The 40,474-nt window shown below is 70.1% G+C and carries 33 protein-coding genes; 16 read left to right on the top strand and 17 right to left on the bottom strand.

Going from position 1 to position 40,474, the window contains the following annotated elements:
* The first annotated feature begins 260 nt into the window (after nt 1-260).
* Nucleotides 261-1,649, top strand: coding sequence for an AAA family ATPase (locus tag ACN0RJ_RS22685; protein WP_417725770.1), 1,389 nt, complete (start codon nt 261-263; stop codon nt 1,647-1,649).
* Nucleotides 1,650-1,749: 100 nt separating this feature from the next.
* Nucleotides 1,750-2,751, top strand: a complete 1,002-nt coding sequence (locus ACN0RJ_RS22680; protein ID WP_417725769.1) for a ParB/RepB/Spo0J family partition protein — start codon at nt 1,750-1,752, stop codon at nt 2,749-2,751.
* A 44-nt stretch (nt 2,752-2,795) separates the two neighbouring features.
* On the opposite strand, the gene ACN0RJ_RS22675 is transcribed toward ACN0RJ_RS22680, so the two are convergent.
* Nucleotides 2,796-3,620 carry an ABC transporter permease gene (locus ACN0RJ_RS22675; protein ID WP_417725768.1) on the bottom strand — a complete coding sequence of 275 codons (825 nt, stop codon included), beginning with the start codon at nt 3,618-3,620 and terminating at the stop codon, nt 2,796-2,798.
* An 84-nt stretch (nt 3,621-3,704) separates the two neighbouring features.
* Between ACN0RJ_RS22675 and ACN0RJ_RS22670 the strand changes: the two genes are divergently transcribed.
* Complete coding sequence (locus tag ACN0RJ_RS22670; protein ID WP_417725767.1) at nt 3,705-5,096, top strand: sugar transporter; 1,392 nt, start codon at nt 3,705-3,707, stop codon at nt 5,094-5,096.
* 15 nt (nt 5,097-5,111) lie between these two features.
* On the top strand, nt 5,112-5,825 hold the full coding sequence (locus tag ACN0RJ_RS22665) for an ABC transporter ATP-binding protein (protein WP_417725766.1): 714 nt from the start codon (nt 5,112-5,114) through the stop codon (nt 5,823-5,825).
* A 51-nt stretch (nt 5,826-5,876) separates the two neighbouring features.
* Here the strand turns inward: ACN0RJ_RS22665 and ACN0RJ_RS22660 are convergent, their stop codons facing one another.
* The 8 genes from ACN0RJ_RS22660 to ACN0RJ_RS22625 all read right to left on the bottom strand — a co-directional run bounded on the left by ACN0RJ_RS22660 (nt 5,877) and on the right by ACN0RJ_RS22625 (nt 15,276).
* Entirely contained in the window at nt 5,877-8,243 is a 2,367-nt protein-coding gene (locus ACN0RJ_RS22660; protein WP_417725765.1) for a glycosyltransferase, read from the bottom strand.
* A 252-nt stretch (nt 8,244-8,495) separates the two neighbouring features.
* Nucleotides 8,496-9,425, bottom strand: a complete 930-nt coding sequence (locus ACN0RJ_RS22655; RefSeq protein WP_417725764.1) for a glycosyltransferase — start codon at nt 9,423-9,425, stop codon at nt 8,496-8,498.
* Complete coding sequence (locus ACN0RJ_RS22650; protein WP_417725763.1) at nt 9,425-11,197, bottom strand: methyltransferase domain-containing protein; 1,773 nt, start codon at nt 11,195-11,197, stop codon at nt 9,425-9,427. The genes ACN0RJ_RS22655 and ACN0RJ_RS22650 overlap by 1 nt, the downstream gene beginning before the upstream one ends.
* A gap of 23 nt (nt 11,198-11,220) precedes the next feature.
* Nucleotides 11,221-12,000 (bottom strand): hypothetical protein, encoded by a 780-nt coding sequence (locus ACN0RJ_RS22645; RefSeq protein ID WP_417725762.1) that lies wholly within the window; start codon nt 11,998-12,000, stop codon nt 11,221-11,223.
* Nucleotides 12,001-12,049: 49 nt separating this feature from the next.
* Nucleotides 12,050-12,676 (bottom strand): CatB-related O-acetyltransferase, encoded by a 627-nt coding sequence (locus ACN0RJ_RS22640; protein WP_417725761.1) that lies wholly within the window; start codon nt 12,674-12,676, stop codon nt 12,050-12,052.
* An 8-nt stretch (nt 12,677-12,684) separates the two neighbouring features.
* On the bottom strand, nt 12,685-13,551 hold the full coding sequence (locus ACN0RJ_RS22635; protein WP_417725760.1) for a WcbI family polysaccharide biosynthesis putative acetyltransferase: 867 nt from the start codon (nt 13,549-13,551) through the stop codon (nt 12,685-12,687).
* Nucleotides 13,548-14,444, bottom strand: a complete 897-nt coding sequence (locus tag ACN0RJ_RS22630; protein WP_417725759.1) for a WcbI family polysaccharide biosynthesis putative acetyltransferase — start codon at nt 14,442-14,444, stop codon at nt 13,548-13,550. Before ACN0RJ_RS22630 ends, ACN0RJ_RS22635 begins: the two co-directional genes overlap by 4 nt.
* 25 nt (nt 14,445-14,469) lie before the next feature.
* A complete protein-coding gene (locus ACN0RJ_RS22625) occupies nt 14,470-15,276 on the bottom strand; it encodes a sulfotransferase domain-containing protein (protein ID WP_417725758.1) in 807 nt (268 codons plus the stop codon).
* 119 nt (nt 15,277-15,395) lie between these two features.
* On the opposite strand from ACN0RJ_RS22625, the gene ACN0RJ_RS22620 reads away from it, so the two are divergent.
* Nucleotides 15,396-19,031, top strand: coding sequence for a glycosyltransferase (locus ACN0RJ_RS22620; protein WP_417725757.1), 3,636 nt, complete (start codon nt 15,396-15,398; stop codon nt 19,029-19,031).
* On the opposite strand, the gene ACN0RJ_RS22615 is transcribed toward ACN0RJ_RS22620, so the two are convergent.
* The 4 genes from ACN0RJ_RS22615 to ACN0RJ_RS22600 all read right to left on the bottom strand — a co-directional run bounded on the left by ACN0RJ_RS22615 (nt 19,013) and on the right by ACN0RJ_RS22600 (nt 23,544).
* On the bottom strand, nt 19,013-19,975 hold the full coding sequence (locus tag ACN0RJ_RS22615; RefSeq protein ID WP_417725756.1) for a DUF2793 domain-containing protein: 963 nt from the start codon (nt 19,973-19,975) through the stop codon (nt 19,013-19,015). The two genes, ACN0RJ_RS22620 and ACN0RJ_RS22615, sit on opposite strands and share 19 nt — an antisense overlap.
* Nucleotides 19,976-20,142: 167 nt before the next feature.
* A complete protein-coding gene (locus ACN0RJ_RS22610) occupies nt 20,143-21,318 on the bottom strand; it encodes a hypothetical protein (protein ID WP_417725755.1) in 1,176 nt (391 codons plus the stop codon).
* Nucleotides 21,311-22,678: a glycosyltransferase gene (locus ACN0RJ_RS22605; protein ID WP_417725754.1), complete on the bottom strand. Its 1,368-nt coding sequence runs from the start codon at nt 22,676-22,678 to the stop codon at nt 21,311-21,313. Before ACN0RJ_RS22605 ends, ACN0RJ_RS22610 begins: the two co-directional genes overlap by 8 nt.
* A gap of 5 nt (nt 22,679-22,683) precedes the next feature.
* Nucleotides 22,684-23,544, bottom strand: a complete 861-nt coding sequence (locus ACN0RJ_RS22600) for a hypothetical protein (protein WP_417725753.1) — start codon at nt 23,542-23,544, stop codon at nt 22,684-22,686.
* 308 nt (nt 23,545-23,852) lie between these two features.
* On the opposite strand from ACN0RJ_RS22600, the gene ACN0RJ_RS22595 reads away from it, so the two are divergent.
* Genes ACN0RJ_RS22595 through ACN0RJ_RS22570 form a run of 6 tightly spaced genes read left to right on the top strand, consistent with a single transcriptional unit; the run spans nt 23,853 to nt 29,175 of the window.
* Nucleotides 23,853-24,827, top strand: a complete 975-nt coding sequence (locus ACN0RJ_RS22595) for a KpsF/GutQ family sugar-phosphate isomerase (RefSeq protein ID WP_417725752.1) — start codon at nt 23,853-23,855, stop codon at nt 24,825-24,827.
* Nucleotides 24,824-25,615: a 3-deoxy-manno-octulosonate cytidylyltransferase gene (locus ACN0RJ_RS22590; protein WP_417725751.1), complete on the top strand. Its 792-nt coding sequence runs from the start codon at nt 24,824-24,826 to the stop codon at nt 25,613-25,615. Before ACN0RJ_RS22595 ends, ACN0RJ_RS22590 begins: the two co-directional genes overlap by 4 nt.
* The gene (kdsA, locus tag ACN0RJ_RS22585; protein WP_417725750.1) at nt 25,615-26,451 is read left to right on the top strand and encodes a 3-deoxy-8-phosphooctulonate synthase; all 837 of its coding nucleotides are present in this window, start codon (nt 25,615-25,617) and stop codon (nt 26,449-26,451) included. Before ACN0RJ_RS22590 ends, kdsA begins: the two co-directional genes overlap by 1 nt.
* Nucleotides 26,452-26,507: 56 nt before the next feature.
* Entirely contained in the window at nt 26,508-27,473 is a 966-nt protein-coding gene (locus ACN0RJ_RS22580) for a hypothetical protein (protein WP_417725749.1), read from the top strand.
* Complete coding sequence (locus ACN0RJ_RS22575) at nt 27,470-28,768, top strand: hypothetical protein (protein WP_417725748.1); 1,299 nt, start codon at nt 27,470-27,472, stop codon at nt 28,766-28,768. The genes ACN0RJ_RS22580 and ACN0RJ_RS22575 overlap by 4 nt, the downstream gene beginning before the upstream one ends.
* On the top strand, nt 28,765-29,175 hold the full coding sequence (locus ACN0RJ_RS22570) for a hypothetical protein (protein WP_417725747.1): 411 nt from the start codon (nt 28,765-28,767) through the stop codon (nt 29,173-29,175). The genes ACN0RJ_RS22575 and ACN0RJ_RS22570 overlap by 4 nt, the downstream gene beginning before the upstream one ends.
* 25 nt (nt 29,176-29,200) lie before the next feature.
* Here ACN0RJ_RS22570 and ACN0RJ_RS22565 read toward each other — a convergent pair whose 3' ends face one another.
* The gene (locus ACN0RJ_RS22565; RefSeq protein ID WP_417725746.1) at nt 29,201-30,031 is read right to left on the bottom strand and encodes a hypothetical protein; all 831 of its coding nucleotides are present in this window, start codon (nt 30,029-30,031) and stop codon (nt 29,201-29,203) included.
* A 150-nt stretch (nt 30,032-30,181) separates the two neighbouring features.
* Between ACN0RJ_RS22565 and ACN0RJ_RS22560 the strand changes: the two genes are divergently transcribed.
* From ACN0RJ_RS22560 to ACN0RJ_RS22540, 5 genes are all read left to right on the top strand, one after another.
* Nucleotides 30,182-31,285 carry a GSCFA domain-containing protein gene (locus ACN0RJ_RS22560; RefSeq protein WP_417725745.1) on the top strand — a complete coding sequence of 368 codons (1,104 nt, stop codon included), beginning with the start codon at nt 30,182-30,184 and terminating at the stop codon, nt 31,283-31,285.
* 10 nt (nt 31,286-31,295) lie between these two features.
* Entirely contained in the window at nt 31,296-32,018 is a 723-nt protein-coding gene (locus ACN0RJ_RS22555) for a hypothetical protein (protein WP_417725744.1), read from the top strand.
* 256 nt (nt 32,019-32,274) lie between these two features.
* Complete coding sequence (locus ACN0RJ_RS22550; RefSeq protein ID WP_417725743.1) at nt 32,275-34,041, top strand: hypothetical protein; 1,767 nt, start codon at nt 32,275-32,277, stop codon at nt 34,039-34,041.
* Nucleotides 34,034-35,035, top strand: a complete 1,002-nt coding sequence (locus tag ACN0RJ_RS22545; protein WP_417725742.1) for a glycosyltransferase family 4 protein — start codon at nt 34,034-34,036, stop codon at nt 35,033-35,035. Before ACN0RJ_RS22550 ends, ACN0RJ_RS22545 begins: the two co-directional genes overlap by 8 nt.
* Nucleotides 35,036-35,139: 104 nt before the next feature.
* Nucleotides 35,140-35,793 (top strand): hypothetical protein, encoded by a 654-nt coding sequence (locus ACN0RJ_RS22540; RefSeq protein WP_417725741.1) that lies wholly within the window; start codon nt 35,140-35,142, stop codon nt 35,791-35,793.
* Between the two features lie 163 nt (nt 35,794-35,956).
* Here the strand turns inward: ACN0RJ_RS22540 and ACN0RJ_RS22535 are convergent, their stop codons facing one another.
* The 3 genes from ACN0RJ_RS22535 to ACN0RJ_RS22525 form a co-directional block, all read right to left on the bottom strand.
* Nucleotides 35,957-38,755, bottom strand: coding sequence for a S8 family serine peptidase (locus tag ACN0RJ_RS22535; RefSeq protein ID WP_417725740.1), 2,799 nt, complete (start codon nt 38,753-38,755; stop codon nt 35,957-35,959).
* Nucleotides 38,756-38,800: 45 nt separating this feature from the next.
* A complete protein-coding gene (locus ACN0RJ_RS22530) occupies nt 38,801-39,028 on the bottom strand; it encodes a hypothetical protein (RefSeq protein WP_417725739.1) in 228 nt (75 codons plus the stop codon).
* Nucleotides 39,029-39,167: 139 nt separating this feature from the next.
* Complete coding sequence (locus ACN0RJ_RS22525; protein ID WP_417725738.1) at nt 39,168-40,190, bottom strand: replication initiator protein A; 1,023 nt, start codon at nt 40,188-40,190, stop codon at nt 39,168-39,170.
* Nucleotides 40,191-40,474 lie beyond the last annotated feature (284 nt).

Here is a 40,474-nt window from a genome sequence, read left to right as displayed (position 1 = left end):
AAACCGGCATTGGAAAACAAGGGCTTGGCGAAAATCCCCGCAGCCCTTAACATATAGATAACAGATAAAATAACAAAACCGCCTGCCGGACCGCGCCCGGCCCCCCTGCCCCGCACCCGGATGCATCCCCTTGAAATTGCTGTGAAAAGCACAGAATGATCCCGGCATGTGCGCGTTATGCTTCCATGTGCGGCATTTTCTGGTAGTCTTGCCGAAACCGCGCACATCAAGCCGCGGAGCGGACGAGGAACAGCAGTCTCATGGCCGATGCCAAAGCCCCCCTGCCCCCCTATTTCAACATCGACCCGGATGCGGCGCTGGCCCATCTCGGGGCGCCCGCGGGCACCGAGGGTTTCGGCGCCATCGCCCGGGCCTGCGCCTCCGGGCGCAAGGACCTGGAAAGCCGCGGGCTCGAGGAGGGGCAGTCGCGCGCGCTGCGGCAGTTCTCCACCTGGGAGATCACGCGCTACCTGATCCCCGTCGCCACCGGCCATTTCCGCCGGGTGCTGAAGCAGAACCCCGAGCTGCCGCAGGGCCGCTCCGACACCACCGGCGGCGCCAAGTGGTTCACCCTCGACGAGGTGCTGCGCCTGCGCGCGCATTTCGCCGCCCTCGGCTCCCGGACCAAGAACTACCTGCCCTACCGCCCCGCCGGCCAGCCCGCCAAGATGGTCGCCGTGGCCAACTTCAAGGGCGGGGTGGGCAAGACCTCGACTGCCGCGCATCTGGCGATGTCGGCCGCGCTCGACGGCTACAAGGTGCTGGTGATCGACCTCGACAGCCAGGGCAGCATGACCTCGATCTTCGGCGGCAAGGTCGAGGACGAATGGCAGACGGTGTTCCCCCTGCTCGCGCGCCACTACGCCCGCCACCTGCAGCAGGACAACCAGCGCCGGCTCGACCGGGGCGAGGCGCCGCAGCCGCTGGACGACACGCTCTCCGAAGCGCTGGACATCCGCGCCGACAGCCTGATCGCAAAGACCCACTGGCCCAACATCGACCTGATCGGCGCGCAGCTCAATCTCTACTGGGCGGAATTCCAGATCCCGGTCTGGCGGATGCAGGGGCGGGGCTGGAAGCTCTGGGATGCGCTGACCGAGACCCTGGCCGAGGATGGCGTGCTGGACCAGTACGACGTGATCTTCCTCGATACCCCCCCGGCGCTCGGCTATCTCACCATCAACGGGCTTGCGGCGGCGGATATCCTGCTGGTGCCGCTCGGGGCGTCCTTTCTGGAATTCGACAGCACGGGCCGGTTCTTCGACATGCTGCATTCCACCTTCTCCAGCATCGAGGAGGCCGAGAACATGGCCGCCCGGGCGCTGGGGCGGTCGGGGATCAACTTCCAGTGGGATGCGGTGCGCGCCGTGGTCACGCGCTACGACGGCACCCAGCAGGGCGAGCTGGCCTCGCTGATGCAGGCCTATCTCGGCCAGACCCTGTCGCCGCACCGGCAGGATTTCACCGCCCTGATCGGTCAGGCCGGAGAGCAGGTGCAGGGCATCTACGAGGCCGATTACCGCGATTTCAACCGCGAGACCTACGTGCGGGGCCGCGAGACCTTCGATGCCACCTATGCCGCCTTCAAGCAGCTTCTGGTCGGCGCCTGGCGGCGTGACGAGCTGGCCGCCCGCGAGGCGGCGGAATGACCGGGGTGTTTCGCGCGCGAAACGTTTCGGCCCGGCGCGCTGTGCGCGTGTGTCCGGGCCGCAAAGACCCCCTGCCCCGTTCCCGGAAAGGAGCCGCGTGATGGCCCGCAAACGCCTGACCCCCGCCAATCCGATGTTCCTCGACACCGCGCCGTCCGGGCTCGAGACGAAATCCGCCTTCCCCCCGGCCCCGATCGCCGATGTCGCCCGCGACGCCGCCGCGACCTCGGCCATGGCCGAAATGGCCGACACCCTGCGTCGTGCCCGCGAGGAGGGGCTGATCGTGCAGCGCATCCCGCTTGCCGGGATCACCCTCGACCATCTCGTGCGCGACCGCATCGTGGTGGAGGATGACGAGATGGCGGCGCTTGTCGCCTCGATCCGGGAAAGGGGCCAGCAGGCGCCGGTCGAGCTCATGGAGCTGGCGGGCGGCGGCTACGGGCTGATCTCGGGCTGGCGGCGCTGCCGGGCGCTGGCGCTGCTGCATGCCGAGACCGGCGAGGACCGCTTTGCCGCCGTCCTCGCGCTGATCCGCAAGCCGGCGGGCGCCGCCGGGGCCTATCGCGCCATGGTCGAGGAAAACGAGATCCGCGTCGGACTCAGCTTCTACGAACGCGCCCGCATCGTTCTCAAGGCGGCCGAGCAGGGCGTCTACGAGGACGAGCGCGCCGCGCTCAGGGCGCTGTTCGGCACCGCCTCGCGGCCCAAGCGTTCCAAGATCGGCAGCTTCCTGCCCGTGGTGCGCGCGCTCGGCGAGGTCCTGCGCTTTCCCGGCGCGCTGCCCGAGCGCCGCGGCCTCGCCCTGTCCAGGGCGCTGGGTGAGGATCCCGGCACCGCGCTCCGCCTGCGGCAGCTGATCGACAAGGCGCCCCCGGCCACCGCCGAGGAGGAACAGGCGCTGATCGACGCGGTGCTGGCCGGGCAGGGGCCGAGGACCGGCAGCCCGCGCCCTCCCCGCCCGGCCCCCGGCCCCGCCGTGGGCACCCGGGTGGGCGAGGGGATCTGGATGCGCACCGCCGCCGGCGGCGAGGTCACGCTCTCCGGTCCCGGCCTGACGCCCGAGCGCCGCGAGAAGCTGCGCAACTGGCTGGCCGACCTTTAGCCCCGCGCGGGGGTGTTTCGCGCGCGAAACACCCCGGAACAGGGTCACATGTTCATGATGTCGTGGTGGTAGCGGCGCAGGAACAGGAAGCCCAGCACCGCGCAGGGCCCCGCCACCAGCAGCACGTAGGTGGGTGTCACGTAGGCGCCGTCATAGGTGGCGTAGATGCCCTGCCGCACCCGCCCGATCACGTGCACCATGGGGTTCCACCACAGCCAGTCGCGATAGGGGTTCGGGATGGAATCGTAAAGGATGATGACCCCGGAGATCAGGAACAGCGGCCGCGTCACCACCGACCAGATCCGCTCCCAGAACGGCGACATGGCGAAGAGGAAGGCGTTCAGCGATCCCACCCCGATTCCCATGGCAAAGGCCATGGCATAGCCTTCGATGATCCGCGGCAGGTCGAGGATCACCTTGACGTCGTAGAGCTGCAGGATGGCGGTGAAGACGATGGCCGAGATCATCGTCTGGGTGAGCACGTTCATCAGCACCCGGGCCAGGATCGCGTCCATGAAGGTCACCCCGGGATAGAACAGCAGCGGCCGCGAGAAGCGGATCGCCGAGGAGACCTTGGTCATCGTGTCCATGAAGGCGGTGAAGGGCAGCACGCCCGAGGCGAAGAACAGCGGAAAGCTGGTGCCGACCGGCGGCGAGCGGAAGGCGAGGGTGAACACCAGGGTGATCACCATGATGCCGCCCACCGGCTCCAGGACCGCCCAGAGATAGCCGAGCGCGGAGCGCCCGTAGGTGGTGGACATCTCGCGCTGCATCAGCGCGGCGATCACCCGGGGCGAACTGCTGCGGCGGGGGATGCGGGCAGGGGTCCGCGGCAGCGGCGGAAGGGCAGGGGTGGCGGATTGTGTCATCTGGGTCTCTGGCGTAGCCTCGCGGCATTGGATAAAGGTGTTTCACCCGATGCGCACGTCGCATCTTAGGAAAAGAGACCGGATTTGGAAGACGCCAGTCAGAAAGCCAAGGGAACAGGCCCCGCCGGAACCGCAGGCCCCGCCGGCCCGGCCGAGGGCGAGGCCCCCGCGGTCGGCAGCCTGGAAGCCCGCAGGGCCGTGGCGGAACGTCGCGCCCAGCTTGCCGCCGCCCGCGCCCGCGAGGAGGAAAAGGCCGCCGCCGCCGCTCCGAAACCGGCCGCCGCCGCCCAGCCCCAGCCCCAGCCCCAGCCGAAACCCAAGCCCGAAGCCGCCGGTCCCGCGCCGATCGTGGTGCGGCCGGCCGCGACCACCGCCAAGCCGAAGAAGCGCCACTACATGCTGGCGCTCAGCTTCGTGCTGCTGGTGCTGGCGCCGCTCGCCGTCGCGGCCTGGTATCTCTACCGGGTGGCCGACGACCAGTATGCCAGCCGCGTGGGCTTTTCGGTGCGCAAGGAAGAGGTCGGTTCGGCGATCGAGCTGCTCGGCGGCATCACCGAACTCTCGGGCTCCTCCTCGTCCGATACCGACATCCTCTACGAGTTCATCCAGTCCGAGCAGATGGTCCATGCCATCAACGAACGGCTCGACCTGTCGGCGATCTACGCCAATCCGGGCGACCCGATCTTCGGGCTCGGCGAGGATACGCGCATCGAGGCGATGGCCAATTACTGGGGCCGCATGGTCAAGGTCTTCTACGACGCCGGGACCGGGCTGATCGAGGTGCGGGTTCTGAGCTTCGATCCCGACAATTCCCACGATATCGCCGCCGCGATCTTCGAGGAAAGCAGCGCGATGATCAACGAGCTCTCGGCGATCGCCCGGGCCGATGCCACGCGCTACGCCAAGGAAGAGCTCGACCGCGCGCAGGACCGGCTCAAGGAGGCCCGCCAGGCCATCACGGGCTTCCGCAACCGCACCCGCATCGTCGACCCCCGGGCCGATATCCAGGGGCAGATGGGGCTCATCACCTCGCTGCAGGCCAAGCTGGCCGATGCGATCATCGAACGCCAGCTGCTGCTGGAAACCTCCTCCGAAAGCGATCCGCGGGTGATCCAGGCCAACCGCCGGATCGAGGTGATCCGCGAGCAGATCGAGGAAGAGCGCGCGCAGTTCGGCACCAGCGCGACGGGGAATGACGACAAGGCCTTCTCGCGGCTGCTCGAGGAATACGAGGCGCTGTCGGTGGACCTGGAATTCGCCGAGCAGGCGTCGATCTCGGCGCGCACCGCCTACGAGGCGGCGCTGACCGAGGCGCAGCGCCAGTCGCGCTACCTGGCCGCCTACATCGCGCCGACCCGGGCGCAGACGCCGGAATATCCGCGCCGGTCGATCATCCTGCTGATGGGCGGGGCTTTCCTGGCGATCTCCTGGGCGATCCTGGCGCTGATCTACTATTCGCTGCGGGACCGGCGCTAGGGCAGGGCGCGGGCGATGATCGAGCTGCACAACCTGTGCAAGACCTACTACCTGAACGGCCATCGCAAGGTGGTGGCCGACAACATCAGCGCGGTCTTTCCCTCGGGCAAGGCGGTGGGCATCCTCGGGCGCAACGGGGCGGGCAAGTCGACCCTGCTCAAGATGCTGGCCGGCACGATGGACGCGGATTCCGGCTACGTGACCAGCACCGGCACGATCTCCTGGCCGGTGGGCTTCGCGGGCTCCTTCCACCCGGAGCTGACGGGGTTGCAGAACACCCGGTTCATCGCCCGGGTCTACGGGGTGGACAGCGACGAGCTGACCGTCTTCGTCGAGGATTTCGCCGAACTCGGGGATCACTTCTACCTGCCGACGCGGACCTATTCCTCGGGGATGCGGTCGCGGCTGGCCTTCGGGGTGTCGATGGGGATTCCCTTCGACACCTATCTCGTGGACGAGGTGACGGCGGTGGGTGACGCCGCCTTCAAGCGCAAGAGCGAGGCGCTGTTCGTCGAGCGGGTGACCAGCTCGGGCGCGGTGATGGTGACCCATGCGCTGAACCAGGTGCGCCGGCTCTGCCACCACGCGGCGGTGCTGGAGGACGGCAAGCTGCATTTCTACGAGGACGTGGAAGGCGCGATCGCGCATCACCAGAAGCTGATGCGCATCGACAAGGAAGCCGCCGCCGCCCTGGCCGCCGTGGCCGACGACATCGATTCCGACGACTGAGCGGGGGCGTTTCGCGCGCGAAACATTCCGCGCGCCGGGGTGGAACAGAGCCTAGTCCGGCGTCTTCGCGCCCGCCGCGGGCATCAGCGCCGGGGCCAGCTTTTCCGCCAGCAGGTCGATCAGCGCATCGCGCGGCAGCCCGAGCGAAGCGAGGTCGATGGCCCGCGCCTCGGGCGTGACCGGCCCGGCGTGCCAGGCCCGCGACAGGGCGGCGGCCAGGGCGGGGCCGGTGGCCTCGACGCTTTCGATGGCCGGGGTCAGGCGGCTGAGATCCTTGGGCCCGAAATGGTTGGTCACCACCCGCATCCCCGAGGCCGCCATCTCGATCGGCGGATGGCTGGGGTGGGGCGAGAACATCAGCGACAGCCCGAGGTCGCAGCCCAGCAGGAAGCCGGGATATTCCTCCCAGGGCAGCTTGCCGAGGCTCCGGAGTTCCAGCCCGCCGGGCAGGGCGACCGGATCGTGACGCAGCCCGACCGAGACCAGCTCGATCTGTTCGGGGGTCAGGCCCTCGGCCTCGACGAAGCGCCCCAGCGCCTCGATGGCGGTGGTGTACATGTTGCGGGGCACCTCGGGGCGGCCGTAGAGCGCCAGCTTGCGCGGCGCCGTGGCCGCGCGCTCCGGGCGCTTGCCGCGGGCATAGCGGTCGATGTCGATCGAGGGGCGGAAGGCGAGGGTCTCGCCCCTGGCAAAGCCGAAGCCTTCCCCGGCGAAATAGTCCCTGAGCAGGGTGGTGTTGAACAGCGGCTCGAAGTCGAAATCGTAGCTCGCCATGGCATCGGCGAATTCCGGACCCCAGGCGTAGAAGTTCGGCTCGAAATCCTGCACCAGGTAGTGAAAGCGCGGATGGGCGAAGCCGTGGCGGCGGATCAGCTTTTCGGCCACATGCGCCGTCCACCAGGCGGTGGCGAGGAAAATGTCGCCCCTGTGCGCGGGCAGGGTTTCCGAGGTGACGCCGCAGTGCAGGCTGACGCGATCCTCGGCGCCGGTGCCGCTGAGACGGCGCATCACGAAGGCGCGCGAGGCGGCATAGGAGGACACCGGCAGGTCGGTGGCGATGATGCGCACGTGCATGCCCCGCGCCGCGATGCCGAGCCCGATCTCGAGCGCGGTGTCGATGCCGGCGAAGATCTCGGTCGGGTTCAGGGTCGGCACCATCAGCACATAGGCCGGCTCCGGCGCGCCGGAGCCGAATTCCGGCGTCCAGCCCGGCTCCTTGCGAATGTCGATCAGGCCCTTCCACGGCGTGGCGCGGCGGCGGGGGGCGGGCTTGTCGCCCTCCTCGCGCCGGGCGGGGGCGGGATCGGCGCCGGGGGAGAGCGAATAGAGCCGGGTGTCGAAACGCCCGATGGCGCCCTCGAGCCCCGGCCCCAGCGCCTCGCGCAGGGTCCAGATGACGCGGCCGGCGCTGACCACGGCAAAGCCGGCCGCGATGCGGGCCAGGTCCGGGTGCCCGGTGAGCAGCAGTTTCGCCGCGTCCAGGAGGTGGCCGCCGGCGCCGCGCACCCGGCGCAGGTAGGGGCGCAGGGCGGCGGAATGCGCCTCGCCGTGTTTCAGGCGGCCGTCCTGCACGGCTTCGGCCAGGCGGTTCTGGGTGGAATGGGCCAGGTAGCGGGCCAGCCCGTAGGCGGCGGCCTCGCGGCGCAGCCACATGCTGAGCGGCACCCGCTTGCCGGCGTTCATCCGCCCGCTCAGCCAGCCGGCCTCGCGGTCGACTGCGCCCATGACGTTGTTGCCGTGCTGGCGGTAATCGACCAGCGGTCCCGGCACCAGCCCGACGCCGCCGGTGGCCGAGGCCAGCAGCCCGAGCCAGAGGTCGTGGTAGAAATGCACCCCCGATTGCGGCGGGAACGGCAGGGCGAGCCGGGCCACGCGCGGGCGCATCAGCAGGGTCATGCCGGTGATGTTGTTGCGGTAGAGCAGCCCGCGCAGCCCCGGCGCCCTGTGGCGGCGTTCGAAGGCGAACATCGAGGGCTTGAGCTCGGTCGTGCCGTCCGGGCCGACCAGCCGCCCGTCGCCGTGCACGAGCTGCAGCTCGGGGTGCTCGGCCAGCCTGGCCACGCCGCGGGCGAGGCGGTCGGGATACCAGATGTCGTCCTGGTCGCTGAGCGCGATCAGCGCCTCGGTGCCGGCGGGCAGGGCGTCGATGCGGGTGACGGCCTCGGCGATCCCGGCCTCGAAGGCGCGCACCGCGTCGAGCGTGTTCTCGGGGATCACCACGGCGGGATCGGACAGGCCCGCGGCGGCCGCCGCCTCGCGCAGGATGTCCTCGGAGACGCGGTCGGCGATCACCACCACCAGCCGCAGGTCGCGGTGGCTCTGTGCGGCGATCGAGGCAAGCTGGGCACGCAGGTGCTCGGGGTCGGGCCGGAACACGGCCATGACCACGAAGACCAGCGGCGCGGAGGGGGCGCTCATGCGGAGGGGCCTCCGGTTCCGGGGGCACGGCCGGAGCCGGCCGGAACGCCCCTGCAGAGGGGGCCGTGTCTTGGCCCGGAGGGGGCCGATCGCTCAGTCATGTGTGCCGCCAAACCGTCGTCCTGAAGGGCATCGTTAGTGGCTTCCGCGCGCAGGATCAACCGCGGGCACCGGCGGGCGCGGGCTTTTCCGGGCGACCGTGGCGCGCGGGTTCCGGCGCGCCGGTAAGCCGTGTTATGGTAAATGAATCCTTTACAACCGCCCCAGCAGCGCGGCGAGCCAGAGCGTCACGCGGGCCGCCGTGCCCTGCCGATAGAGCCTGATCCGGCGCAAGGCGCGCAGGCGGCGCGGCAGCGGCGCGGCGCGCAGGGCGGCAAAGGCTTCGAGCAGGCGGCGGTTTTCCGGGGTCAGCCGGTGCGCCGAGGCGCGCAGGGCGGCGATATTGGTGTCGCTCCAGCCCTGCGCGGTTCCGCCGATCAGCCCGGCCAGGCGGCGCATCTTGTCGCGGGGGCGGTCGTTGGCGCCGATCTGGTTGCCGCCGGTCTGCCGGTAGAGCAGCGCCGGCGAGTCCTCGTGCAGCACGGTGCCGCCGGCGCCGGTGACGATCTGGTAGAGCCACCAGTCATGCACCACCACGCGGCCCGCCTCCGGCGCGGCCTGCGCCGCCAGCCGCGCCGCGGCGGGGTTCAGCAGCACGGTGTTGCCGGGCACGACGTTCTGCACCAGCGCATTGGCAAAGGACAGCGGGCGCGGCCGGGGCGGCGACAGGCGCAGCGGCCGGCCCCCGCCGTCGGCCACCATGACCCGCGCGCACCAGAGCGCGGGGACATCGCCGGGCAGCGCCGCCAGCGCCTGCAGCCCGCGCGACAGCCGGTCGGGGTGCCAGAGGTCGTCCTGGTCCGACAGGGCCACCCAGGGATGTTCGGGCAGCAGGTCGGGCGCGCGGGTCAAAAGATGCAGGAAATTGGCCGCCGCCCCCTGCCCCGGACCGGGGATGCGCAGGGCGTGATGCGTCTCTGCAAAGGCGGAAATCCGCGCCGCGCTGTCATCGGTCGAGCCGTCGTCGCCGACCAGCAGCGCCCAGTCGCGATGATCCTGCGCGGCCAGGGTGGCAAGCTGTTCGGACAGATGCCCCCCGCCGTTGCGCACCGCCATCAGCACCGCGACGCGGGGGCCCGCCATCAGCCCAGCGACCAGATGTCGCCGTCGAAGCCCTCGGAGAGGCCGGGCGGCAGCCAGGCGGCGATGCGGTCGATATCGCCGTTGTCATAGACCAGCCCCTCGGGGGTGATCGAGCGTTTGCGCACCGTCACCGAGATATTGTAGCCGTAGCGCCGCACCCAGGGGTCGCGGCAGTCGAACCCGGCCAGCACCAGGTTGTAGAGCATCAGCCCGGCATTCCACAGCGTCAGGTGCCCGCCGACGATCGCGTGCTTGAGCGGCGGCACCGAGATCGCCAGCAGCCCGCCTTCGCGCAGGGCGTCGTGAGCCTTGGACAGGAAGGCGTTCACGTTCGGCTGGTGCTCGACCACGTGCGAGGCGAGCACGCAGTCGAAGGGCGTCTCGAACGAGATGTCGAGGAAGTTGCCGATCACGATGCCCTTGTCGTCGGGATGTTCGGCCAGCTTGAAGTAATGGCTCTCGCCGTAGTCGAGTTCGGTCACCACCTTGCCGGCGGCGCGCAGGGCGCGCGCCTGGTCCCCCGCGCCCGAGCCCACGTCGAGCACGCTGGTGATGTCGGGCGTGTCGCAGAGCCGCTGCACCAGCAGGCCGCTGAACTGCATGTCGCGGAACTCGGGCCGGATGGCGCAGAGCGCCTCGGACGAGCGGGCCTGTTCGTGGTGCTTCGGATCGTCGGTGATCAGCGCGATGCGGCGGCGGGCGGTGGCCTCGGTTTCGTAATCGCGCAGCGGACGGGCGGCTCGGGCGCGCAGGAACAGCGCCGGCACATCGTCGCGCGCGCGCGTCAGGAGCGCGTCGGCAATGCCGGCCGCCGTCGCCGCGTCGCCCGCCTGCAGCGCAAGCTCGCCGTCGAGCAGCTGCACCCGGCGCAGCGCGTCGGGGTCCTGCGCGGCCCCGGCCAGGGTGCGGGCGCTGTCGAGGGTCGCGGGCGGTTCCCCGGCCGCGACCTGCCACTCGGCCAGCCGCAGATGCCCGGCCAGCCAGTTCGGCGCCTCGGCCACCAGCCCCGCCAGCCCGCGGCGCGGCACGGATTTCTCGCCCGCCGCCGCCAGCGCGTCGAGCAGGGCGAGATCGTCGGCCAGGCGCCGCTTGGGCGGGGTGCCGCGGAACACCTGCACGGCGCAGGCAAAGCCCTTGTCGCGCGACAGGATGCGCATGGAAAAGCCGGTCTCGGCCAGCCATTCGCCGAGCGCCTTCCATTCGCCCTCGGGCCACTTGTCGTAGACGCCGTTGCCCTGCCAGTCGCAGAGTTCGTCGAAGACGATCACCGTGCCGTCGACGATGCGGTCGCTCAGCCGTCCGAGCACGAAGCGGCAGGCGCTGTAGAGGTCCGGGTCCATGTGGATGAACCCCGCCGGGCCGGGGTTCCCGGCCAGCCAGTCATCGAGGGTATCCTCGAAAAAGCCCTTGATCAGGGTCACGTTGGGCGGCACCGGGGGCAGCGTGTCGAGCGCGAAATGCCCGGCGTCGTAGGTGTCGCCGGTGCTGCGCTCCCAGGCTTCGGGCAGGCCCTCGAAACTGTCGAAGCCGGTGAAGCGCCGGTCGGGGCGGGCATGGGCCATGGCGCGGATCGAGCCGCCCTTGAACACGCCGAATTCCAGCGCCAGCCCCTCGGGGGCCAGCGCCAGGGCGGCCTTGAGCTGGGCCATCCGGCGCACCACCAGCGGGTGGCGGCGGAAGGGCGTGATATCGAGCGTTTCCGCCCCGAAGGCGCGGGACAGCGCGGGGCGCAGCTTGCGCGGGGCGGGGGCCTTGGTCACGGGCTGGGGCACGGGCGTCTCCTTTGCTCGGGCTCTCATCGCAGCAGGCCGGGGGCCTTGGCAAGGGTCAGGCTCCCGCCGTCCCAGAGATAGCCGTGCACGGTCATGGCCTCGTGCATCACCGCGTGCACCCGGCGCTGCAGGGCGGGCGCCATCCGCCGCCAGCTCTCGGCGGAGCCGGGGTGGACCGGTTCGGACAGCCGGATCAGGCCATGGCCGATCTCGCCCTCGGCATAGGCCTCGTGCGAGCGCAGCACGGCATCGTCCCAGGGCAGGCCCATGTGGGCGAGCACGGCGCGCAGCACCGGCTCGGGGTCGGTCACGAACTCCTCGTAGCGCACGAAGGGCAGCCCGTCGCGCCGGTCCTGCAGGAGCTTGCGGGAGTGCAGCGCGAGCCAGCCGTCGAGGATCGGCGCCTCGGCGACGAATTGGGCAAGGCCGGGGTCGATTCCCTCGGCCCAGCGGCCCTGCTGGCGGCGCTGGCGGCGGTCCCGCGCGGGATCGTCCGTCAGGTGCCGCTCGCCGCTCAGCGCGACCGAGAACGGGTTGCGCACCAGCGCGAAGCCGCGGCGCGGATGCGGGTGGCACCAGACCGCGCTCTTGAGCACCAGCACCGCGTCGGGCGCGGGGCTGCGGTGGGCGAGCCGGGGATGATCGGCGGGGATGGCGCGCGCGGCGCGGGTCTGCAGCGCCTTGAACAGCGCCACGTCGCGCTTGTCGTCGGGCATGCGGATCTGGTGCACGACCTCGACCCGGGGATGCGCGGCGAGGCAGCGCTGCATCAGCGTTTCGCCGGAGCGGGCGAAGCTGGCCATGTGAAAGACCGGCAGACGGGGGGCGGTGGCCCTGTCCCCTGCCCCGGGCTCAGTCAACCACGATCTCGGCAAGGTCGATCTCGTCCTCGGGGCCGATCCGGAGGTCGAGCAGCGCCTTGTTGCGCAGGATGCGGGCCCAGGGCCAGTGCCACCAGGCGACCTCGGCCATCTGGCGGCGGACGCTCTCGGAAAAGCGCCAGCGCAGGTGCCGGGCGGGCACGCCGCCCCAGATCGCGAAGTCCGGCACGTCCCTGGTGACCACGGACCCGGCGGCGAGGATCGCGCCGTTGCCCACCGTCACCCCGGACATGATCGACACGCTGTCGCCCATCCAGACGTTGTGCCCGACCCGGATCGGCCCCTTGGTGTGCCCGCCCCCGGGCAGGCCCAGTTCGCGCCGCAGCCGGATCGACAGGTTCATCGCCTGGGAATCGTGGCTGGAGGCGATCATCCGGCAATTGTCGCCGATGGCGCCGTACTTGCCGACATAGACCTGGCCGCGGGTTTTCAGCGCCCCGGTGAAGGAGGTGAAATAGCCCACCTGCAACGCCCCCTTGGCATCCATCCGGGCGGTGTCGATGCGGATCTTGCCGGCCTGCCGCCCCTCGGGGGTGGTGGCGTCGAAGAAGCGTTCGCGCAGCCGTGCGGGTCCGGGACGGGGGGTCGGTTTGGTCATCTGGTCTCTCATGCGACGGATTTCAGCGCGGGCGGCGATTGCACCACCAGCTTGTCGCGGTCGGTTTCGGAATAGATCCGGTAGCTGGCGGCGATGAACTCGGCATTGGCGAGATAGCGCTGGTCCTCGCCCGAGGCACGCCAGCGCGGGAAGGCGACCTCGTAGCCCAGAACGTCGGACAGGAAGGGCTGGATCGCCAGCAGCGGCCCGCCCATCAGGTTGTCGAAGACGAAATCCGGATCGTAGCTGTCATGGCGCACCCCGGCGAGATCCAGCGCCGCCCCGGCGATCGCCGCCAGCACCGCCGCGCGCGGGTGGTTGATCGTGTACATGAACACCGACTTGCGTTCGAGAAACCGCTCGATGATCGGTTTTCCGGCGAAATCGAGCCTGTTGTCCCGCCGCGTCATCTCTTCCATGCTCAGCGCGTGGCCGCGGTCGAGACCGAGGTCGGCAAAGCCCTCGGGCGAGAAGCGTTCGAGACATTGCGCCGGGGTCAGCCCCTTGAGGAAGCTGTCCAGCACCACCACGGAATTGTAATCCCCCACGGGCGAGATCACCCGGTCCCCCAGCGGCCCGACATAGCAGGCATCCGGGTGGAAGCCGCGGTAGTAGACATTGGGCACGACGAGGGTCTTGTCGGGGAAATGCTGCTTCAGCGAGGCGGCGTTGAGCTCGCCGAAGGTGCGGGTGTCCTGGGTCAGGATCAGGTCCGACCTGCCGAGGTTCTCCAGCACCCGGGGGCGGGTCTCGTCATTGGTGAGATGCACGCGCACGATGCGCACGGCGGCGCCGGGGATCATCAGCCGCAGCGCCTGTCCCAGCCCGACGGACTGGCAGTTGGCGATCACGGCGACGCTGGCGGGGGCGGTCATGGGCGGGGCTCCTCTGCGGCGCCGGGATCGGGCATCAGCCCGGCCTCGCGCTGGATCGCCAGCAGCTCGCCCGGAGAGCTGACCACCAGCTCGGAGCGCGGCGCCTTGTCATAGGCTCGGTAGGAGGCGGCGATGAACCCCTCGAGATCGAGGTAGTTGTCGCTCTCGGCCTTGAACAGCATCCGGTCGGGGGGGACGGGCGTGCCGTCCTCCTGCCGGTAGCGCGGCCAGATCGAGCCGGTCCTGAGCCGGTCCGGCATCACGTCCCAGCGCACCGGCGCCGGGTCGCGGCCCATGAAGCGCAGCGCCTCGGAGCCGACATGGGACAGGATTTCCATGCTGGGATGATTCATCACGTAGAGGTTGGGCGCGTTTTCCGGATGGTCGAAGAACTGCGCCACGTGGATGTCGAGCGCGGCCTCGCGGCGGCGCAGGATCTCGCGGCTTTCGTCCCAGACCGTGCCGTAGCCGTAGGCCTCGTAGGTCTCCGGGGTGAAGCGGTCGCGGCATTCGGCCTCGCTCGCCCCCGAGAGGTAGGCCAGCAGCACGATCAGGCTGTTGTTGTTGGCCAGCGGCGTGCGGATGCGCTTGCCGCCCGGTCCGAGGAAGCAGATGTCCGGGTGGAAGCCGCGGAAGTAGATGTTGGGATAGGTGATGACCGGCTTGTTCAGGGTCTGCAGGCTGTCGGTGTTGAGCACGCCGAAGGACTTGATCGGCTGGCTCAGGATCACGTCGTACTTGCGCAGGTTGGCAAAGGCCGCCTCGCGCCGTTCCTGCGCGATGGTGTGGACCATGAAGGGCATGGCCGTGACCTCGTCCCCCATGATGTTGAGCGCGTCGGCGATCCCCCCGGCCTGGCAGTTGCCGACGACGGCGACCTTCAGTCTCGCCATGGCTGTCTCCTTCCGTTGGTGCCGATCAGTTGGTGCCGATAAGGCCCGGAACGTCGCGCAGCGTGATGTCCTCGCCGTCCCAGCCGTAGCCGTAGCTTGCCAGGGCTTCCCCGGTCAGCGCATAGACCCGCGCGCGCTGCGCCTCGGTCAGCACCTTGTACTTGTCCGAGGAGCCGGCATGGATCGGCTGCCAGAGCTTGATCTTGCCGTGGCCGGTCTCGCCCTTCCGGTAATCCTCGTGGCTGTTCATCACCCGGTCGGACCAGGCCAGGCCCATGTGCGCCACGATGCGCTTCAGCCAGGTCTCGGGGTCCTGCACGAAATCCTCGTAGCGCACGAAGGGCAGGCCGTCGCGGTAGTCCTGCAGCATCTTGCGGGAATAGAGCGCGAGGTAGCCGTCGAGGTTCTCGGCGGTTTCCACGTAGGGCATCATCAGCGGGTCGATGCCGGTGCACCAGCGCATCTGCTGCTTGCGCTGGTGTTCCGAGGTCCGGGAATCCTCGGTGTGGCGGAAGGCGCTGACGATGATCGAGAAGGGATTGCGGATCAGCGTGAAGCCGTGGCGCGGCGCGGGATGGGTCCAGACCGCGTTCTTGAGCAGGATCACCGCGTCGGGCGACAGGCTGCGATGCGCCAGCAGCGGATCGTCGCCGGAAATCGTCTGTTCCTCGCGCGTCATCAGGTGGCGGAACAGCGCGAGGTCTTCCTTGCTGTCGGGCTCGTGGATCTGGTGCACGACCTCGATGTCGGGATGGGCGTTGAGGCATCGCTGCAGCAGGGTCTCTCCGGACCGCGAAAAGCTCGCCATGTGGAAAATACGGTGCTCGGTCAAGTCAGGGCCTTCTCGTTTCCAATTCCGCCCTTCATAGCGGGCTTTCGAAGGGAATGCACGATCTGGCGGCGTTGCGCAAACCGGTTCCCTGTCCGATGTGGCCGTGCCATAGCAGGCGGATGAAATTCCGCTTCCGAAAACCTCCCGCCAGCCCATTTTCCGCGCTGCTGGCGCGCAAGCGCAAGGCCGCCGACGCGGGGCCGGCCCTGCCGCCCGGGCAGCGCCTGCTGGCGCTGCGGGACCGCCCGGTCGGGGTCAGCTTCACCGCCGCGCTGCTGGCGCGGGAATATCCGCAGCTGCTGCCGCGGCTGCTGCCCTGGGCGGTGCCCTCGGACGCGGAGGAGGCGGAGCTGGCGGACTGCGCGCTGCTGCTGATGCTGGGCGCGGTGCTCGAGGATGCCCCGCACCGGCAGAAGGGCACGCAGCGGCTGCTGGCGCTCGACGTGCCGGACGACCGCAAGATGTTCCTCGAACAGGCCTTTCTCGGCTCGGCCTTTTCCTGGTCGCCGCCGCACCGGACCCGGCCCGAGGCGGCCTGTCTCGGCTATGTCTGCGACGACCTCGCGCAGTATTACATGGCCGACTACCCGTCGCGGCTGACCCGGTGGCTGAATTCGCGGGAGGGGATCCCGGAGGCGGCGGCGGCCCGCGCCCGCGCCCTGATGGCGCGCATCGTCTCCCGGCGCATCACCAAGTACAACGCCCAGCCCATGGTGCGGCTCGCGCCCTCGGCGCGGCGGCGGGTGCTGGTCTGCGACCAGTCCTTCGACGATGCCTCGATCCGCTACGGGCGGATGGATGCGCGCGCCTTCGACGCCATGCTCGCGGCCGCCCGGGCCGAGAACCCGGAGGCCGAGATCCTGGTCAAGACCCACCCCGACACCGCCTGGACCGGCGGCGGCCGGGCGAGCTATTTCGATACGCTCCGGGCCGAAGAGGGGCTGACCCTGATCCGCGAGCCGATGAACCCCCATTGCCTGATCGACGCGGTGGACACGGTCTATGTCGGCACCTCCCAGATCGGCTTCGAGGCGCTGATGGCGGGGCGCCGCGTGGTCTGCTTCGGCGCGCCCTGGTACGCGGGCTGGGGGCTGACCGACGACCGCACCGAGGTGCCGCACCGGGCGCGGAGGCGCAGGCTGGAGGAGCTGTTTCACGCCGGATACCTCTGGTATCCGCTCTACCACGTCCCCGGCAAACCCGCCCCCTGCGCCATCGAGGAGGTGCTGGATTACATCGAGGCCGCGCGCCCGGTGGCGATCACCGACGGCGCGGAGCGGGCGGAGGCGCCCGAGGTCTCGGTGGTGATCCCGGTGCACGACGGCGCGGCCTGGCTGGCCGAAACCGTGGCTTCGGTGCAGAAACAGAGCCTGTCGCGGCTGGAAATCATCCTGGTGGACGATGCCAGCAGCGACGGCACGCGGGCCGTGATGGACCGTCTCGCCGCGCTCGACCCGCGCATCGTGGGGCTGTCCCATGACGCTGTGCGCGGCCCCGGCCATGCCCGCAACACCGGGCTCGACGCCGCGCGGGGGGACTATGTCTGGCTGCTCGACAGCGACGACCGGCTGATCGACGCCGAGGTGCTGGCCGACCTCGTGGCCGAGGCGCGCGCCACCGGCGCCGACATCCTGCGCGCCCGCAAGGCGGGGGAACGGGTGCTCGACGGGGAGGGCCGCTTCGTCGCCGACCGCCCCGACCCGGCCGAGGCGCGCATCGCCGGCGGGCGGGCGGGCGCGCTGGCGGAGCTGCCGGAGCTGGCGCACAACCGCCATTGCTGGCTGCTGCTCTACCGCCGCGCCCTGCTCGACCGCGAGGGGCTTCGGTTCGCCACCGGCTTCTGGGAGGAGCGCGCCTTTGCCCTCGGCGCGCTGCTGGCGGCGGAGCGCATCGCCACCAGCGACCGCGCCGCCACGCTCTACCACATCCGCCCGGATTCGGTCGCGCGCCGCCCCAAGGGGCCGCGCGACGCCGAGGACATGGTCGGCAACCTCGAAGCGGTGGTGGCGCGGTTCCGCGACCACGGCGCCGCGGCGCCGGACAGCCCGCTGCGCGGGGTGCTGCGGATCACGCTCACGCAGTTCCTGCACTACCTGCTGTTCGGCTTCTTCCGAACCGTGGCCGCCGGGGCCGACCCGGGGAGCCGCGCCGCCTGGTACGCCCGCGTCGCCGCCGCCTATGCCCGCGCCGGGATGGGGCCGGAGGATCTGTGCCGCGATGTCGACGTGATCGACCCCGGCGCCTTCGACGCGGGGCGCTACCAGCTCGCGCTTGCCGCGCTGCTGGCGGGGGCCGAGGAGGATCTCGCCCGCGCGCTGGACGAGACGCCCTGCGCCCTGCCCGACCTCGTCGCCCGCTACCGCGCCGCGCCGGACGCGCCGCTGACCGCCGCGCTCAACGCCTATGCCACCGGGGCGCGCGTCCTTCCCGCCGCGCCGGCGCTGCGCCGCGCGCCGCAGGCCCGGGTGCTGATCCATGCCGGCATGTCCAAGACCGGCACCACCTGGCTGCAGCACTGGCTCGGCGCGAACCGGCCGCAACTGCTGGCGCAGGGGGTCTGGTATCCCGACTGCGGTCTCTACGTGCAGCCCGGGCGGCCGCACAAGACCGGCGGCCACGCGCCCTTCCTCGCCGCCGCGCAGACCGGCGACGGCGCGCTGCGCGACCATGTCGCCGCGGCGGTGGAGATCAGCGGCGCCCACACGGTGCTGCTGTCCTCCGAGGCCTTCCACCTCGGCCCCGAGCCGCAGCGCCTGGCCGATTACTTCGACGGCTGGCAGGTGGAGGCGGTGCTCTGGCTGCGGCGGCAGGACGACTGGGCCGCCTCGCAGTACCGCGAATACGTGGGCGGCGGCGCGACCTTTCCGGTCAGCGCCCCGATCGGGGAGTGGCTGGCCTCGGAGCAGACCCGGAACAGGCTCTGTTTCAGCACGATCCTCGATCCCTGGGCGGAACGGCTGGGGCGCGAGAGGCTGCATCTGCGGCGCTTCGGCGACGGGCGGCTGCGCCCGGCGCTGGGGCAGGTGGCGGGCTATGCCATGGTGCCGGGGATGCGCGAGGGCCCGGCGCGCCTGCGCAACGACGCGGTGCTGGACGACGCCTGGCTCGAGGAGATGCGCCGGCTCAACGCGGGGCCCTTCGCCTCGGTCCCGGCCTACCTGGCCTTCGTCGAGGAGGTGCACGCCCTTGCCGCGCGGTTCCGTCCCGAGGCCCGTGCCGCCGAACCGCTGAGCGCCGCGCGGCGGGCCGCGCTGATGGCGGATTGCGCCGCCGACAGCGCCCGGGTGTCACGGGTCTATTTCGACGGAGAGCCGCTGTTTGCGCCGGAACAGGGTCGCATCGACCCGCCCGCCGCCGCGCCGCTGACCGGGGCCGAGCGCCGCGCGATCCATGCCGCCTTCCGGCGCCATGCGGTCGCGCCGCCGCCCGCGGATGCGGCCGGGGCCGCGCTGCTGGCCCGGATGCGGGCCGAGGTGCGCCCCCTGCCCCCGGATCGCGCGCGGATCGTGGCGCGCCATATCCGCGCCGCGGGGCTGTTCGACGATGCCTGGTATCTCGCCCGCAACCCGGACGTTGCGGCGGCGGGGATGGACCCGCTGATCCACTTCCTCCAGAGCGGCTGCGCCGAGGGGCGCGACCCCTCCGAGAGCTTCCGCACCCCGGACTGGTATCGCGCCCGCCCCGACCGGCTCGCGGCGGGGGAGAACGCGCTGGTGGCGGCGCTGGCCGACGGCGCTCAGCAGAGGAAGGTGTAGGAATAGGTCCAGAGCGTGCCGCCGCGGTTCTCGATCCGCAGCGTATCGGCCTGCACCGAGACGCCGGTGTTGCCGTTGATCGCGGTGGTGCCGGTCATCGCCACGTCGTTGAGGTTCTGCATCTTCGAGCCGGCGCAGAGCTGGGTCAGCTTCAGCGACTGGCCCGCGTCATAGGCGTAGATGCCGGAATGCTCGCTCTGCGGGAAGGTGGCGTCGATCACGGTGAGGAACACCAGCCCGCCGGCCGCGGGGGTGGGGATGCTGCCCACGGTGTCGCGCGCGATGTCGAGCGTGCCCGACCGCAGCCCCCGGGCGCTGGTGATGCCGGTCCCGGCGGCAAAGCTCAGGGCCTGGGTCCAGGCGCTGCCGTCGGGGCTGACCTTGACGGCAAAGTTGTCGCCCCCCGTGAGGCCGAATTCCGCCCGCCCCGACCAGTTCGACTGGAACAGCACCGAGGCGGTGTCGGGCGTGGTCGCCTTGTTGATCTTGAGCTGGTGCCCCGCCCCGGCATGGCTGAGCAGCGTCGCCTCGGACGAGACCGAGATCCGGTTCACCGGGTCGTAGACCGCGTTCACCCCCAGCCCGTCGAGGTTCTTGAGATCGGGCACCACGTCGGCCCAGTCCGCGCCGGTGAAGACCGCCTGCAGGGCCTCGTCGCGCACGTAGGCGACCCAGCCGGGCAGCGGTGCGGTGAACTCCCAGAGGCCGCCGGTCCAGACCGCGATGGCCAGGGCCTGCCCGGCCCAGGCCCCGGTGGCGCCCTCGGCCACCAGGTAGCGCGCGCCGGTGGCGGGTGCCGCGGGCGGCGCGGTTTCGGTGCGGCTTTCGACGGCGAGCTGCACCAGCGCATCGAGCCGGGCAAGCGCCTCGTTGTGGGTGACGTGCTTCTGCGCCTGGGAGGGCAGCAGGTAGGGCAGCGACAGGGCTGGGGACGTGTCGGGCATCGGCGGGCTCCCTGGTGAGTCTTCGGGGCCCAGAGTTCCGCCCGGCTCCGAAGATCCGGTTACGGCGCCGCGCGCGGCGGTAACGGTTCGTTAACCATGAAGGGTGCTCCCTTTCCGCCCGCCCCCTGGCACGGGCGCGGCCCTCTGCGCTGACCTCGGATGTGACCCTATTTCGGCCCGTTCTTGCGCATCCAGAGCTCGGTGGCGAAATCGGTGTCGATCTCGTTGAAGTTCCAGAACTCGCGCAGGGAGAGCCGCAGGCGGTTCGGCTTCTCGGGCACGCGCATGCCGTCCTCGGGCGTGGTCTCCATCACCCCCGACAGGATGCCGCGCCAGAAATCCGGGGCGAGGTAGTCGTTGTAGAGCCCCACGTATTCGCGCCCCTGCGGCAGCGCGCCGTCGCGGGCGAAGCGGAAGGGCGGCTGGAAGACGTAGTCCGCGCGCTTGCCGAAATAGCCCGCCTCGGTCACCGTGCTCGAGCTCATCGCGGCGACGCGGGTGATCGCGTCGGTGGCGCAGAGCGTGTAGAAATTCGCCTCGATCCGCTCGGCATTGGGGAACTGGCCGAGGATCGCCATGGTCTGCGGCGCCTGCGGCGCGAGCGGGTGCGCCTTGACGTAGAGCCTTTCGTGGCGCTTCGCGATCTCGCCGATCCGGCCCATGAACTCGGTCACGCCGACGAAGCGCTGGCCGTCCACCTGGCTGCGGTCGTGTTCCATCTGCATCAGGAACAGCGCGCTGTCGGGCACCAGCGTCTGGCGGAACAGCCGCCCCGCCGCCGCCGCCTGGATCGAGCCCATCAGCCGCAGCCAGTCCTCGCGCACCGCGCGGGCCGCCAGCCCTCGGGCCACCGGCGCGAGGTTCGAGCGCATGCCGAACATCAGGTCGTCGAGGAACCGCACCGGGTGGTTGATGACGTCGATGAAGGGGATGCCGTGGCGCATCAGCACCGCCTCGACCATGGGCGGCATCTCGAAGCCCACCACCAGCGCGTCGCGGAACAGGTGCACCAGCAGCGCCTCGACCTGCGGCGGGCAGCTCTGCTCGTTGAAGATCCGCACCCAGCCCTGGACGTTGCGCGGCACGCCGAAGGCGTCGTGGATCTGGGCGACGGCATTGCCGTCGAGCCCGCCCGACACGCTGTCGTGGCTCCACATCACCAGTTCGTTCGGCAGCCCGGTCGCCTGGCGCAGGGCCTCGCCGAAGAGCTGTTGCAGCCAGCGGGCGTTGAAATGCTGGGTCGGGCGCCAGTAATAGGGCGAGGCGCGCAGGAAATCGCCGGTGAAGACGATGCGTTGCGGCGCGCTCGCGGGCGGTGCGGCCGGAAAGTCTGGCTCAGCCATCGTGGCGCCTCGTGCGGGTCAGGAAGTTCAGGAGATCGCGGAACACGTGCTCCGGGGCAAAGCTGCCGCCGACGGCGGCCAGCGCGGCATCGGACATGGCCTGGCGCCGCGCCGGATCGTCGCGCAGGCGCAGCAGTTCGGCGATGAAGGCGTTGCGGCTGTCGGCCACGGCCAGCGCGGTGCCGGCCAGGTGCCCGATCCCGCGCACCGCCTCGGAGCAGTTGACCGAGGGCAGGCCCGCGGCCAGCGCGTCGACGGTCTTGATCTTGAGTCCGCCGCCGATGAACACCGGGTTGACGGCGATGTCATGCGCCGCCAGCGCGCCGTCCAGGTCGTCGACCCGGCCCATGAGGGTGACGTTGGGCCGCCCTGGGGGCGCGGAATTGCACACGGTGCCGACGACGGACAGCTCGAAACGGTCCGAGATCACCGGCCAGACCTGGTCGAGGAACCAGCGCAGCCCGTCCACGTTCGGCTCCGAATTGGCGCCGGTGAAGATCAGCCGGCGCCCCACCGGGCGGCATTCGTAGAGCGGCTTGGCGGGGATGGCATGGGGCACGGTCAGCACCCGCCGCAGCCCCAGCCGGTGCGAGATGTCGGCGGCGTCGAAGCGCGAGATGGCGATGATCGCGTCGTAATGCGCCATGATCCGCGCCTCGTCGGCGGCGCTCATCCGGATCGAGGGCACCTTGCCGAAGCGGGCGAAGACCCCGATGCGCGAGGACATGACGTCATGCGCATCGAGCAGCCGCGCCGTGCCCGGCGGCACCGCGTCCAGCAGGTAGGAGCGGTCGATGTATTCCACGATCACCGCGTCCTGCGGATGCCTGGCCAGGAACCGCTTGGTGCTGCGCACCCAGCTGTCGACGATGCGGTCCGACAGCGCCGGGTCGCGCCCGACGCGGCCGGGTTTCAGCGGTTCGGTCGCCTTCTCCTCGTAGCTCTTGTAGGAGACGACGTGATACCGGGCGTCGATCCGGGCGAGCTGCTGCTTGACGGCGGGGCCGACCGACTTGAACACGAAGACCGTCAGGTCGCATTCCGAGGCGATGGCCGACAGGATCGACTGCAGCCGCGAATGGCTGCCGTAGGCGCTTTCCCAGAACGGGATGTCGGTCAGCACGGTGACCTTGCTGCGCCGCAGGGCGCGGGCATCGGCATCGGCGCCGGGATCGGGCGGCGGCGGGGCCGCGGCGGGAACGCCGGGATCGGGCAGCGGCTGCGGCTCGGGTTCCGGTTCGGGCGGCGGCGGGACGTAGACCTCCTGCGGGGCCACGAAGCGGCGGTAGAGCACGTCGAGCAGCGGTTTGGGCAGCATCGCCCGCGCGGCGCGCCGCGGGAGAGATTTCCGGTCGCTCACGGCGCTCAGCCCCCGTAACCGGCGTAGGCGATGGTGAAGCCCCGGGTCTTGAGCCCGATCACCCGCTTGTCGTTGAGCCCGTAATCCGAGGGGCGCACCGGCCCGGCGATCGAGATGTCGAGAAGCTGGAAGGCGGTGGAGCGGCCCGGCTCGACCTCGTGGGCAAAGCGCAGGATGCCGCCCTTTTCCGAGGTCTGCTCCTGCTCGGCCTCGACCTCGAGCCCGTCGAGCTTCAGGCTGAATTCGTTCATCTGGTCGGGCACCAGCACCTGGTAGTCCATGGAGATCTCGTGCAGCCCCGGGCCGAAGACCGGCAGCACCACCGAGATGTCGCGCGCCCGGTTCGACCAGCGGAAGGCGCGGCCCTCGGCATCGGTTTCCGGCGCGTGCCAGCCCGAGCCCATGATCTGCGCATCGAAGGGCAGGAAGACCTCGACCGCGCGATAGGCGGGCGGGTTTTCGGCGGTCTCGTCCATCAGCGCGCGGGCGGCGGCCAGCGGGTCGCGATAGCTCGACACATGCCCGGCGAGGTAGCGGTTCTGCGTCATCATCGCGGTCTTCACCAGGAACAGGTCGGCGCGGGCGGCGGCGATCTGGCCCACCAGCATCCGCAGCACCGGGGCCAGCGCGGGTTCCGCGCCGTCGTCTCCGGCCGCGGGGGCCAGGGCCTGCAGCAGCGGCGCATAGGGCGCCTCGAACACCCGCGACAGATGGGCGGTCAGTTCCGAGCTGCCCTCGACCTCGCGCAGGTCCAGATCGGCCCCCAGTCCCTGCGTCAGCAGCAGCGATGCGACACGGTCGGCGAGGGCGGGCAGGTCGGGCTGGGCGGTCGCGGGCTCCATCCGGGATTGCGGAGTTTCGGCCATGGTCACCTCGTATTGTTCTTCCGGGCCGAATGCGTCGGACTGCCCGGTCTGTCTGAAATATCGCGAATCGCGCCCCGGGGACGGTGACCCGGTTCTAGCGAGGGGGGGGCGCGATCACAACGCGACCCGTCCGCACGCACCGGCAATTTGCCGCTTTTTGCAGCGGCTGCGGGCGGAATGGTCAAATTGCGGTATTTCGTCCGGGGCGCTAAATTGCTACCGACAGGGCCAGCCGGTACGGACCGCCCCGCCGGTGCGGTGTTTCCGCCTCTCTCCCGGCCCTGCCCGGATAGAAAAGAGATTAGAAAATGAATGACTTGACCCCGGGTTCCGACCCGATCATCGCCGCCGGCCGGCGCGTCCTGGAAACCGAAGCCGCCGCGATCACGCTGCTGTCCGAGCAGCTTCCCGAAGATTTCGTGCCCGTGGTGCAGCTGATCCTGGCCTCCAGGGGGCGGGTCATCGTCTCCGGCATCGGCAAATCCGGCCATATCGGGCGCAAGCTCTCGGCCACCCTCGCCTCCACCGGCACGCCCTCGCATTTCGTGCATTCCGCCGAGGCGAGCCACGGCGATCTCGGGATGATCTCCAAGGAAGACATCTGCATCCTGATCTCCAATTCCGGCGAGACCTCGGAACTGCGCGACATCGTCGCCCACACCCGGCGCTTTTCCATTCCCATGGTGGCGATCAGCTCCAAGCCCGAAAGCACGCTGATGAAGGCGGCCGACTACCGGCTGACCCTGCCCGCCGCGCCCGAGGCCTGCATCATCGGCATGGCGCCCACCACCTCGACCACGCTGACCCTGGCGCTCGGCGACGCGCTGTCGGTGGCGCTGATGAGCCAGCGCAACTTCCTGCCCGAGGATTTCCGCGTCTTCCATCCCGGCGGCAAGCTCGGGGCGCAGATGGCGACCGTGGCGCAGCTGATGCACGGCGGCGCCGAGGTGCCGCTGGTGCGGGCCGGGACCTCGATGTCCGAAACCATCCTCGAGATGACCTCCAAGGGCTTCGGCATCGCCGGGGTCGTGGCCGAGGACGGCACCCTGGTCGGGGTGATCTCGGACGGCGACCTGCGCCGCAAGATGGAGGGGCTGATGTCCCATACCGCCGGAGAGGTGGCGAACCGCACGCCGGTGACCATCTCCTCGGCCTCGCTGGCCGCCCAGGCGCTGGCGATCCTCAACGAACGCAAGATCAGCGCGCTGATCGCGCTCGATGCCGACGGCCGCCCCGAGGGCGTGCTGCATATCCACGATTGCTTGCGCGCAGGTGTTGCATGAAGACTGTCATCCTTATTCCCGCCCGGTATGCCTCGACCCGCTACCCCGGCAAGCCGCTGGTCGAGCTGACCCAGAAGGACGGCACGAAGAAAAGCCTGATCCGGATGAGCTGGGAAGTGGGGATGAGCGTCCCCGGGGTCGACGCGGTGCACGTGGTCACCGATGACGACCGCATCCGCGAGGCCGCCGAAGGCTTCGGCGCCAGCGTCATCATGACCTCGGACACCTGCGAGAACGGCACCGCGCGCTGCGCCGATGCCCTGGCCCGCGCCGGGATCGAGGCGGACATCATCGTGAACCTGCAGGGCGACGCGCCGCTGACCCCGACCTGGTTCCTAGAGGACCTGATCGCCGCGATGAAGGCCGATCCCGACGCCGAGGTCGCCACCCCGGTGCTGCAATGCGACCGGATGACCTACGACATGTTCATCGAGGACCGCAAGGCGGGCCGCGTCGGCGGCACCACCGCGGTGTTCAACCGCAACAACCACGCGCTCTATTTCTCGAAAGAGGTCCTGCCCTACATCGACCCCGGCAAGGTGCCGACGGAGGACATCCCCGTCTATCACCACGTCGGCGTCTACGCCTACCGGCCTTCGGCGCTGGCGGCCTACACCTCCTGGCCCGAAGGCCAGATGGAAACGCGCGAGGGGCTGGAACAGCTGCGCTTCCTGGAAAACGGCCGCACCATGGCCTGCGTCATCGTCGAGGGGCGCGGCCGGGTCTTCTGGGAGCTGAACAACCCCGCCGACGTGGCGCGGATCGAATCTGTATTGAAGGACATGTGATGGACCGCATCGACACCAAGATCGTCACCGTCGGCGATATCGAAATCGGGGGCTCCAACCCCTTTGCGCTGATCACCGGCCCCTGCCAGCTGGAAAGCCTCGATCACGCCCGGATGATGGCGGAAAAGATCGCCGAGGCCTGCGCGCCCACCGGCACCAAATTCATCTTCAAGGCCAGCTACGACAAGGCCAACCGCTCCTCGATCACCACCCAGCGCGGGCTCGGCATGGACGAGGGGCTGGGCATCCTCGCCAAGATCAAGGCCGAGTTCGGCTGCCCGATCCTCACCGACGTGCATGACGCGGGCCAGTGCGCCGGCGCGGCCGAGGTCTGCGACGTGATCCAGATCCCGGCCTTCCTGTGCCGCCAGACCGACCTTCTGCTCGCCGCCGGCAAGACCGGTGCCGCGATCAACATCAAGAAGGGACAGTTCCTGGCACCCTGGGACATGGGCAACGTGGCGCAGAAGGTGGCCTCCACCGGCAACGAGCGCATCATGCTCTGCGACCGCGGCACCTCCTTCGGCTACAACACCCTGGTGAGCGATTTCCGCGGCCTGCCGACGATGGAGCGCACCGGCTACCCGGTGGTCTTCGACGCCACCCATTCGGTGCAGCAGCCCGGCGGGCAGGGCACCACCTCGGGCGGGCAGCGCGAATTCGCGCCGGTTCTGGCGCGGGCGGCGGTGGCGGTGGGCGTCTCGGCGCTGTTCATCGAAACCCACGAGGATCCCGACAACGCGCCCTCGGACGGGCCCAACATGATCCCCGTGGACCGGATGGCCGCGCTCATCGCCGAGCTGCGCGCCTTCGACGACCTGCGCAAGGCAGCGTGAGGGGCGGCGCGCCGCTTTTCCTGCATTACGCGCCACCCCCCGGGGCGGCCGGCATCGTGCCCCCCGACTGGGTCGCGGCGCTGGCGGCGCGCCCGGGGGTGACGCTGGCCACCGGCCCCCTGCCCGCGCTGCCGGAGGCGGCCGGGGCGGCGGTGCTCTGCAACCCGGTGTTCTGCGAGGAGCTGACGGCGCTGGTGCGCGCCGCCCGCGCCCGCGGCGTCGCGGTGACCGGGGCGTGGGACAGCCCGGATTTCGACCTCTCGCTCTGGGCCCACGGCCCGATGCGCTTTCACCCCGTGGCCGGGCAGGAGGCGCTGCTCTCCCATATCCGGGCGCTGGCCCGGGCGCTGGCGCTCTGCGACCGGCTGCTGGTCACCGGCCCCGGCATGGCCGGCCGGCTGGCCCGGCGCCTGCCCGCGGTGCCGCGCCTCGCGCTGCCCTTCGGGCTGCCCGCGCCGCTGCCCCGGCCCGCCGCCGCGGTGCCGCGCCGCGCCGCCTTCCTGGCCGCCGCCCCGGCCCTGCGCACGGCGCTGCTGCCGCGGTTCGACAGCCTGCTGGCGGCGCTCGAAAGCCTCGATGCCGAGCTTGCGGTCTGCCCCGACACCCTGCTCCCCGACTCCGCCGCGGGGCATCCGCGCCTGCTCCGCCGCCCGGTCCCGCCGGGCCCCGGCGCCGCGCGGGCGTTCTTCTCGGGCGCGGGGGTGGCGCTGTTTCCCGCCTCCGGCGCCGGCTACTGGCAGCGCGAACTGCCCGCGGACACCGCCCTGGCGGCGCTGGCGGCGGGGGCGGCCTGCTGCGGCGCCCTGCCCGACCAGCTGCTGTCGGACCCGCCGCCCGGCGCGGTGCTGGTCCCGGCCTCCGGCGACTGGCAGGAGCCGCTCGCCCGCGCCTTCGCCCCGCCCGCCCCGCTGCCGGCGCTGCAGCAGCTGCGGCGCTGGCGCTGGCAGCGGCGGCACCGGCCCGAGCGCGTGGCGGCGCGGCTGCACGCGGCGCTCCTGGCCGCCCCGGAGGCCGCCGCATGAAGGTGCTGTTCTTCGTCGAACCCCATGCCCTGCGCGACGGCTTTTCCGAATTCGGCAGCGCGCTGCTGCACATGCTGCCGCTGGCCCGCGCGCTCCAGGACCGCGAGGGCTGCGAGGCCCGGCTCTACTGCAACGGCGCGCTCGGCGACGCGGTGCTGAAGATCGGCCCGGAATTCTGGCCGCTGGTGCTGCTGCCCGACGCCTCCGAGCGCCGCGCCCTCACCGAAAGCGCCATCCCCTGGGGCCGCGAGGGCGAGGCGCTCTGGGAAGGGCTGATGACCGATCCCGACGCCCCGCCCGCCCGGCTGCAACGCCAGATGCTGCTGCGGCTCAAGCGCGAGGTCTTCGATTACGACGCCGTGGTGCTCTGGGGCGGCAATGCCGCCGTCGCCACGGTGGCCGAGGAACACGCCCTGCCGCGCCTGCACCTGGAACTGGCCAGCTTCCGGCCGCCCTTTCCCCATGCGCTGCTGATCGACCCGGCGGGGGTGAACGGCGGCGCCACCACCGCGCGCACCGGCATCGAGGCGATCGCGCGGCGCATGCGCCCGCTGCCGGCCCGCGCCCTGTGCGACCTGATGGTCCGCAGCGGCGCCGTGCTGCCGCCGCCGGCGCCGCCGCGCGGCCCGGGCGCGCCGCCGGTGGCGCTGCTGCCGCTGCAATTGTCCGACGATGCCAACCTGCTGTTCCACAGCGACCTGCCCTCGATGGGCGCCTTCCTCGAAGCCGCCGCCACGCCGCTGCTGGCCGCCGGCTGGCGGGTCGAGATCAAGCCCCACCCCGGCGCCGCCATCCGCGGCGGCGAGGTCTGGGAGGCCCAGGAACGCTGCCTGGCCGCCTGGACCGGCACCCCCGGCGTGACCCTCCTCCCCGAGGCGATGCCCGCCGCGGACATGCTGGCCCGGGCCCGCGCCGCCGACCTCGTGGTCTCCAACAACAGCTCGGTCGCCTTCGAGGCGATGCTGCTCGGCACCCGCGCGGTGGTGCTGGGGCGGGCCTGCTTCGCCCCCTACGGCGCGCTGCCGGGGCTGGAGGAGACCATCGCCCGCCACACCGACGCCGAATGGTCCGCCTACTGGGACCGCCGGGCGCGGCTGGCGGCGACCTGGCTGCTGGCCTCGGCCTTCGTGCCCGCCGGGGCGGCGGCCGGGGCGCTGTACGACTGGCTCAGCGCCGGCACGCCCCCCGCCGATGCCTTTGCCGGGCTCGAGGCCCGCGCCTGGCGCGCCTGGCCGGGGGCCGAGGCGCTGCGTGCCGCCACGCTGATCGGTCTCGGAACGGAGGGCGCGGTATGAGCGCGGTGAGCCTGCTGCTGGCCCTGGTCGACGGTCGGGAGGCCCGGCTCCTGCCGGGGGAGGACCTGCTCCGCATCACCCTCGACGGGCAGGCCCATGCCCTGCCCCGCCTGCCGGACGCGGTGCTCAAGGCCCAGCTCGACCAGCACGCGGCGGGGACGGAGCTCAGCTGTTCCGGCTGGGCGATCTGGGAAGAGGACCGCCGCCCCCCGGCGCTGATCTGCCTGGCGGACGGCACGGGGCTCCTGCACGTCGCCCGCCGCCTGCCCCGGCCCGACATCCGCGCCATGCAGCGGCTGGATTTCGACATGACCGGCTTTGCCGCCAGCTGCCCCGTCGTGGGGGAGGGCCCGGCGCAGCTGGTCTTCCTCGGCACCGGGGGCGGGGTGTGCAAGCCGCTGGGCTGACGCCCCCGCGCGCCGTCCGGCCCGGTCAGGCCGGAACCGGCAGCTCCGTGCCCCAGCGGGTGTTCATCGCGCGGTTGCTTTCGGCATAGAAGGCCTCGATCCGGGCGCGCTGCGCCGGGCTCGCGCGCAGCTTTTCCGCGCCGTAGGCATGCACGGTCACGGTGTTCTTCAGCCCCTTGCGCAGCTCTTCCTTGGCCTCGCTCTCGGGCAGGCGGCCGAGCGCGCGGTTGGTCTGGCGCAGGATCTCCATGCTTTCCACCGGCAGGCTGACATTGGCCTGGCCCGGGTCCTCGAAGGGCACGTCCTCCGCCCGGACCCCGAACCGGCCCAGCACGTCGCCCAGCACCGTGCCGCCCTTGTAGTGATGCACCTCGAGCGCCGCGCCGAACACGCCCTCCCAGTCGGCGGCGAAGCCGGCGAAATCCAGCGAGCGTTTCTTGCGCATGACGAAATCGAGGTACTTCTCGAAGGGCAGCACCCCGCCGCGCTTGATGTAGGTGGAATAGAAGCTGACGATCCAGTCGGTCTGGTCGCGCACGTAGAGCACGACCTTGTATTCGCCCGGCATCATCGCATCGAGGATCGGTTTCAGCCCGGCGATGTAGTCCGGCGTGTTGAGATCGCGGTAGAAGAATTCCGAGATCAGCAGGTTGCGGTCCGGGGCCGGGCGGAAATGCTCGGGCAGGCCGACCCCGGGCGCGCCGCGCCGCGCCGCGGCGACGATCGCCTTGGCCATGTTGGACGAGGACAGGTAGGTGATCCCGGCGGTATCGGCAAAGACCGGCTTGTTGGAATTGAACAGCCGCTGAAGATAGGTTGTCGAGGTCTTTTCCGCCCCGATATAGACGTAGTTCATGCTCTGCCCCTGCTGAAATCCGCGGCCATTCATACACCGCCGAGGCACCGTGACAAGCCGGTGACCGGCCTTTCGCACCTGCGGAAAGGGATGGACACCGCGCGCCCAGCCTGTAACCCTCGCAGCCGTGCCCGAGCCGAGGAGGTGTCCATGTCCAACCCCTATTCATCGCTGGAGGCCCGCGCCTTCTGGTCGCCCGCCGTGGGCAAGCGCAGCCTGTTCGACATCTCCGATCTCTGGAAGGCGCCCTTCGCGATCGACCGCCGTTCCAGGATCGCCACCTTCGGCTCCTGCTTCGCGCAGCATTTCAGCCGCGCGCTGGTGGCCCGCGGCTTTACCTGGCTCGATGCCGAACCCGCGCCCGAGGGGCTGTCGGCCGAACATGCCAAGGCCTACAACTACGGCGTCTTCACCGCCCGCACCGCCAATATCTACACCACCTCGCTGCTGCGCCAGTGGACCGAATGGGCGCTGGGACATGCCGAGGACCCCAAGATCTTCTGGGAGGACGAGGCGGGCCGGATCTACGATCCCTTCCGCCCGGTGATCGAGCCCGGCGGCTTTGCCAGCCCCGAGGAGATGTTCGCCGCCCGCGCCCGCTGCATCGAGGCCTTCCGCACCGCGATCATGGAGAGCGACATCTTCGTCTTCACCCTGGGTCTCACCGAAAGCTGGTTCGATGCCGAGGGCGGCTGGGAATATCCCATGTGTCCGGGCACGGCCGCGGGCAGCTTCGATGCGGAAAAGCACGTCTTCCGCAATCAGGATTACGAGTTCGTCCGCAAGAACCTGATGCAGGCGATCCGCATGATGCGCGCCGCGCGCAAGGGGGGGCCGCGCTTCCTGCTCACCGTCTCGCCGGTGCCGCTGACCGCGACCAATTCCGGCAATCACGTGCTGGTGGCGACGATGGAGAGCAAATCCATCCTGCGCGCGGTGGCGGGCAACGTGGCGGGGGCGCTCACCAACGTGAGCTACTTCCCCTCCTACGAGATCATCAATTCCCCCGCCTATCGCGGCTCCTTCTTCGAGCCGAACATGCGCAGCGTGAACCCGCACGGGGTCGACCACGTGATGAAGACCTTCTTTGCCGGCCTGCCCGAGGCGGTGCGCAAGGCCGCCGCCGCGCCCGCCGCGCAGCCGGGCCCCCGCAAGGGCGCCAAGGGCGGCAAGGGCCGGGCCGGGGCGGCGACATCCGCCGACGACACGGTCTGCGAAGAGGAACTGCTCGCCGCCTTCGGGTCGGGCGACTGAGCCGCTCCGCATGACGACGCCGCGCAGGATCGCCGTTCTCGGCAACAGCCACGCCGCCTGTCTCAAGGCCGCGCTCGACGCCGATCCGGCGCTCGGCGCGGGGCGGGACATCACCTTCTATGCCGCCATCGCCGAGCTGATGGCCGGGTTCCGCGCCACCGGCCCCGTGCTCGCCGCGCAGGACGACAAGCTGAAGACACAGCTGGCCCGCAGCGCCGGGAGCGACCGGCTCGACCCGGCGGGGTTCGACGGCTTCCTGCTGGTCGGGATGAGCTTCAAGCTGCACCCGCTCCCCGACGCCCGGCTGTCGCGCGCGGTGACGGCCCATGCGGTGCGCGACCGCATCACCGCCGGCTACGGCTGGCGGCTGGCCTGCGAGTTGCGCGCCCTGACCGCGGCGCCGATCCACGTGGCCCACATGCCGCTGCCCGCGCTCGACCGCGACCGGTTCGAGGCCGAGACCCCCTGCCCCGCCGGCTACGACGCGCTGGCCGGGCTCTGGGCCGGGGTGCTGGCGGACCGGGATCTGACCCTGCTGCGCCAGCCCGCCGACACCCGCTTCGGCGACCTGATGACCCGGCGCTCCTTCGCGCGGGGATCGGTGCGCATGGCCGACGGCGCCGCCCATGGCGACGACGAACGCTTCCACATGAACGCGCAATACGGCCGCCGCCTGCTGGAAGAGTGGTTCGCCGCGCTGTCCGGGACGGCTGCGCCCGGCGATGAAATTTGACGCGAAACCCGCCGGGATGCCCGCGAAACCGGCAGCCGAGCTTGCAATCGCGGCAGGCTCATTCTACTGACCTCAGGACATTTCCGTCCGGTTTTTTCTCGGGTTTTCACGCATGGGTTCCGACGGCGGTTCCGACGGTCACGACAACAAGGGATACGCAATGCATCGGGTTGCGCTGACAGATTCTTTTCACCTTCACGCACGAAATTTTCCTTCTCTTTTCAAATGCCTGGAGAAATCCAACATCACCCCGACGGTGTTTCTCGACCGCGAGAACGAAAGTTGGGGACTGATCCAGGCCACCGGCAATTACGACGCGCTGGATGACCGGGTCGCCCCGTTCATCGCCCGCTCGATCCGCACCGAGGCCGAGGTGTTCGCCGCCCGCGACGCCGATACGCTCTTCGCCACCGAGGTGGCCAACCTGCGGCTCTGGCCGCTCTGCCGGTCCGAGGCGCTGGCCTACCTGCTGACCCTGGACAACTGGCAGACCGACCTCATGCCCAAGGACGACCGGGCGATCTTCGACAAGGCCTGGAACGAGAACCGCGAGGTGCTGGCGCTGAACATGGCGGCGGCGAGCTACTGGCTCAACACCTGGTACGACCGCCGCAAGGAGATCTTCGGGCATCACTACTGCTGCGTCTTCTCGGGCTCGATGACCTACACCCGCACCCTGATGGAGCTGCTGCGCCGCTCGCCCACCAAGGCGATCGTGATGGAGAGCACCTTCACCGGCAACGATTTCATCTTCGAGGAGATGTATCACCCGGTGGCCAACAACCTCGGCGTCCAGCACCCGACCCTGCGCGCCTCGCGGCGCGAGCCCAACATGGAAGTGCCCAACCAGTACGACCGCGAGGTCATCAAGGCGCGCAACAAGGTGCTGTCGGCCAGCAACAAGAACGTCACCCAGCCGCCCGTGCGCTCGCTGCCGCAGTTCCCCGAGGACCGGCCGCAGCTGCTGCTGGTCGGCCAGGTGGTCAACGACTTCTCGCTGATCGAGGACGGCTTTCCCTACGTGAACTCGATCCCGGCCTATACCGCCCTGATCGACCGGCTGCTGGACGAGACCGCGTGCAACATCGTCTTCAAGGCGCATCCCTGGGAGAACAAGAAGGTTCACCTGAAATCGCCCAAGACCTTCGACGCGCTGGCCCGGCACGTGGCCGCGATGCCCGACGCGCGGCGCGCGCGGGTGCTGCTGGTCGAGGACGTGAACCTGCAGTCCCTGATCGAGGACAGCCAGTATTTCGTCACCTTCTGTTCCCAGGCGGGGATCGAGGCGGCGATGATGGGGCTCAGGCCCTTCATCCTCGGCCGGGCCTTCTATTCCGGTGCCGGGTTCACCGAGGATTGCGCCGATATCGACACGCTGGCCCGCGCCGTGGCGACCACGCCCGGCCTGCTGGATCTCGACGGCTACAAGGCCTTCGACCGCTTCCTGGTGGACCTGTTCCAGTACGGCACGATCTCGGTCTTCGAGAGCGGCGAGAAGCGCATCCGCAACATGCTGATGCGCCCGACGCCGCTGGAACAGAAGACCCCGCTGCGCACCGAGCTCGAGCTGGGCAACACCCAGCGGCGCTCGCGCTCCACCGCGCAGCGCTGGAACGGCGTGATGCGCAAGAAATCCGCGCTCGTCCACGATCCCGAGGCGATCCGCGCCCTGGCGCCGCGCCTCGAGGTGGAGCTGATCGACATGCCGGCCAGGCTGTCCAGCACCGCGGGCACCATCGAGATTGCCGTCGCGGTCTCAAACACCAGCGATTTCATCGTGCCCGAGCGGCTGGCGGGCAAGCCCTTCCGGCTGTCCTACCACGTTCTCACCGGGGCCGGGGAACGCTACCTGTGGAACGGCGAGATGACCGACCTGCCCTCCGAGGTGCACACCGACGCCCGCTTCACCATGCAGTTCAAGGTGCCGCCCGAGCCCGGGCGCTTCAGGATCATTCCCGGGATGTTCTATCCCGGCGTCTGCTGGTTCGACGACAACCGCGAATGGGAGATCGACGTTGCATAAGATCGCCACCCCCGATTTCGCCGCCTCCCTCCCCGAGGACATGCCGCGGCCGCTGAAGGTCAATTTCGTGATCTCCAAGGATCTGAAATCGAAGATCTTCCACGACATCTTCAAGCGCTACCTGCAGTTCGATCCCGCCCTGCTGGAGGTGACGATCAGCGAACAGCCGGTCGACGGCGCGCATGTCCACCACTACCACCGCCCGCATCTCGAGACCGAGCTCAAGGCGCCCGCCGTGGTCACCGTGCACCACGACCCGCGCGACGTGGACCCCTGGCTCGAGCCGCGCAAGTTCTGGGCCGTCTACCGCCAGACCGCGCGCATCGTCTGCCTGAACTCGCTGCAGGTCGACGACCTCGCAAAGGAGGGTCTGACCAACACGCTGGTGATCCCGCACGGCTATGACGACATCATCTTCTCCAAGGAGAAGAAGACCTTCGATCCCGGCCGCAAGGTCAACATCGGCATCGTGTCGAAACGCTACGACCGCCGCTTCAAGGGCGATGCCTACATCTTCGAACTGGTCGACCGGCTCGATCCCGAGCGGGTGCGCTTCACCCTGGTGGGCGCGGGGCGCTCGCTCGACGCGGCGCGGATGCGCGAGATGGGATTCGAGGTCGACGTCTTCGAATTCCTGCCCTACCGGCTGTTCGGCGATCTCTATCACCGCATGGATTTCCTGCTGATGGTGTCGACCTACGAGGGCGGCCCGGCCAACCTGCCCGAGGCGCTGGCCTCCTCGACGCCGATCCTGTGCACCAACTGCGGCATGGTCCCCGACCTGATCCGCGACGGCGAGAACGGGCGCATCCTGTCGGGCAACATCCGCGACGACATGGCCATGCTCGATGCCATCGTGGACAACCGCGACGGCGCGGCCGATGCGCTGTTCGAGGGGGCCCATGCGCTGCAGACCGCGATCACCTGGGAAGACGTCATCGCCCTGCATATCCGCATGTATGCGGAAATCGTGGCCGAAACGCAGCCCGCCTGACACAGGGCCCCGAAAATGCCGGGGGGTGGATGGTTCCCCCCGGCGTTTCCGCCTAAAGTTGCCGAGGCCCGCGGGCCGCGCCCCCACTCGCTGAAAGTTGCTGCATGATCCTCTGTAACGGTTGCTCCAAATCCGGCACGCATTTCCTCACCAGCCTGATGCTCTCCATGGGCAAGACCCAGCTGGGCGGGACCCTGATCAAGCGGCCGAAGAAGCCGCTGACCGTGACCAGCAAGAAGCCGCTGGCCGAGATCTTTGCCGCCGATGACGACCAGTTCATCCATTCCCACCTGATCCACCGGCCGCAGCTGGCCGAGAAGATGCGGGCCCACAAGCACCTGTTCATCATCCGCCACCCGCGCAACATCGCGATTTCCTGGATGCGCCACCGCAACAAGCAGGATGCCGCCATCGTGGAATCCGCCGGGACGCTGGAAATGATCATCCGCGGCGGGTTCTTCGGCCATCCGGTGCCCGAGTTCATCGGCTACCACCTGCCCTGGCGCGACGAGGACGGCGTCTGCTGCATCCGCTTCGAGGACCTGGTGGCCCGCGATGCCGCCAGCCTGCAGCGCATCGCCGACACCGTCGGCGGCACCGCCGACCCCGAGCATTACGCCCGCGCCTTCGGCGACAGCTCGACCTGGACCGGCAAGGTCAGCGACTGGTCCGACAGCCCCTACTGGACCGAGGCGGTGGAAACCGCCTGGACCGAGGCCGGCGGCCCGGAGATCGAGGCGGCGGCGGGGTACGCCTGAGCGCGCCTCCGCGCGACCGCTTGCCCGGGCGCGTACCCGCGCGACCGCTTGCCCGGGCGCGCCCCCGCGCGACCACTTGCCCGGGCGCGTACCCGCGCGACCACTTGCCCCTCAGCGCTCCCGCCCGGGCCGGGCGCGCCTCCGCGGGCACGCCCGGCCCGGCTCAGACAAAGACGAAATCCGAGAAATCCGTCAGCACCGTGCCCGGCAGGAAGATCGTGTCGGTGCTGCCGGCGATCTCGATCAGCGTGTTGCTGGCCGAGGTGGTCAGGGTCAGGTCGCCCTGCACGTGGCCGTGCATCTCGATCACGTCGCTGCCGGGGGTGAAGCCGTAGATCCTGTCGCTGCCGAAACCGCCGTCGAAGACGAAGGTATCCGCATCGGTGCCGCCATAGAGCCGGTCGTCGCCCGCGCCGCCGTCGATGGTGTCGGCCCCGGCATTGCCGTAGAGCGTGTCGTTGCCCGCGCCGCCCCAGATCCGGTCGCCGTCGTCATCGCCCTGGATCAGGTCGGCCTCGCTGCCGCCGTCGATGGTGTCGGCGCCGGTCCCGCCGAGGAGGGTGTCGGCGCCGCCGTTGCCCTCGATCAGGTCGCCGAGGTCGTTGCCCTCGATGTAGTCGTCGCCGTTGCCGCCGCGGATCGTGTCCGCGCCGTTCTGCCCGGTCAGTGAATCGTTGCCGTCGCCGCCGAGCAGGCTGTCGGCCCCGCCGCCGCCGTCGATGGTGTCGTCGGCCTTGTTGCCGATCAGCGTGTCGTTGCCGGTGCCGCCGGTGATCAGGTCGCGCCCGTCGCCGCCGGTGATGCTGTCGGAGCCGCTGCCGCCGTCGAGCGTGTCGTTGCCGAGATTGCCCTGGATGGTGTCGTTGTTGTCGCCGCCCAGGATGCTGTCGGTGTTGCCGCCGCCGATCAGCAGGTCGTTGCCCGCGCCGCCGAGCAGGGTGTCGGCGCCGTTCTCGCCGCGCAGCGTGTCGCCCTGGTTGCCGCCGTAGAGCAGATCGCCCGAATCCCCGCCCAGCAGCGAATCCGCGCCATCCTCGCCGCGCAGCGTGTCCGCCCCGATGCCGCCGAGGATCGTGTCCGCCCCGCCGCCGCCGTTCAGCGTGTCGCTGCCGGCGCCGCCGAGCAGGGAATCCGCGCCGTCGCCGCCGTCGAGCAGATCCGCCCCGAGCCCGCCGTCGAGCGTGTCGTTGCCGCCGTAGCCCGAGATCACGTCGCCGCCGCGCATCCCGTGCAGCGCGTTGCCGCTGCCGTTGCCGGTGATCGTGTCGTTGCCGTCGCCGGTCACCGCGTTCTCGATCACCGTGCCCGCGGCGATGTCGAACCAGGCCGTGCCCGCCACCACCGCGCCGCCGCTGCCGCCGGTCCCGAGGTTCAGCACGATGTTTCCGGCAACCGGCGCGAGGTTGATCCAGTCGGTGCCCGCCAGGTCGGTGAGCGTGCCGCGCCCGGCGTCCGCCGCCAGCATCGCGGCGAATTCGCCGTTGTAGTGATGCACGTCGTCGTCGCTTGCCTCCGAGCCGTAGATCACCAGCTGCGCGTCGTAGAGATAGGCGTAATCGCCGCTGTAGACATCCGCCACCTCGATGGTCCAGGTGCCGAGCGCGCTTTCCCCGCGCAGGTGTTCCTCGGCAAAGCTCCAGGTGTCCATGCTCAGCGTCCCGGCGCCGCCGCTTTCGTACTTGGTCACCGTGGTGGTGCCGTCGGGCGAGGTCAGCGTGATGCGCAGGTCGCCGGGATAGGTGGAGGAGAATTCGAGCTGCAGCATCACCGTGTCGATCTCGAGATCCTCGGTCACCTCGAGGGTGAAGACCTCGCTCGTGCCGTCGGCATCGCCCAGCCGCACCCCGCCCAGGGACACGGTGTTCGAGGTCACGATCATCTCGTTGGCCGAGGTTTCGGCCGCGCCGAACAGGCCCCAGACCTCGGCGTTGCGCACGGAGGTGTAGGCGTCGATCATGCCGTAGCCGTAATCGCCGCTGATGTGCTGGCCGCCGCCGTTCACCGTGGCGGCATTGGTGGTCCAGGGGTCGTGCTCGTAGGTTCCCGAGCCGTCCATCGTGCCGGTATAGGCGGCCGAGACCGCCAGGATGTCCTGCACGTCGCGCCAGCCGAGACCGGGGGCGGCCTCGAGCATCAGCGCGGTCAGCCCCGAGACGATGGGCGTCGCCGCCGAGGTGCCGCCGAAACCCGAGGTGTAGTCGCCGGGGTCGTAGCCGTCGCTGCCGAGCCGGTCGGTGGTGACGGCGCCGGCGGGGGCGGTCACCAGGATCGCGCCGCCGAAGTTGGAGTAGTAGGTGAGGTCGCCGGAGGAGTCCGAGGCGGCGATGGTGTTGGTGAAGCGCGAGGCATTGGTGCCCGACCCGTTGGCGTCGCGGGTGTCGTTGCCCGCCGCCTGGTTGATGATCACCCCGAGCCCGCCGCGCCCGTCGGCGGCCAGGGCCTCGTATTCCGTCTCGAGTTCGGCGGCGAAGGAGGTCGGGTTGTTCAGGTTCTGGTAGGTGTCGCTGTAGGACGGGGTCGAACCCCAGCTGTTGGACATGATGTCGAACAGGTCCGCGGCCTGGCTCACCACGTGGTAGAACGGGGTGCTGTCGGCGGCGTTGATGTAGCCGTAGGTGCCGCTGTCGAAGATGTTCACCCCGGTGATCGAGGCCTGGTGCGCCACCCCGCTGCCGCCCTGCCCGTTGCCCTGCGCCGCCGCGATCAGCCCGGCGACCGCGGTGCCGTGCCCGTCGCCCGGCGCGCCCGGGGTCGGGACGATCGCCGCCCCGAGATTGTCGAGCACATGGCGCGAGGGATCGTAATTCGCCGCAAGGTCGGGATGGGCGATGTCGATGCCGTCATCGTAGATTCCGACATGCACGCCGAGGCCGGAATACTCCTCCCAGACGGTTTCGATGTCTCCGATCAGCGGGAAATGCCACTGGCTTGCATACAGCGGGTCGGTCGGGGTGACGGGCATGAAAGGACTCCTGTTCGCTCAAAGGGGATCGTGGAAAATGGGGGATCAGCCGCCGGTCAGCGGCTCCCGCGTGGCAACGAGAAAGCCGGGACCCTGCATGCAGCGCGACATGCGCACGAAATGCCCGGTCAGGCGCAGCCGGGCGCCCGCCGGATATCCGTCGGCGCCGGCATTCTCGAGACTGACGGTGCGGCCGTCGGCCAGGCGGAACTGGATGCAGGGCGCGCCGGGGCCCAGCACGGTGCCCTCGATGATGATGGCCGCCTCTGCCATGCCCGATTCCGCCTCCTGTCGCGCTGCGTCCGTCCCGTCTCAGGATACACGCTTTCCACGAAAATCCGGCGTGAATATGACACCCGCAAGCAGAGTCGCCGCCGCGCGGGTCCCGGCCCGGGGGGGCACCGGCGCGATGTCAGCTTCGGCGCGCCGCCTGTTTTCCGACCCAGCCGAGGAAGGCGCGGTCGGGGCTGGAGAGGCGCTTGCGCCCCGATCCCGCCCACCAGGCCCGCCATTCGGCGGCCAGCGCATGCACGTCGGCGCCGGGCATGAGGGCGCGGGCCTGGTCCAGCGCCGCCTCGGTCGGGACCGGTCCGGGGCCCGGCGCCTCGACCACCCCGGCGCGGGCAAAGGCGATGCGGTCGCCCTCCTCCTCGGTCATCTCGTAATCGGGCAGGTTGGCATCCGCGATCATCCGGCGCAGCGCCGCGCGGAACACCCGCACCGGCGCGGTGGAGCCGGATTTCTTGTGCAGGGTCGCCACGCTCACCACCCAGGCGGGCTGGCGGCCGCAATGCTTGCGGGCCAGTTCGTAGATCCGCCGCTCCAGCGGCTTCCTCAGGCGGAAATAGTCCCTGTTCAGCGTCAGCACGGATTTTGCCAGCACCGCCCGGAACAGCCAGTCCGACAGGGTCACCGTGACGCTGATCATCCGCCCGCCGCGGGACTTGCGCACGATCTCCCAGGCCTCGATCAGGCCGAAACCGCGCGTGGTCTCGAGCCCGCCTGTGGCGAGGTTGGTGGTGATGCGGGTGCCGGCGAGACGCTCGAAGGCCTCCTTGAGCCGCATGTAGGCATCGCCCGAGGTGTCGCGGTTGGTGGCCACCAGCAGGTCGTGCGCCTTGAGCTGGAGCGTGCGCGACACCTCGCGCCCGGCGTTCAGCGCCGCCATCAGCTGGGAGACGCAGTAGATCAGCACGTCCTTGTCGTGGATCGTGGCGCGGCCCCTGACGCTGGGGGTGACCTCGATGCTGGTGCCGTTGTGGGCATAGGAGAGCACCCGCCGGTCGGGCCGGGTCGAGAGCGAGAAGATCGGATGTTCCATCGAGCCGAGGTCGTCCTTGGGCGCGGCATCGAAGATGTCGCAGACGAAGAAATCCGCCGTCGGGTGACGGTCGGGGGCAAGCCCTCCGGGGCCGCCTGTCGGGGCTGATGCCATGCCTGGTCCTCTGCTCGTCCCCTGCCCGTTCTGCCGCCCGGCGGGCGAGTCGGATCTATCGGGGTTTCAGTGACACCCAACCTAGACTTATCCACAATCCCCGTCCATCCCGCAGCCGGCTGCCAGCGTGGGATCGGAGTCGCCCGGACGTGGGATCGGAGTCGCAACAACGTCGGATCGGAGTCGCCCGAGCCCGCCAAGGGCAGGAAACCGGCATTGGAAAACAAGGGCTTGGCGAAAATCCCCGCAGCCCTTAACATATAGATAACAGATAAAATAACAAA

The organism is Salipiger sp. (assembly GCF_048261495.1).
Lineage (GTDB): Bacteria > Pseudomonadota > Alphaproteobacteria > Rhodobacterales > Rhodobacteraceae > Salipiger.
Note: the sequence above shows the minus strand (reverse complement) of the source record. Positions and strands in the feature narration are given on the sequence as shown.

Coding starts and splice junctions, on each gene's coding strand:
- ACN0RJ_RS22685 (WP_417725770.1), top strand. CDS start 261: ATGGCCGATGCCAAAGCCCCCCTGCCCCCCTATTTCAACATCGACCCG.
- ACN0RJ_RS22680 (WP_417725769.1), top strand. CDS start 1,750: ATGGCCCGCAAACGCCTGACCCCCGCCAATCCGATGTTCCTCGACACC.
- ACN0RJ_RS22675 (WP_417725768.1), bottom strand. CDS start 3,620: ATGACACAATCCGCCACCCCTGCCCTTCCGCCGCTGCCGCGGACCCCT.
- ACN0RJ_RS22665 (WP_417725766.1), top strand. CDS start 5,112: ATGATCGAGCTGCACAACCTGTGCAAGACCTACTACCTGAACGGCCAT.
- ACN0RJ_RS22660 (WP_417725765.1), bottom strand. CDS start 8,243: ATGAGCGCCCCCTCCGCGCCGCTGGTCTTCGTGGTCATGGCCGTGTTC.
- ACN0RJ_RS22655 (WP_417725764.1), bottom strand. CDS start 9,425: ATGGCGGGCCCCCGCGTCGCGGTGCTGATGGCGGTGCGCAACGGCGGG.
- ACN0RJ_RS22645 (WP_417725762.1), bottom strand. CDS start 12,000: ATGGCCAGCTTCGCCCGCTCCGGCGAAACGCTGATGCAGCGCTGCCTC.
- ACN0RJ_RS22640 (WP_417725761.1), bottom strand. CDS start 12,676: ATGACCAAACCGACCCCCCGTCCCGGACCCGCACGGCTGCGCGAACGC.
- ACN0RJ_RS22635 (WP_417725760.1), bottom strand. CDS start 13,551: ATGACCGCCCCCGCCAGCGTCGCCGTGATCGCCAACTGCCAGTCCGTC.
- ACN0RJ_RS22630 (WP_417725759.1), bottom strand. CDS start 14,444: ATGGCGAGACTGAAGGTCGCCGTCGTCGGCAACTGCCAGGCCGGGGGG.
- ACN0RJ_RS22620 (WP_417725757.1), top strand. CDS start 15,396: ATGAAATTCCGCTTCCGAAAACCTCCCGCCAGCCCATTTTCCGCGCTG.
- ACN0RJ_RS22615 (WP_417725756.1), bottom strand. CDS start 19,975: ATGCCCGACACGTCCCCAGCCCTGTCGCTGCCCTACCTGCTGCCCTCC.
- ACN0RJ_RS22610 (WP_417725755.1), bottom strand. CDS start 21,318: ATGGCTGAGCCAGACTTTCCGGCCGCACCGCCCGCGAGCGCGCCGCAA.
- ACN0RJ_RS22600 (WP_417725753.1), bottom strand. CDS start 23,544: ATGGCCGAAACTCCGCAATCCCGGATGGAGCCCGCGACCGCCCAGCCC.
- ACN0RJ_RS22595 (WP_417725752.1), top strand. CDS start 23,853: ATGAATGACTTGACCCCGGGTTCCGACCCGATCATCGCCGCCGGCCGG.
- ACN0RJ_RS22590 (WP_417725751.1), top strand. CDS start 24,824: ATGAAGACTGTCATCCTTATTCCCGCCCGGTATGCCTCGACCCGCTAC.
- kdsA (WP_417725750.1), top strand. CDS start 25,615: ATGGACCGCATCGACACCAAGATCGTCACCGTCGGCGATATCGAAATC.
- ACN0RJ_RS22575 (WP_417725748.1), top strand. CDS start 27,470: ATGAAGGTGCTGTTCTTCGTCGAACCCCATGCCCTGCGCGACGGCTTT.
- ACN0RJ_RS22570 (WP_417725747.1), top strand. CDS start 28,765: ATGAGCGCGGTGAGCCTGCTGCTGGCCCTGGTCGACGGTCGGGAGGCC.
- ACN0RJ_RS22565 (WP_417725746.1), bottom strand. CDS start 30,031: ATGAACTACGTCTATATCGGGGCGGAAAAGACCTCGACAACCTATCTT.
- ACN0RJ_RS22560 (WP_417725745.1), top strand. CDS start 30,182: ATGTCCAACCCCTATTCATCGCTGGAGGCCCGCGCCTTCTGGTCGCCC.
- ACN0RJ_RS22555 (WP_417725744.1), top strand. CDS start 31,296: ATGACGACGCCGCGCAGGATCGCCGTTCTCGGCAACAGCCACGCCGCC.
- ACN0RJ_RS22540 (WP_417725741.1), top strand. CDS start 35,140: ATGATCCTCTGTAACGGTTGCTCCAAATCCGGCACGCATTTCCTCACC.
- ACN0RJ_RS22535 (WP_417725740.1), bottom strand. CDS start 38,755: ATGCCCGTCACCCCGACCGACCCGCTGTATGCAAGCCAGTGGCATTTC.
- ACN0RJ_RS22530 (WP_417725739.1), bottom strand. CDS start 39,028: ATGGCAGAGGCGGCCATCATCATCGAGGGCACCGTGCTGGGCCCCGGC.
- ACN0RJ_RS22525 (WP_417725738.1), bottom strand. CDS start 40,190: ATGGCATCAGCCCCGACAGGCGGCCCCGGAGGGCTTGCCCCCGACCGT.